Annotated in this window: 40 protein-coding genes (1 of these 40 only partly in view); 15 read left to right on the top strand and 25 right to left on the bottom strand. The window is 31.7% G+C overall.

What is annotated here, in order from left to right:
* Positions 1 to 497: 497 nt before the first annotated feature.
* Together ES044_RS00755 and kdsA are read right to left on the bottom strand one after the other, a co-directional pair.
* Entirely contained in the window at positions 498 to 1460 is a 963-nt protein-coding gene (locus ES044_RS00755; protein WP_147117513.1) for a transglutaminase domain-containing protein, read from the bottom strand.
* A 234-nt stretch (positions 1461 to 1694) separates the two neighbouring features.
* Positions 1695 to 2513, bottom strand: a complete 819-nt coding sequence (gene kdsA, locus ES044_RS00750; protein ID WP_147117319.1) for a 3-deoxy-8-phosphooctulonate synthase — start codon at positions 2511 to 2513, stop codon at positions 1695 to 1697.
* Between the two features lie 144 nt (positions 2514 to 2657).
* On the opposite strand from kdsA, the gene ES044_RS00745 reads away from it, so the two are divergent.
* Positions 2658 to 3722 carry a M28 family peptidase gene (locus ES044_RS00745; RefSeq protein ID WP_147117320.1) on the top strand — a complete coding sequence of 355 codons (1065 nt, stop codon included), beginning with the start codon at positions 2658 to 2660 and terminating at the stop codon, positions 3720 to 3722.
* Positions 3723 to 3726: 4 nt separating this feature from the next.
* Positions 3727 to 4242, top strand: coding sequence for a DUF4136 domain-containing protein (locus ES044_RS00740; protein WP_147117321.1), 516 nt, complete (start codon positions 3727 to 3729; stop codon positions 4240 to 4242).
* A 63-nt stretch (positions 4243 to 4305) separates the two neighbouring features.
* Here ES044_RS00740 and ES044_RS00735 read toward each other — a convergent pair whose 3' ends face one another.
* Together ES044_RS00735 and ES044_RS00730 are read right to left on the bottom strand one after the other, a co-directional pair.
* Complete coding sequence (locus ES044_RS00735) at positions 4306 to 4749, bottom strand: hypothetical protein (RefSeq protein WP_147117322.1); 444 nt, start codon at positions 4747 to 4749, stop codon at positions 4306 to 4308.
* A 95-nt stretch (positions 4750 to 4844) separates the two neighbouring features.
* Positions 4845 to 11471 (bottom strand): carboxypeptidase-like regulatory domain-containing protein, encoded by a 6627-nt coding sequence (locus ES044_RS00730; RefSeq protein ID WP_147186843.1) that lies wholly within the window; start codon positions 11469 to 11471, stop codon positions 4845 to 4847.
* Positions 11472 to 11642: 171 nt separating this feature from the next.
* On the opposite strand from ES044_RS00730, the gene ES044_RS00725 reads away from it, so the two are divergent.
* On the top strand, positions 11643 to 12995 hold the full coding sequence (locus ES044_RS00725; protein ID WP_147117324.1) for a UDP-N-acetylmuramate--L-alanine ligase: 1353 nt from the start codon (positions 11643 to 11645) through the stop codon (positions 12993 to 12995).
* Positions 12996 to 13393: 398 nt separating this feature from the next.
* Here the strand turns inward: ES044_RS00725 and ES044_RS00720 are convergent, their stop codons facing one another.
* From ES044_RS00720 to trkA, 5 genes are all read right to left on the bottom strand, one after another.
* Positions 13394 to 14524, bottom strand: a complete 1131-nt coding sequence (locus ES044_RS00720; protein ID WP_147117325.1) for a hypothetical protein — start codon at positions 14522 to 14524, stop codon at positions 13394 to 13396.
* A gap of 1298 nt (positions 14525 to 15822) precedes the next feature.
* The gene (locus tag ES044_RS18400; protein WP_189663138.1) at positions 15823 to 15999 is read right to left on the bottom strand and encodes a hypothetical protein; all 177 of its coding nucleotides are present in this window, start codon (positions 15997 to 15999) and stop codon (positions 15823 to 15825) included.
* A 20-nt stretch (positions 16000 to 16019) separates the two neighbouring features.
* Positions 16020 to 19043, bottom strand: coding sequence for a T9SS type A sorting domain-containing protein (locus ES044_RS00715; RefSeq protein WP_147117326.1), 3024 nt, complete (start codon positions 19041 to 19043; stop codon positions 16020 to 16022).
* Between the two features lie 277 nt (positions 19044 to 19320).
* Positions 19321 to 20820, bottom strand: a complete 1500-nt coding sequence (locus ES044_RS00710; protein ID WP_147117327.1) for a TrkH family potassium uptake protein — start codon at positions 20818 to 20820, stop codon at positions 19321 to 19323.
* A 1-nt stretch (position 20821) separates the two neighbouring features.
* Positions 20822 to 22168, bottom strand: coding sequence for a Trk system potassium transporter TrkA (gene trkA / locus ES044_RS00705; protein WP_147117328.1), 1347 nt, complete (start codon positions 22166 to 22168; stop codon positions 20822 to 20824).
* Positions 22169 to 22281: 113 nt separating this feature from the next.
* Between trkA and radC the strand changes: the two genes are divergently transcribed.
* The 3 genes from radC to ES044_RS00690 all read left to right on the top strand — a co-directional run bounded on the left by radC (position 22282) and on the right by ES044_RS00690 (position 25258).
* The gene (gene radC, locus ES044_RS00700; protein WP_147117329.1) at positions 22282 to 22968 is read left to right on the top strand and encodes a RadC family protein; all 687 of its coding nucleotides are present in this window, start codon (positions 22282 to 22284) and stop codon (positions 22966 to 22968) included.
* 75 nt (positions 22969 to 23043) lie between these two features.
* Positions 23044 to 24348 carry a polysaccharide deacetylase family protein gene (locus ES044_RS00695; RefSeq protein WP_147117330.1) on the top strand — a complete coding sequence of 435 codons (1305 nt, stop codon included), beginning with the start codon at positions 23044 to 23046 and terminating at the stop codon, positions 24346 to 24348.
* 1 nt (position 24349) lies between these two features.
* Complete coding sequence (locus tag ES044_RS00690) at positions 24350 to 25258, top strand: GNAT family N-acetyltransferase (protein WP_147117331.1); 909 nt, start codon at positions 24350 to 24352, stop codon at positions 25256 to 25258.
* A 440-nt stretch (positions 25259 to 25698) separates the two neighbouring features.
* On the opposite strand, the gene ES044_RS00685 is transcribed toward ES044_RS00690, so the two are convergent.
* The 4 genes from ES044_RS00685 to ES044_RS00670 are packed head-to-tail and all read right to left on the bottom strand — an operon-like array spanning position 25699 to position 30798.
* Complete coding sequence (locus ES044_RS00685; protein WP_147117332.1) at positions 25699 to 26505, bottom strand: class I SAM-dependent methyltransferase; 807 nt, start codon at positions 26503 to 26505, stop codon at positions 25699 to 25701.
* On the bottom strand, positions 26498 to 27760 hold the full coding sequence (locus ES044_RS00680) for a polysaccharide biosynthesis C-terminal domain-containing protein (RefSeq protein WP_147117333.1): 1263 nt from the start codon (positions 27758 to 27760) through the stop codon (positions 26498 to 26500). The genes ES044_RS00685 and ES044_RS00680 overlap by 8 nt, the downstream gene beginning before the upstream one ends.
* Positions 27757 to 29658: an asparagine synthase (glutamine-hydrolyzing) gene (asnB, locus tag ES044_RS00675; RefSeq protein ID WP_147117334.1), complete on the bottom strand. Its 1902-nt coding sequence runs from the start codon at positions 29656 to 29658 to the stop codon at positions 27757 to 27759. Before asnB ends, ES044_RS00680 begins: the two co-directional genes overlap by 4 nt.
* Positions 29659 to 29661: 3 nt before the next feature.
* Positions 29662 to 30798 carry a glycosyltransferase family 4 protein gene (locus tag ES044_RS00670; protein ID WP_147117335.1) on the bottom strand — a complete coding sequence of 379 codons (1137 nt, stop codon included), beginning with the start codon at positions 30796 to 30798 and terminating at the stop codon, positions 29662 to 29664.
* A 70-nt stretch (positions 30799 to 30868) separates the two neighbouring features.
* Here ES044_RS00670 and ES044_RS00665 point away from each other — a divergent pair, with 70 nt between their 5' ends.
* From ES044_RS00665 to ES044_RS18395, 5 genes are all read left to right on the top strand, one after another.
* A complete protein-coding gene (locus tag ES044_RS00665) occupies positions 30869 to 31558 on the top strand; it encodes a YjjG family noncanonical pyrimidine nucleotidase (protein ID WP_147117336.1) in 690 nt (229 codons plus the stop codon).
* Positions 31559 to 31593: 35 nt separating this feature from the next.
* Positions 31594 to 32142 (top strand): hypothetical protein, encoded by a 549-nt coding sequence (locus tag ES044_RS00660; protein ID WP_147117337.1) that lies wholly within the window; start codon positions 31594 to 31596, stop codon positions 32140 to 32142.
* Position 32143: 1 nt separating this feature from the next.
* Positions 32144 to 33508, top strand: a complete 1365-nt coding sequence (locus ES044_RS00655; protein ID WP_147117338.1) for a DUF5723 family protein — start codon at positions 32144 to 32146, stop codon at positions 33506 to 33508.
* A 190-nt stretch (positions 33509 to 33698) separates the two neighbouring features.
* Positions 33699 to 34136, top strand: a complete 438-nt coding sequence (locus tag ES044_RS00650) for a hypothetical protein (RefSeq protein WP_147117339.1) — start codon at positions 33699 to 33701, stop codon at positions 34134 to 34136.
* A gap of 27 nt (positions 34137 to 34163) precedes the next feature.
* Positions 34164 to 34304 (top strand): hypothetical protein, encoded by a 141-nt coding sequence (locus ES044_RS18395; RefSeq protein ID WP_189663139.1) that lies wholly within the window; start codon positions 34164 to 34166, stop codon positions 34302 to 34304.
* On the opposite strand, the gene ES044_RS00645 is transcribed toward ES044_RS18395, so the two are convergent.
* Entirely contained in the window at positions 34301 to 35572 is a 1272-nt protein-coding gene (locus tag ES044_RS00645; RefSeq protein ID WP_147117340.1) for a replication-associated recombination protein A, read from the bottom strand. The two genes, ES044_RS18395 and ES044_RS00645, sit on opposite strands and share 4 nt — an antisense overlap.
* 77 nt (positions 35573 to 35649) lie before the next feature.
* Here ES044_RS00645 and ES044_RS00640 point away from each other — a divergent pair, with 77 nt between their 5' ends.
* On the top strand, positions 35650 to 36333 hold the full coding sequence (locus ES044_RS00640; RefSeq protein WP_147117341.1) for a rhomboid family intramembrane serine protease: 684 nt from the start codon (positions 35650 to 35652) through the stop codon (positions 36331 to 36333).
* 29 nt (positions 36334 to 36362) lie between these two features.
* On the opposite strand, the gene rlmB is transcribed toward ES044_RS00640, so the two are convergent.
* From rlmB to ES044_RS00590, 11 genes are all read right to left on the bottom strand, one after another.
* Positions 36363 to 37112 (bottom strand): 23S rRNA (guanosine(2251)-2'-O)-methyltransferase RlmB, encoded by a 750-nt coding sequence (rlmB, locus tag ES044_RS00635; RefSeq protein ID WP_147117342.1) that lies wholly within the window; start codon positions 37110 to 37112, stop codon positions 36363 to 36365.
* A 74-nt stretch (positions 37113 to 37186) separates the two neighbouring features.
* Positions 37187 to 37918 (bottom strand): hypothetical protein, encoded by a 732-nt coding sequence (locus ES044_RS00630; protein ID WP_147117343.1) that lies wholly within the window; start codon positions 37916 to 37918, stop codon positions 37187 to 37189.
* A 59-nt stretch (positions 37919 to 37977) separates the two neighbouring features.
* A complete protein-coding gene (locus tag ES044_RS00625) occupies positions 37978 to 39471 on the bottom strand; it encodes a RagB/SusD family nutrient uptake outer membrane protein (protein WP_147117344.1) in 1494 nt (497 codons plus the stop codon).
* Between the two features lie 22 nt (positions 39472 to 39493).
* Complete coding sequence (locus ES044_RS19325) at positions 39494 to 41059, bottom strand: TonB-dependent receptor domain-containing protein (protein WP_317132296.1); 1566 nt, start codon at positions 41057 to 41059, stop codon at positions 39494 to 39496.
* A complete protein-coding gene (locus tag ES044_RS19320; RefSeq protein WP_317132295.1) occupies positions 41031 to 42782 on the bottom strand; it encodes a SusC/RagA family TonB-linked outer membrane protein in 1752 nt (583 codons plus the stop codon). Before ES044_RS19320 ends, ES044_RS19325 begins: the two co-directional genes overlap by 29 nt.
* Positions 42783 to 43363: 581 nt before the next feature.
* The gene (locus ES044_RS00615) at positions 43364 to 43597 is read right to left on the bottom strand and encodes a RagB/SusD family nutrient uptake outer membrane protein (protein WP_147117345.1); all 234 of its coding nucleotides are present in this window, start codon (positions 43595 to 43597) and stop codon (positions 43364 to 43366) included.
* Between the two features lie 27 nt (positions 43598 to 43624).
* Positions 43625 to 44185, bottom strand: a complete 561-nt coding sequence (locus ES044_RS00610) for a hypothetical protein (protein WP_147117346.1) — start codon at positions 44183 to 44185, stop codon at positions 43625 to 43627.
* Positions 44186 to 44406: 221 nt separating this feature from the next.
* The gene (locus ES044_RS00605; protein WP_147117347.1) at positions 44407 to 44607 is read right to left on the bottom strand and encodes a hypothetical protein; all 201 of its coding nucleotides are present in this window, start codon (positions 44605 to 44607) and stop codon (positions 44407 to 44409) included.
* Between the two features lie 1458 nt (positions 44608 to 46065).
* Positions 46066 to 47553 (bottom strand): SusD/RagB family nutrient-binding outer membrane lipoprotein, encoded by a 1488-nt coding sequence (locus ES044_RS00600; protein WP_147186840.1) that lies wholly within the window; start codon positions 47551 to 47553, stop codon positions 46066 to 46068.
* Between the two features lie 17 nt (positions 47554 to 47570).
* Positions 47571 to 50699, bottom strand: coding sequence for a SusC/RagA family TonB-linked outer membrane protein (locus ES044_RS00595; protein WP_147186839.1), 3129 nt, complete (start codon positions 50697 to 50699; stop codon positions 47571 to 47573).
* Between the two features lie 387 nt (positions 50700 to 51086).
* On the bottom strand, positions 51087 to 52751 hold the full coding sequence (locus tag ES044_RS00590; protein WP_147117350.1) for a ShlB/FhaC/HecB family hemolysin secretion/activation protein: 1665 nt from the start codon (positions 52749 to 52751) through the stop codon (positions 51087 to 51089).
* Positions 52752 to 52925: 174 nt separating this feature from the next.
* Here ES044_RS00590 and rpsL point away from each other — a divergent pair, with 174 nt between their 5' ends.
* The 3 genes from rpsL to fusA all read left to right on the top strand — a co-directional run.
* Positions 52926 to 53300: a 30S ribosomal protein S12 gene (rpsL, locus tag ES044_RS00585; protein WP_018943587.1), complete on the top strand. Its 375-nt coding sequence runs from the start codon at positions 52926 to 52928 to the stop codon at positions 53298 to 53300.
* 127 nt (positions 53301 to 53427) lie between these two features.
* Positions 53428 to 53907, top strand: coding sequence for a 30S ribosomal protein S7 (rpsG, locus tag ES044_RS00580; protein ID WP_018943588.1), 480 nt, complete (start codon positions 53428 to 53430; stop codon positions 53905 to 53907).
* Positions 53908 to 53912: 5 nt separating this feature from the next.
* Positions 53913 to 54433: the 5' end (the start) of an elongation factor G gene (gene fusA / locus ES044_RS00575; protein ID WP_147117351.1), read on the top strand. The gene runs 1597 nt beyond the window's last position; the window shows 521 of its 2118 coding nt (coding positions 1–521); it begins with the start codon at positions 53913 to 53915; its stop codon lies beyond the right edge, outside the window.

The raw sequence follows: 54433 nt of genomic DNA, 5'->3' as shown, positions 1-54433 counted from the left end.
TCTTTTAAAAATAGCTCTGAACTTATTAAGAAATGAAACATCAGAAAAACAGGGAATTCCTGGTAAAAGACTTAAAGCTGCTTGGAATGAAAAATATTTATTAAAAGTACTTAGTGTCAAAGTATGATTCTGCCCTGAACAGCAACCAGCACCTTTTAAATGGAGGTTGTTACTCCTGCAAATTTTTATTAGTGAAACTCAACTTTGAAAAATAGCGGAACTATGAATTTAAAATTGCAAGTTGCTGTGCCTGTTTGGCATGCTAATCCCACCAAATGCATTGAACTTGTTTCAGTATTTAGCGTGATCTCAGGCTTAATATCCCCGCCGATATGTGTCGAAATATTAAAAGATTATTCTTTTGTGATATTTTGATGGCTTTGCCTTTAAGTTGTTCATTGTATACTCAAGTAATCGCGTTTTTGGGGCGGAATTGTATCGAGATATTTTTTAATTTCACTTGTTCCAATTACAAAGTTAAAGCGAACAAGTGCAATTTACCTGACAAGCACCTTAAAATACAAAGCATCGTCATTATTAATAAATAAAATTAAGTCGGTATTTCTTTGCGGATTTTTTATCGTCATCGTAGAGATATCACCAACCGTTTTAATAATTGGTTTTCGAGAATTTTTAGATCCTTTAAAACTATATACCACGAAAGAATTGGTGTCAAAATTCTTAAATTCTAGTTCAATGTTTTTAGATGAATTTACTCGAATTGTTCCGCTTGTTGGCGAAACTAAATCGGTTTGTAAACCTAAAAAAGTAGAGGTGTAAACGGGTTGTTTGTAAAAGGCATCTAAAGTCATTCTGCCAAAACGTAATACCCATACTGGTTTTTCTGGATAATGAGATTTAAAGATTTTACTTTTAGGAATGTCAAAAAAATACGGATTAAATTCTCGAATCCAGCCAGTACCCGAATTATAACCTGCTGCCCAAGTTGCATCTAAAAGAACCCAGCTGCCATCAATTTTCACAGCATTCCAGGCATGATTCACAGTTTTTGAAGTTTTACCAATTTCGTCTGCATTATTTCGAGTATATCCTTTTATAACTTCAGATTCAATATTTAATAAATTACAAATTATTTTAAAAGCTTGCGCATATTCTTCGCAAACGCCTGTTTTATTGCGAAACATATCTGCAACCAACGTGTATTTTATCGCTTTTAATTTGCGGTTTTTTTCTTCTTCGGATGAAAACTCGATACGAAATCGTCTTGGTTCAGGGTTGTAATATTCTTTTAAATTGTACCGTATGTTTTTTGCCAACCAAAAGAAAGTAGCTCTCGCTTTATGAGCATCCGAAGAAAAATCTTTTTCAATTTTATTGGCTAAATCTTCCGCTTTAGAAAATCTCGGATATTCTAAAACTTTAGCATCAACATCAGAAAAATCTTGAGAATGCAAAGAAATACTACAAAGTAAAATAATAATAATAGTAAGTTGTTTCATCATTTAAAGAGTAAACAATTTTAAGAGTCAAAAATTGTGCCTTTCATTTTTATGTATACTTGCGAGTTTTAGAACTTGAAATAAATTCAGTTAAGGAACTCTATTGGTATACATAAATTACTACGGTTTTCCGAAACTTTAAAACAGGGCAATAGCTGCATAATACTTGCGAAATCTCGATACTGAACAAAGTTTAGTATCGAGACTCTTTAGAATAATAGGGATTAATTTTTCCTATAAACCATTCACTGTTTTTCGAATCGCAACTAAATTGGTTAATAATTTTTCTAAATTATCTAAATGCAACATATTAGCGCCATCAGACTTTGCATTTGCAGGATCGAAATGAGTTTCAATAAACAAACCATCTACATTATTTACAATTCCGGCTCTAGCAATGGTTTCAATCATTTCAGGCCTTCCGCCAGTTACACCAGCAGCTTGATTGGGTTGTTGTAAAGAATGGGTAACATCTAAAATTGTAGGTGCAAATTCGCGCATTTCAGGAATTCCTCTAAAATCGACAATCATATCTTGGTAGCCAAACATAGTGCCTCTATCAGTAATCCAAGCTTTATGAGAACCTGCATCTTTTACTTTCTGAACGGCGTGTTTCATGGCAGACGGACTCATAAATTGTCCTTTTTTTAAGTTGACAACTTTTCCTGTTTTTGCGGCAGCAACGACTAAATCGGTCTGTCGTACTAAAAATGCCGGAATCTGCAATACATCAACATATTCTGCTGCTTTTGCTGCATCAGAAACTTCATGAATATCTGTTACCGTTGGCACACCAAAAGTTTCAGAAACTTTACGTAATATTTTTAGCGCTTTTTCATCGCCAATTCCCGTAAAACTATCAATTCTGCTTCTGTTTGCTTTTTTAAAACTGCCTTTAAATATAAACGGAATCGCTAATTTATCGGTAATTGTAATTATTTTTTCAGCAATTCTTAACGCCATTTCTTCGCCTTCAATAGCACAAGGCCCCGCTAAAAGAAAGAAATTATTTGCATCTAGGTGTTTTATATTCGGAATTTCAGATAAAATCATTTGTACATTTTTAAGCAAAAATACGTAAAATTTGAACGTGTTCATTGTGTTGATTTTTTAGTTTTAAAGCGCAGTAAGGAATTAGAAATTATAGGTTGATTTATGATTTTATTGGTATATTTATACTTTTAAAACAAAATAATAATGAAGAAAATAATTAGTTTTTTAATAGTTCTTGCAACAGTATTCAGTTGTGCGGTTATCAGTAAAGGACAAAAAGAAACAAATGGAAAAAACGGTATAAATGGAATAGATGGGACTAATGGGAAGGATATTACCGCTGGTTTATCATTAAATAAAAAGAAAGAGACTTCTTTTTTTATCGATTCTACCATGGTAAGAAAGCACCTCTATACATTGGCAGCTGATGACATGGAAGGCAGGAAATCTGGAACCGTAGGTATTGAAAAAGCCGCTAAATATATAGAAACCGAATTTAAAAGAATTGGTTTAACCACTTTTGAAGGGTTAGAAACCTACAGACAAACGTTTAGTTTTGCACCTAGAAAAGGGGAAGAGGAAATTACAAGTGCCAACATTATTGGTGTATTGGAAGGAAAAAGTAAAAAAGATGAATATGTAATTATTTCTGCGCATTATGATCATTTAGGGATGAAAAAGAAGGGGAAAGGAGATGTTATTTTTAATGGCGCAAACGATGATGCTTCTGGTGTTACTGGTGTTTTAGCCTTGGCAGCATACTTTAAAAAAGTAGGCAACGAAAGAACGATTGTTTTTGTAGCTTTTACGGCAGAAGAAATGGGCTTAATTGGTTCTACGCATTTCGGAAAAGGAATTGATGCAGCAAAATTTGTGGCAGGAATCAATTTAGAAATGATTGGTAAAGTGCCAAGTTTTGGGCCAAATACGGCTTGGTTAACGGGTTTTGATCGTTCTGATTTTGGAAAAATTATTCAGAAAAATCTAAAAGGTTCGGGGTATCAATTATTTCCGGATCCGTACAAAAATTTTAATTTATTTTTTAGATCAGATAATGCTTCATTGGCGCGTTTAGGCGTTCCGTCGCACACATTTTCTACAACAGCAATTGATGTAGATAAAGATTATCACCAAGTTTCTGACGAGGCTGAAACTTTAAATATGACCGTAATTACACAAACGATTCAAGCAGTTGCCATAGGAACAGAAAGTATTATTAATGGCAAAGATACACCTACAAGAGTGGTTCTTAAAGAGCTGAAAAATTAATGGTATGAAGTATTTCAAATACCTCTTTTTGTTTTTGTTGATGGGTTGTTCAACATCAAGAGTAATTACAGATTATAATGCTGAAATTAATTTTTCTAATTTTAAAACATACGCATTTTATGAAGATGTAGGAGTAGGTTTAAATGAATTAGATGTAAAAAGAGTTACTAATATTGTGAATTTTAAATTAGAACAATTGGGTTTTTTACAATCTGATAATCCTGATTTTTTTATCAACATAAAATCAAAAATGTCAGAAGCTCAAAATAATAATACCATCGGAATAGGTTTAGGAACTGGCGGTATAAACGGGGGGTTTGGCGTTTCTGGCGGAATACCCATTGGTGGTAAAAAGTTAAATGAAGCATTTACAATCGAGTTTGTGAATGCAGAAAATAACATACTTTTTTGGCAGGCAATCTTAAACTCTACCATTAAAGAAAAAAGAAAACCCGAGCAGAAGGAGCTACATTTTCAAGAAATAATTGCTAAAATTTTAGAAAAATATCCACCGAAATAAAATTATCCAGCAAAAAAAAATCCTCTAAAAATTAATTTAGAGGATTTTTTTTATGATTTTCAATTAAAACTGGTATCTAATAGAGAATGCAAAATCGTTGCTTAAACCATTTAAATCGCCCGTAATTCCTGCTTCTGGTCTATAATCTAAAGAAAGTATAAAAGGCGCATTAAAGTTATATTCAATTCCTATTACTCCAGCGCCATAAATGCCCACTTCTTCAGTAGAAATTAAACCAGCACCAAAACCTGCATACCAATTAAAACGGTCTTCAATAGTCCAAACCCATTGGTATAAACCTGTTGCTTTAAAGTCGCTTAAGCCGTTGCCTAAACCCAAATCAATCTCTAAACGATTGTTGTCGTTTAATGCTTTTTGGTAAGAAATTTCACCTCCAAAACCATTTCCGCCGCTAAAACGCAAACCAATTGCATTGTTAGAAATATCTTGGGCATTTAAAGAAATGGCACCAACGAATAATGTAAGTGTTAATAGTAATTTTTTCATGATTGATTTTTTATTTTGTTTTTATAATGCAAAATTAGAATTAAAACGGGAATGAAATGCACTCTACCAAATGACTTATTAACACAATTCAAATTTTAGGGAGTAATTTTTAAACGAATTCCTTTAGAGTGGCTGCTAAATTCTGGCGCGTACATGCTTTGTATGGTTGTAATGCCGTTGCTAAAGTTACCCGCATTGTTTACACGAACATCATATTCAAAAACATAAATTCCCTTTGGTATTTTATCAAAAAAGAAATTAGTTGCGGCATCTTTTGTGCTTTCATAATACCCTAAATTATCTTGCCATTTGTAGGTAGAAATTACATTAATAGGTTCAACACCAGAGGCTCTCATATCTTTCATATGAATAAATTCTAGATCTCTATTTGAACGCAATTCAATACGAACTGTAATTAAATCGCCAACTTTTAAAAGTGTGTTTTTGTTGATTGCTTTCAATTCTTTTCCTGTATCAGAATTTACTTTTAAGAACAATTTTTTATTTATTTTTAACGGACTTTCTGCGGATGTAATTTTATCTAAATCCTCAAAATACTGCCAATACAAAGCTCCCCAAGCAGTGCCATTTCCTTTTTTGTGGATGGTTACTTCTGCCATTTTCGGAGTAATTTCTGCAGCATTCCAAGAAGTTTTAAAATATCCTGTTCCGGCTTCGATTTTTACATTTTCTATTTCTGCTAAATTTATTTCTTGATCACCAATTTTAATAGCCACCATTTCTGTAATAGAAATCCAATCACTTCCATTTAGCAATAAGGCATAAATAGCTTCTGTAGTTGCCTTTGTAGTTGGCCATCTATTTGTTTGCTTATTTTTAAGCAACCAAATTTTAAGATTGTCAATGGTTTTTTGTTTGTCTTGATGTATGTTAGGATCTAAAACTTCAGAAAAAGTTTCAATCATTAATGCTTGCGTTTCCACTGGCGCTTGATAATAGTAATAACCAGCCTTATTCGTTTTCCAATACATGCCTAATTCATCAGAAGTAATTGAATTTTCTTCTAAAGAGTTTAATATCTTGTTGGCAGTTACTTTTTCATCATTTCTAAAGAGCGATAAAGCAATTTGGCCTTTTGCGTATAAATTAAATTCGTTCCAGTATTTTGTAGTTTGATTTCGGTAGTAATCAACAGCTGTTTTGGTTTTATCATCTAGAGAGATATCAGCATAAAAACTACGCATATACAAATATTGAATTGTAAAATAGGTTAAATTATTTTTTGATAGATAATTTTTGTAAGCCGTTTCTCCATCTTTTTTGATGTTTGATTTTTGTTTTATTTTTTCAGCTCTTTTTAATAATTGCTTATAGTTTTTTAATAATTCGACATCTAAAAACTGTACAGATTTTTCAATCATTTTTCTGGTGGATGCGTCAACATCAGTAACTCCCAATTTTTGCAAATGCCCAAATCCCGTTGCAATGTGTTGCGTTATAAAAACGTTTTCATAACGACTTCCTTTAAACCAAGGAAATCCGCCAGAATTCATTTGCATATCTTGCAATTTATGAATCGCCCTTTCTTGTTCGTTTTGCATTTTATTCAAATCGAACAACAAGCCAATTCTCTTTTTTTGTTCCGTTTCAGATTGCGCATCTCTTAACCAAGGCGTTTCTTGAATGATTAGCGATTTTAATTCCTGATTTTTTTCTAAATTTGATAAAAGAGCATCAGAGTTTCTCCAAGAATTAAATACTTCTTGAATCTTCGGATTTGAATTTGCCACGAAACTCGCCAATGTATTTGCATAATATTTAGAGAAGGTTTGCTCTGCGCATTCATAAGGATATTCCATTAAATATGGCAAAGACTGAATGGCAACCCAAGCAGGATTTGACGTCATTTCTAAAGTCAGCTTGTGATTTTTTAAAGTTGATGATGAATTATTCTTCAATTTATCCAATGTAAAAGTTTTCGTTTCATTTGATCGAATCCACATTGGTAATGTTTCTGTTACCAACATTCTGTTGGTTAAAACAGGCAACACATTTTGTTCTCCGTCAGAAAAATTACCAGCTTTTGCTACAATCTTATATTGAACAGCTTGTATGTTTTCGGGGATTGATAAACGCCAAGAAACATTTGTATTTCCGTCTTTATCAACCGAAAAGCTCACGTTGGCAGTGCCTTCTATCTCTCCCGAAGGGAGAGAACCATCTTTCTTTAACAGATTGTTTGTAATGTCTTTCCCAGAAATAGCATCGGTTAAAATCAATTTGGCAAAGCCGCTCAACTGATTATTAGTAAGGTTGGTTATTTTAGCACTTATTATAATCGTATCTTTTTCTCTTAAAAATCTCGGCGCATTTGGTATCACCATCAATTCTTTTTGAGTAACGGTTTGTAATGTTTTTGTTGCCGATTTTAAATCTTTTGTATGCGCTAGTAATTGTAATTTCCATCTTGTTAAAGCTTCTGGCATTGTAAAAGAGAAGCTTATTTTACCTTCTTTATCTGTTTTTAACTGCGGATAAAAAAAAGCGGTTTCTTTAAAGTTTTTACGCACTTTAACTTGAGATAATGCTGCGATTATTTTTGATTGACCCGCTTTTGTGGTGATAATAACAACGCCATTTGAGGCTCTTGAACCATATAAAGAAGTTGCTGCAGCATTTTTTAAAATCGAAATAGTTACAATATTCTTGCTGTTTTCATCAAAAGAAGCTACAATTAAACCATCAACAACATACAGAGGGTTGTTGCTGCCCGTAAGACTGTTTTTGCCCCTGATTTTAACAAATGGTATGTTTTTAGAATCCTCTTGAACTGCAATTCCTGCTGCTCTTCCTTTTAACATATTTGCTGAACCTACAAAAGCTTCTTTGGTATACGTTCCATAACCCATAACCACAACTTCATCTAAATGTTCTGAACTTTCTTTTAATTCAAAATCTAAATTTGTCTGATTGGTAATAGAGAATTCTCTAGGTATAAATCCTAAATAATTAACAATTAATACATCTCCTTTTTTAATTTTAATAGAATAATTTCCATCAAAATCTGTTACTGTGCCAAAAGATGTTCCTTTTATTCCAATTGAAACTCCTGGTAAAACTTCTCCATTATCATCGGTAATAAAACCTGTAACCATACCATCAAAATCTTTTCTAGAACTATTTATTTTTCTTTTAGTATTTCTTAAATATTGCAAATTTGTCCATTGATTATTGTTTAAACTAAACCCAAACCAATTATAAGTAGTGTTGCCAATTTTTGGAAATTGATCATAATTTCTTTGATTATTATTGATAGAAAAGTATGTGTTGCCAAAACTTTTGTTGGCATTACTAACATTGTAAGAGTAATAATTTTGTTTCGAAACTATAGGGTCAAATTGCCAATTATGAGCTTTAAATTCATCTAACGAAGCATCATACATAGACGCTAAAACTTCTGAAGCAACCGCATCGTTTTTATCATTTTTAATGGTAAAACTCCACGTTTCATTTTGACCGGGTTGTAACTTGTCTCTAAAAATGTTGGTTGTAATTTCTATAGATTCCTGTTTTTCTGGAACGTTAATTAATAAGTTTCCGCTTTTAAAATAGTTATAGTTTACAAAGTGATATTTAATAGCAAAGCCGCCAAGATCTTCTTTATGTACAGGGATTTTAATTGTTTTTGTACTGTTATTTAAATGAATAAGTTGTGTATCAACAATTTTATGATCTTTTTCAATTTGTATAACAACAGTCATGTTTTTAGATGCAGAACCAATTTGTATTTCAACCTCATCATTAACCTGATAAAACGTTTTGTTCGTGTTGATGGTAAACAATGAATTGTCTGCAATTGCTGTTTCTTTTGATGAAAATAGGGTTATTCTTTTTTCATCTTTAACTTTTTGTCCAAATTTATCTTTGCTGTCTAAAATAACGATGTATTTCCCTGAAATCCAATTTTTTGTATTTTTTAAAATGATTTCTTTGGATGTTGACGTATCAAAATTTTTGGTAAAAACCAACGCGCCTTTTTTCCAATTATTTGCATCACTTTCTTCATCGATATAAGGATCATTCGGAAATAAGGTTCTAAAGGTATTTTCAGAAATATCTTGATAATCTGGCGCAGACCAAGGTCTTTTTCTCAACGGATTTTTAGGTGCTTGTAATTTATAAATTTTGATAGTTCCTTTGGCTTCAACAAACTCTTCATTCAGGTTTTTTGTATCAATGTTTATAATAGTTTCTTTTTGGTTTTTATCAATATTGTCATCCATAGAAATCGTTGCTAATAAAGAATGATAACCCACTTTTACAATTGTTGTTGCACTTCTAGTCTCTCCATTCAGGTCTGTTACATCAGCAGTTATTTCATAATTAAAAATGGGTAAACTTTTATTATCAACAGTTTCATCAGCTAAAGCTTTAAATTTGATAGAAAAATTACCAGATGCATCTGTAATGCTTTCTCCGTTTGTTATTTCTTGAGAATTAGAAGCAGGGTTTGGTCGTCTCCAATAATACCAACTAGGATATTGCACTTTTCTATGCACTCGATAGACAACTTTTGCATCGGTAATATTTGCGCCAGAAAAGGCTTTTGCAAAACCAGTAATTTTTACAGAATCGTTAATTTTAAAACTTTCTGTAACGGGCTTAAATTCGGTTATAAAATTGGGTCTTTTGTATTCTTCTACAGAAATTGTGGTGGAATTATTATAGTCAAATTCAAAATCATCTTTGTCATAAAATTTGCTGTCATGTTCAGTACTTTCTTCTACTTCAATAGAAAACTCTCCTGTTAAACCGTTATTCGGAATTATAAACTCACCAGCTACAGAACCAAATTCGTTTAGTTTTAAATCGAGTGTTTTTACAACTTGATTGTTCACATCATGTAAGGTAATTTCAACATATTCATTTTTAAAAACTGTAGATGTATCTCCTTGTTTTTTAATGACAATTGCTTTAAAGTAAGCAGTTTGTCCGGGTCTATAAATTCTTCTATCCGTAAAAATAAAGGGTTTTATAATAACGTCATCATCAGTATCATTTTTGTAATATTGGTTAGCACGTCTATAAAAATAATGATTTCCAAAAGTGGCAAAATCGTTATCAGTAGTCACCGATAGTTGTACGTTTTGATAAACTTCATCGCTTTTAAAAGAAGCGAAACCGTTTTTATCTGTGATCAATTTTTTGTTGATATAATTTAGATTTTGAAATACTTTATTTTTAAGGTGAATTTTGGCCTTTTTAATCGGTTTTCCTGTATTTCTGTCTACAATTTGATAGCTGTATTCTTGATCAAAATTATTTTCAATGAGTGTTAAATTGGTCACTTGAATACCGGTAGTTCCGTAAATCGAATTATCATTGAAATCTTCATTTTCGGATGCCAAAATTAAATAGGTTCCGTTTTTAAATTTCGGAACAATTACTTCTGTAGCATGTTGTGCATAATCTTCTTCGTTTCTTAATTGATGATTCCAAGTTGATGCTTTCTCAAGTTGATTGATGAATATTTTTTTATCTTCAAACTTGTAAATTTTATGAAACTGTTCTTCTTGTTTTAGGTCGATGTGATACGCTGTGAAAAACAACTTTTCTACATTTTTATAATTCACTAATAGTCTAGAATTTTTATCAATCGGACTGTATTCTTCAGCTTGTATAGAAAGTGATTTCTGTTCAATTTGAGATTTTAAAATAACACATTTTTGAGCGCCTAAACTTTTAGAGAATTGTTTTATAATTTCATTACAAATAGCCAAAGCCTTTTTGTTGAGAGACTTATTTTTATAGATTTCTGCAATTTCAAAGGCATACAAACCACTTGCTTCATGATTTTTAAACAACTCTTTTGATGTTTGTAAGGTCGATATTAAAAGCACTTCTTTAGCCTCAAAAGTTCCATGTAGATGTACAAAATTTAATCGTTGAATATCAATTGCTGCTAATGCGTTTTTGTTGTTTTGTTTGAGGTGAAACGCAATCAATTTTTGATATACTTTTAAAGCATTCAATTGCAGAGACAAACTATCTTTTGATGAAATTTCTAAATCAGAAAAAGTTGTTGCATCACCGAAAAAAGCAGCATTATTGATGACGAATTTATACGAAGGACGGGTACTTGAAGTTTCAGAAGATTTGTAGAATTCTAACGAATTATTGGCAAGAAAATCAAACAAAGTAGGTTTGTAAATTTTGGCGTCTGTGTTAATTTGTAAAATAGTTGCAAATGCCGCTATTTCTATTTTTTGAAGTTCAATAGCATTTTTTAAGGAAGCATTAAAATAGTGTTGAATTTCTTCAAAAAGTGTTGTTAAGTCCCAGGTTCTAAAATCATTGATATCAACTTTATTTGTTGTTTTTGTACGATTGTAAAATTGATATCTATTTTGATTAAAATATTGCCAATATAAATTTCCTAGAATATTTTCTAGTACATTTTTTGTCGGAAAATCACTTTTAGAAATTTGCTCTTTAAAGCTGTTAATTATTTTTAATTGCGCATCTTCTTCTAAAGTTAAAGAAAATTTACTTTTGTAAAAAAGTGATTTTATAAGCTGTGAAGCGTTAGTTTCTTTTTCGGCTTTTGCATAAATACCCTCTACAATTTTTAAGGCAGATTTTGGTAAATTATCAACTTCTAATTTTTCAACTTGCGTCCAAAGTGCATCAAAAGTATCTTGAGCTTTAGACGATAAAGAGAAGAGGATAATAAAGCATAATAAAAGTGTCTTTTTTTTCATCATATTAAATTTTACGAACACCAAAAATCAGTTAATTTATATAAAAATACAATTCATATTTAGTTTACACGATCATTTTACGAGTAAAACTACATTTTGAATGAGTTTAAGGGTAAATATCTAACGAAATTTAAGAACCTTTTGTATTTTTGCAGCTTTAAAATTCTGTTGATGAACATACATTTTATTGCCATTGGAGGAAGTGCAATGCACAATTTAGCAATTGCTTTACACCAAAAAGGATACCAAGTTTCTGGAAGTGATGATACCATTCACAATCCGTCTAAAGCTCGTTTAGAAAAACATGGATTGTTACCAAAAGAATTTGGGTGGTTTCCAGAGAAAATTTCTTCTAATTTAGACGTTATAATTCTTGGAATGCATGCTAAAATAGACAATTTAGAATTGTTAAAAGCGCAAGAATTAGGTTTAAAAATATATTCATATCCAGAGTTTTTATATGAGCAATCTAAAGATAAAACACGGGTTGTAATTGGTGGTTCTCATGGTAAAACAACCATTACTTCCATGATTTTACACGTGCTAAATTATCATGATAGAGAAGTTGATTACATGGTTGGCGCACAATTAGAAGGTTTTGAAACGATGGTGCATTTAACGAAAGAAAACGATTTTATTGTTTTAGAGGGTGATGAATATTTGAGTTCGCCAATTGATCGGCGTCCTAAATTTCATTTGTACAAACCCAATATCGCTTTGTTAAGCGGTATTGCCTGGGATCATATTAATGTTTTTCCGACTTTTGAAAATTATAAAGAACAGTTTAAGATTTTTACAGATTCTTTGATTAATGGGGGAGGTATGGTGTATAATATCGAAGATGAGCATGTAAAAGAGATTGTTGAAACATCAGAAAATCATATTAAAAAATATCCTTACGAAACACCAAAGCATTTTATAGAAAACGGAATAACGTATCTAGAAACGGCTGAAGGCGATCTACCTTTAGAAATTTTCGGAAAATACAATCTTCAAAATTTAGCTGGCGCAAAATGGATTTGTCAGCACATGGGAATTGACGAAGATGATTTTTACGAGGCTATTGAAAGTTTTAGCGGCGCAAGCAAACGTTTAGAGAAAATTGTAGAAACGAATTCTACTGTTATTTTTAAGGATTTTGCACACAGCCCAAGTAAGGTTGCTGCAACTACAAAAGCATTAAAAGAACAATATTCAGAGAGAACCGTTTTGGCTTGTTTAGAGTTGCATACGTATTCTAGTTTAAATGCCGATTTTTTAGCAGAGTATAAGGGCGCTTTAGATTTTGCAGATAAAGCGGTTGTTTTTTATTCGCCAGACGCAGTAAAAATTAAACAATTAGAAGAGGTTACAGCACAACAAATAGCAGACGCTTTTAAAAGAGATGATTTGATTATTTATACAAATCCGCAGGAATTTAAGAACTTTTTATTCAGTCAAAATTTAGATAATACAGCGGTTGTTTTAATGAGTTCTGGTAACTATGGTGGTTTGGATTTTGAGGAGGTTAAGGAGCTAGTCTAGATTGCTTTTAAACCTAATTGAACTAATTTTTTAATGTAGAATTCCTTATCGGTAATTCTTGTAAAAAACCAGTTTTTATAGGCTGCATTAAAAGCATACTTATTAATAAGGTCTAATATACCTAGAATACATAATTTTGTTTTGATTTTTTGTGATGTTTTATACACAAAGTATCATTTTCTAATAATGTGTTAAAGTCTTTAAGATATTTTGTAATTTCTTTGTCATGAACGTACTGTAAAGATTCTGGGTTGTTGAAAAGAATATTGTAGGAAGCTAAAAAACAATTTAAAGGTTTTTTTTATCTTTACGCTACACCCGATGGTCTGCTTCGAGGTTGGTCATTGTGAACTTCACGACTAATTGTTAGGCATTTAGCAACAAAAAATAAGATTTCTTTATAATTTATTTTTAAATATTTTTTCAACAGAGGCTATCATTTCATCATTGTTAGAGTAGGTTAATTGGTAACAATTTAAGGTAGCAAACCAATCAAGAAATTTTTGAGCATTTTCTTTTTTGGGTGATAACCAAGAATCCGGAATTAATTGTTGAAAAGCATTAATTTTAGAGATTTTTTGGCAGGTGAGTACAGCGTCTTTTTGATATTTGATAAAAACTAAATCATTACAAGGTAAATGTGCAAAAAAATCGGAGTTATTCGGTTTTAAATAACGAACAATTTTATTTAATCTTGTAAAATTGTATTCGGCAGAGGTCTCTAATTCAGGGTACAAGGGTAATAAGGCCTCTAAACTATTCTTCTTTATAGAGATTGCTGCCGGAAAACTATATACCTCTTGGTTTTCTGCATCAACAGGAACAAAATCGTCTGCTAAACAGGTAAAACCGTTTGCTTGCAAAAGAGCTAAAGACGTACTTTTTCCGTTGCCGGAATCTCCTAAAAATAAGATTGATTTTTGACCATTACTAATCGCCGAAGCATGAAAAACGCCCAACCATTCCTCTTCATTTTTCTGATGAATTTGCTGAATTAATTCCATAGAAAATTTACCCTGAAAATAATGAATTTCATTATTACTCCAAGAGCCTATCAATTCATTATTTACATAAAGAAATATATAATTTTGATCTATAAAAACCTCAAATTCATTCAGGTAACTACTAGTTTCCTCCGTAGTTAAATGACCAAATTTGGGATGGACAAAAGCAAGTTCTTTTTCGGAGAGATAAGAAACTTTAAAAACAATATTATTTATTTTGTAAAACTTTGTGTATTCAAATGATTTTGGTCTTTTAAGGTTTTTATGATCATGAACGATGTCAGCTTTCCCTTTTGATTTAAAAAATTTATGTTGAAGCTCTTTAACAAAATCCATAGATTTTTCTATCGGTATCTCTAATTTCTTTGAGAGTGTTTTAGCTATTTCATGAATTGGTTTTCCTTGGTTTATGTCTTTTAAAATGTTTGCTGTAGTGTTTTGTAACACTACATATTCATTCTTATTTTCGAACCAAGAAATAGTTTGGTCATCAAAAACCTTATTGAGTATTGTTGTTTTTTTCATAAAGAATAAATGTAAGTGTTTTGTAGTTAGTAGCAAAAAAAAACACCTCAATTTTGAAGTGTTTCTTTAGATACGAACCTTTAAAAAGAGTTTGAATTTGAACTTGACCTTCCGCTTCCTATACCTCCTGGTAGAATAGTCGTATCAGGAAGATCAGAGGTATGGGGCATGTAGATCATACCACTTTCTGCTTGTGCTTTCTGCGGATTTAAAATTAGATAAGTTCCTAATGCGGTCAAAGCACCAAACTTGCTATAATTGCCTATTCTTTTTAGCGCACCTTTACAAGTGATTTCTTCTTGTTTTTTCTATGTCTTTTTCATGGTTGTTGTTAAATGTTTTGATAGGTTTTAAAAATGGTGTTTTTCTTTAATTTTATGGCTTTAGTTTTTTGCTTATTGATTTTTATGTAATAGTAATACCTCTCCTATAAATGCTATTTTCAACTTTAGAACTAAAATAAGGTTATGGTGTAGTCTGATTAGTTAAAATAACACAACTTAAAATTAAACTAATATGCACGAATATTACCGAATATTTTTTAATAAACTAGTACTTTTAATCTTTAATTATAATAGAATTTGAAGCTCGCAATATAGTAACTTCATAATATACTTTTTTTATTTAATGAGTCGAGTAAGGGTTTCAATATTAATAATTGAATTAATACATGTATTGAAAGCAACATTATTATTTTATATTTTAATAAAATAAAGTAAATGAATTCTATCTTAAAGTATTGATGAAACTATTCGCACTGCTGTTTTCTGAAATATTAAGTACTCTTTTTAGGGGATCGCTAAAGCTTGTTAAGGTTTTCAATAGGCTAAAATTGATAGAAGCATTTGTTTTAGGTAGAAATTTATTTTCCAAATCATAAACAATTAAGGGGTTCAAGTAAGCTATTTGTTTTGTAAGAATACTAGCATGAAAGTAAAAAATTGTAGGATGGTTAAAATAATTATTGGTTTTTATTAGTCTAAAGAATATTTTAGAAATTTCTGTGCTTTTTGTTTGATTCATCTGCTTTATTAAACCTTGGCAAAGAGAATTCTAATTAAAAACGAATTAAAAAGGACCTAATTTGTTGTTTAATAGTATTCCATTATAATTGTTAAGAAAAGCTAGTGTAATTTTGTTTTCTATCAAGAATACTGCTCATCATTTTTAGAATGCTAGAAAGCACAAGATAGAATGGGTAATGAATTTTAATAATTTTTATTTTTGAGTTAAAAAGCTTCTAAAAAATAAAAACGCCCTATGAGATAGAGCGTTTTTTAAAAAGATAAAATGTATTTCTAAAATCCACTTCCAGGACCTTCCGGGTTTCTAGATGTTGCCTGCGCTGTCTGTGGGTTTAATATCATATACGTACCAAGTGCTGTTAAAGCAGCATATTTGCTATAATTTCCTATTTTTTTAATTGCTTCTTTGCGAGTAATTTCCTGTTGCTTTTTTTCTATATTTTTTTTCATATTGTTTCAAATTTGGATGCTTATTCTAAAGTGATTTTCTTGTTTATACTCCCTGTGGCAGTCTCTATCTGAACAATATAAATTCCTGAAGCTAAATTGGGTAAATAAATATCATGTACTCCGTTTGATGTAAAACTTGCTTTTATCATTTGTTTGCCAAGCATGTTAAATAATTTTACGGTTGCTATTCCTTGAGGCAAACCAACAATTCTTAAGTTAAAATTATCAGTTTTGTAGATACTAATATTCTTTAAATTGAATTTATCTGTATTTAATACGCTATTAGATTTGGTGTGTAAATAAAACCTACCAATTCCGTTTAAAGCCGCTTTTAAAGTCACTTGATACGTGTTATTTTCTGCATCTAACCTTGTAAAAGTATTGGTATATCGATCTTCTAGAAAGACTTTAATATCATTCGGTAGGTGTAAAGCTTTCGCAGAAAAAGTGATTTCAGTATTGATAGCCGCTTTAATTCCAACAGGAACTACTAAAGATTCTATATCTTTCTTCGGTAAAGCTTGTCTTGAAAATGCAATTCCCTCGTTATTTTCAATTAAATGTGTATAAATTCTAATATCTGATGCAACGCCATTAAACATTCCGATATCAGAACCAACATCTAAACCTGTAGTTTTATCATCTAAATAATTAATTTTTGTTTTTTTAGTACTTTTACCGGTAGATAACACCAAGTCTATTGATGTATTCGAATTTTTGTAGAAAGTTATACCAATTTCGTGACTTTGAAGTGCTTTTGTAAAAGACGCAGTGCCATCAACTTTCGAATTTACAAAGAATGCTTGTGCAGGATGTAAATATCCTGTTGTTAAGTCTTTATAAGCGCCAGTTTCTCCAGAGGTAGGATTCCAAACATATATCGCTGAAAATGAATCGGCTAAATTATTGTTAGTGACGGTGTTTTCAGATATAAACGCAGCAATATCTATATAAGCAGGATATGGGTTTCCTATTAAATTCCAAGTATTTATATTCGTCGAAATAGTAGGGTTTACAGCAGTGTTAGGGTAAGTTCCTGTAAAAGAATACGTTCCGTTGCTTGCTCTTTTTAACGAATAGCCTTTACCAGAATCAAAGGTTTTACTTTCTCCATCTTGCATATATACCCAAGGACCTGTAGTTTCATTTCGTGTACCGTTTTGATAGGTAGAAATTCCTCTATTTGTTCCAGTTCCGTCGGCAATACTATTGGCGTTTGCCCAAGTATCGTTATAGCTTTCGCCAACAACCGGCGATGAAACTAAATGCCATTGATCTGAAACAGCTATATTGTAGGTTATATTTCCTGTTGAGCTTCCTGCTACAATTAAAGAACCGCCAGCAGTAATATGTATACCATCTGGTTCTGTAATTGTTAAGTCATTTACTACAGCGCCAGTTGTTGCTCCAATTATTGGTGCGGTAGTAACTTCAGGAATGATAACATTATCAGATGCTATAGGAACTGTATTTGTGTCCCAGTTATTAGTAGTTGCCCAATCGGCGCTTTCGCTGCCATCCCAAGTTATCGTTGAAGGACTAGAATCAGTAACTTTAAAAGAAGAAATAGAATAACCAGTAGTACCACCACTGCAATTGAATGCAAAACCAACGATTAAGGTTGAAGCAACTGAAACATCTAAATTAGTTATTGAGTAATTTACAGAAGTTCCATCAGTATCTTCAGTTAAAATAATATTTGTTTCAATGGGTATTCCACCATCCAAAATATAATAATATTTGAAGAATTCGGTTCCAACATTTTGTACTTTATTAGAAAGGGTAACTCCTAAGCCAGCTATATCAATAGTTGAAAATCTACTAATATTTATACTCTGACTTTCAAAAACTCCTTCACCTCCCCAATCAATAGTTTCTAATTTACCTGAAACAACTTTAAAAGAGTTTGTAGTTGTATCAGAACTAGGTGTTGTGTTGTAAGATAAAGACCATTGATTTTGCGGTTCACCAAATGGGCCTGCGCTTGCTGGTCCATCGGCTGGTGGTGAACTTGTTGTATGGTCTGCAAAACCGTCATCATCATTAGTAAAGTCTGCATTATACAGAGGGCCTTCTGGTGTTTCATCTTCAGTAACAGTTATTGTATGCGTGTTTTGCGAGATAATTAAACCACTAACTGAACTTGTTTCTGTAAGAGTTAAAATAATTTCTTCATCATCCAAATCATCATTATCAGGGTTGATGTCTAAAGAAATATTTTGAGAACTATTGGATGTAAAAGAAAGGGAAGTGGTGTTTAATGTATAATCATTTACTTCTGCAGTTCCGCTTACAGCAATAGAAATGTCTATGTTGTTGCCATCATGACCGGAAGCAGTAATAGGAATTGTTATATTAAAAGAGGTGTCTGTTTCTGTTTGTGAACTTGCTGTTGTATTAAAACCAACTGTTGGCTCACTAACCGTAACGGTAAAAGAGGATATTGGATTAATATCGGCAGAACTACTTACAGTCCAATTTGTAACTTCATTGATAGCAGCGAATAAGTCAGCCATTGTTCCTGTTGTGATACCCGAATAACTGCCATCATCACCACCTAAAAGTAGATAGTCACTTGAAGTTAATGTGTTTATTGGAAAACTACCTATATGGCTTTCATCCTTGCCTACGGCATGTAAAAAAGAGGTAACATTGCCAAGGCTACCTTGATAAGCTAAAATGCCATCCCCACTATTGCCCAATATAAGGCTTCCATCGGTAGTTGGCGTAAAATTAGTAGCAGATCCATTTGAGTTGCCACTTATTACAGTTCCTGCTAAAACTCCTCCAGTAGGAGTCGTGTATTTCACAGTTCCTTCGCCTGCTCCTATTGTTGAACTGCCATCAGCTTCTTCGTCCGTAAAAAATATTTCGGTCTCTTGTTCTAAATCTTTAAAAGTTACAAAAGTAAATTGCTCTTGTCCTGTGCTTATCGCAATAATAGCGATATCTCCTTTTTCTAATACAGTTTGCCCAAAAGAATTGTTTGTCCCAATTGCTAAAAATAACGTTAAAGCAATTTTTAAAATGTTTTTGTGTTTCATGTTTTTTATTTTTAAGTCCACAAATTAATACACATGGAAATAAAATAATTACGGGAAACCTTATTTAGCTGAAATTTAGCATTTTATTGGCAAATGGTACTATCAGTTATTTTCGAAAAAACAAATAGTACACAGAGTTCTCGGACGCTCTTCGACTGTCGTTAAGATTTGAGTTTGAAACCTACAATTGTCATCAAATGAAACATAAATTTTTTTCTATTTGATAGTTCTATAGGCATGCCTTAAAGTATTATATCATTTATGAAGTAGAAGTATCTTAATTCTTTCGCCAAAAGAAGGGCGTAAATAAAATTAAAACCGTAAAAAGTTCTAATCTACCAATTAACATCAAAAAAGAACAGAACCATTTTGCACCAGCAGATAAATGCGCAAAATTATCTACAGGACTTACAGAACCAATTGCCGGACCAATATTGCCCAGAGAAGAAGCTGCTGCCCCAATTGCAGACAAAAAATCTAGACCCAGTAACGTAAGCACAACAGAGGCCATGATAAAAATAAGCATGTAAATGATAAAGAAAGAGAGAATGTTAAAAACAATAGTCTGACTTACCGATTTACCATCATACCGAACCGGAATTATGGCATTTGGATGCAAGGCTTTTTTAAATTCTAAAAAACTGTTTTTAAGCATAATAATATGTCTTACCACTTTTACACCGCCACTTGTAGAGCCTGCAGAGCCACCTGTAAAAAAGAGTGCGAAGAAAATTCCTGTTGCAAAGAAACTCCACATGGTAAAATCTGCGGTTACAAAACCTGTTGTTGTAACCACCGATGTAACCATAAATAAAGCATGTCTTATAGCACTTTCTGCCTCACCAAAAACTTTAGGGTGCGCAATAGTAGTTTGTAAGTTAGGATCTTGAAAAAAGTAAATGATTAGCGTAATAATAGCTGAAACACCGATAATTCCGAATAAATAATATTTAAATTCTTCGCTCTGAAAAACCTTTTGAATTTTACCCTTTAAAGCAAAATAGGTAAGCACAAAATTTGTACCCGCAACCAACATAAAAAAGATAATAATATATTGTACAAAAGGTAAATTGTTATAAAAAGCAACACTATTATTTTTTGTAGAAAAACCACCAGTACTCATCGTCGCCATGGCATGATTAATAGCATCAAACCAAGTCATGCCTGCAAATTTTAATAAAAAGAACTGTACAAAGGTTAAAACTACATAAATTAAATATAATCTTTTTGCGGTATCTGTAATTCTTGGGTGTAATTTATCTGCGGATGGTCCTGGAGCTTCTGCCATAAAAAGTTGCATGCCTCCAATACCTAATAATGGCAAAATAGCGATGGTTAAAACGATAATTCCCATACCACCAATCCAATGGGTTGCACTTCTCCAGAAAAGAATACCTTTTGGCATCGATTCAATATCGGTTAAAATAGACGATCCCGTTGTAGAATACCCAGAAATAGTCTCAAAAAAAGCATTCGAAACATTGGGTATTGCGCCAGATAACAAATAAGGCAACATTCCTGTAACAGAAAGTGTTAACCAACCCAAAGTAACAATTAAATACCCCTCTTTTTTATGAATGTTTGTGTGGGTGGGTTTGTTTGAGAAAAATAGCAACAGCCCAATAAAAGCGGTAATAACACCTGCATTTAAAATACCAAAAGCTTCGGTTTCGTCATTTACCAAACTAAAGGGAACTGCAATAAACATAAAGCAACCGTTTAAGATTGCTGTGATGCCCAAAAAGCGATAAATTATTTTTAAGTTTAAAGATCCCATTTTATTTAAATAAACCTTCTACCGTAGAAATAGCTTCTGGCAAACAGAAAACAATTACTTTATCTCCACTTTGTATTTGCATATCACCAAAAGACATCAAGGCTTTGCCGTCTCTAATAATACCTCCAAAAACAGCTTCTCTAGGAAAACGTAAATCCTTAATAGGCTTTTTTGTTACTTTTGCATTCGGTTTTACCTCAAACTCAAACACTTCTGCATCAATATTATGCAAGTTGGCAAGTTCTAAAATTTCACCTTGTCTTATATGTTTAAAAATATTACTGGCTGCAATTAATTTTTTATTAATCAAAGATTGAATTCCGATAGTTTGAGAAATATCGATATAATCCATATTTTCCACCAAAGCAATGGTCTTTTTAACGCCTTTAGATTTTGCGACTAAACAAGACATAATATTGGTTTCAGAGTTGCCGGTAACTGCAATAAAAGCATCGGTTTCTCTAATATTTTCTTCTTCTAAAAGTTCTAAATCTCTACCATCACCATTTATAATTAAAGTATCACATAAAGTTTCGGCAAGTAATTCTGCTTTTTCTCTATTTTTTTCAATCAGTTTTACCTTAAAGTTATCTTCACAAAGATGTCTTGCTGTTTTTTCACCAATACTACTTCCTCCAAGAATCATTACATTTTTAATTTCGAATTGTTCTTTACCAATAATAGGATATAAAGCTTTAATACTGTAGTTGGGTACAGAAAAATAGACTTGATCGTTTAGTTGATAGGTGGTATCGCCTCTAGGAATTATGGTTTGTGAAACATTTTCTCTTTTGATGGCAATTGTAATAAAATCTACATTTTTAAATTTTAGTTTGGCTTCTTTTACAGTCAAATCAACCAAAGGAGATTTATACGTAAGCTCAGTTCCCATTACATTAAACAAACCGCTTTCAAACTGAACAGTATCATTAAAAGAAGATTGATTTAACAGCATTTTTATTTCATTTGCGGCTAATTCTTGCGGAGAAATCATAAAATCGACCCCAAATTTTTTAAAATCAACTTCACAATCGTTCAAAAATTCAGGATTGTCTATTCTAGCAATAGTTTTTTTAGCACCTAAAGATTTACCAATTACAGAAATTGTAAAATTTGTATTTTGGCTATCGGTAACAGCAATTAATAAATCTGCCGTATTAATCCCTATTTCTTTTAATAATTTTATAGAAGTTGCATCACCTTTTTTGGTAATTACATCTAAATGATTGTTTAAATACTCTAATTTTTCACCGTCAAAATCGATGATATAAGTGTCTTGAGATTCATAAGAAAGTAATTTTGCTAAATGAAAACCAACATCTCCAGCACCTGCAATTATTATCTTCATATTTTAAAAATAGATATAAGTTACAAAGATATAAAGACTTGAGGAGGTAAAATAAATAAAACTGTTTTTTCAATCCTTTTGGCTGATTTTTGTATTTTTATAAAAAATGATAAATGGAAAAACTGACAATTAAATCTTGGGCTTTAGATGATAGACCTAGAGAAAAGCTGGTAGCAAAAGGAAAATTAGCCTTATCTGATGCAGAATTAATTGCTATTCTCATTGGTTCTGGCAATAGAGAAGAAAGTGCCGTGGGTTTGTCTAAAAGAATATTACAGTCTGTGGATGGTAATATTAATCGTCTCGCTAAATTATCAGTAGAAAAATTAACGGAATTTAAAGGAATCGGAGCGGCAAAAGCGGTAGCCATTATAACGGCATTAGAATTAGGTAAAAGAAGACAATTAGAAATTGCGCAAGAAAAACCAAAGATTACAAGTAGTAAAGATGTTTTTAATTTGATGCAACCTATTATCGGCGATTTAGAACACGAAGAATTTTGGGTGCTTTTCTTAAACAATTCGAATAAAGTACTGTCAAAATCACAGATTAGCAAAGGCGGATTAACTGCCACTATTGTAGATGTTAGATTGTTGTTTAAAAGAGCTTTAGAATTGGCTTCTGTTGGGGTAATTGTGTGTCACAACCATCCATCAGGAAAACTAGAACCTAGCAATGCAGACAAACAAATTACCCAAAAAATAAAACTTGCGGGTGTTACGTTAGATATTAAGCTGCTAGATCATTTAATAGTGACTCAAAAAGCCTATTTTAGCTTTGCCGATGAGGGAATTATGTAGTTGGCAATTTTGAGTAAACAACAAACAGAATACTGCTCTTGAAAACTGAATACTAAAAATTTCTACCAAAGAACAATGATATTAGTTTACACACACAAAATTACACCAAGAGTTCGTTATATTTTTAAGCATCTATTAACAAGAACATTGCTAATTCCTGTAGATTTTACATCGAAAGTAGAAGAATTTGTAGCACATAACGGGCCAAAATTATCGTACACAAAAACAGCTTTAGGAAGTGAGTTTTTTGTAAAAAGTAATGATTTATTGTTTGAGCAAGGCGTAAACGATTTAGAAATTACATTGAATAGTTGGGAAGGAGTTCCTTGCTTTTTTGGCACGAATTTAAAATCTGTAATTCCTTTTGATATTTTTGCGGCTAGTTTTTACCTCATAACTCGGTACGAAGAATATTTACCACACGTAAAAGATATTCACGGTCGCTATACAGCAGAGCAAAGTTTGGCTTTTAAAAAAGGATTTCTAGAAAAACCCGTAGTAGATATTTGGGCTTTTAAATTTTTAAAACTTTTAAAAGAAAAATTTCCAGATTATAAGTACGAAACAAGAGCATACGAATATATTTCTACCATAGATATAGACAATGCCTTTGCTTACAAATACAAAAGCTTAATTAGAAGTATTGGTGGTTTTTTTAAGGATTTAGTCAAAGTTAGAATTTTTAATATTTGGAATCGTTTTGCGGTAATTTTAAATATTAAAAAGGACCCTTTTGATACTTTTCAGAAAATTTTAAGACTAAAAAAGGAGTATAATGTAAAAACTATTTTCTTTTTTTTGATCGGGGATTACACCACTTTCGATACCAATGTTTCAGCCTCTAAAAGTACATATAGATTGCTGATTAAAGAAATGGTAGATTATGCAAGTGTTGGTTTGCATCCTTCTTATTTTTCTATGAAAAATGTGCCACTTTTAAAAAAAGAGAAAGAACGTTTAGAGCATATTACCAATATTCCTGTAAAAAGGTCGCGGCAGCATTATTTACGATTTTGTTTGCCAGACACCTATCAACATTTAATAGATTTAGAAATAGAAGAAGATTATTCTATGGGCTATGCCAGTAACGTGGGTTTTAGAGCAAGTACTTGCACTCCTTTTTATTTTTATGATTTAGATTTCGAAATTCAGACGCCGTTAAAAATATATTCTTTTGCGTTGATGGATACTACTTTGAATGATTATATGGAGCTAACACCCAAACAATCTTTAGGTAGAATTAGAGATTTAAAAAATGAAGTAAAAGCTGTAAACGGAACCTTTATTACACTATTTCATAATGAAAGTTTAAGCGATTATTTGCGATGGAAAGGTTGGAGGCGATTGTACGAATCTATGCTTAAAATTGCCACTCCTTAATATGATAAAATACATAAAGCGAAAAGATATAAACACGCAAAAATATGATGCTTGTATTGATCAATCGATACAAAGTAAAATTTATGCTTTTTCTTGGTATTTAGATATTGTTGCAGACAATTGGGATGTTTTGGTTCTAGATGATTATAGCGCTGTGATGCCAATTACGTGGCGAAAAAAAATCGGAATTAAATATGTGTATCCCCCTTTTTGGCTGTTAGAATTAGGTGTTTTTTCTTTGGATGAAAGTGTTGATTATAGCTCTTTTTTTAAAATAGTATGCAACCATTTTAAATTTGTTGAAACCAGATTAAATACCCACAATCATATTCAAGAATCAGCATCATTTTTGATAGATAAACAAATGCAAATTTTATCAATAAAAGAAGGATACAAAGCTGTTTTTAGTGCCTATAGAAAAGATAGACGTAAGGATTTACGCAAAGCAACAAACGCCAATTTAACTGAAAAATGGGATGATGATGCGGATACATTAATTCAGTTATTTAAAGATAATGTTGGTCAAAGAACTCCTTATATTGTCGCTAAAGATTACGATGTTTTAAGAAAATTGATAGAGATTTGTATTGAAAAGGGAGTAGGAGAGATACTTTCTGTTTATAATACCGAGAGTAGGTTGGTAGCTTCTGGTTTTTTCTTAAAACATAAAAATTGTGTTACAATTTTAGTGTCATCCACAGACTTTAAGTACCGAAAAAATGGAGAAAATACTTTTTTAATAGATCGTGCTATTTTTAAATTTCAGAAAGATTATGAAGTTTTTAATTTTGGAGGCTCTTCTATGGATTCTATTGCTAGCTATTTTTTAAGTTTTGGCGCTGCAACCCACAACTACAAGCAGATTAAATACAATAATTTACCATTTTTAGTACAGTTGATTAAATCGTAAGGTTTAAAAAATGAGCAAACTTTTCGGGAACTTTTTTATTAAAAACTAATTCTGATATGTTTTCCGTATAAATTTCTTTTTGTTTGAGTCTTGTAAAATAGCTCAATATAGCGCTAGTTTTTTTGTTTTTAGTGGTGAAACTCAATTTTAAAAAATAGTGAAGCTATGAATTCAAAATTGTAAGTTGAACCCGACTGATTGGCAGGTATGCTAATCTCGCTCTATGTAATGAGTTTTTTTCAGTATTTAGGGAGTCTTTAGGTTTAATACCCTTCGACGCTTTGCTCCGAGGTTGTTCATTTCAAAATAAAGCTTTCAACAAATAATACATTAGAGCAATAGAGGTTAAAATTAAGTTGCACTATCAGTTTTAAAAAGATAAGAAAAATTAGTAGCTTATGAAATAGTATTTTGTACCGTAAAATAATTTCAATCAGCTTTTATAGGTTTTTTATACTGGCGTTTATAACAAACTTTTTTGTGGGCTTTAGAGGAAAATCTAATACCGAATTTTTTAGTTTACGACCAATATATATGGCGCATAGCGTATTAGAAACATGATATAGATTGGTTTTTTCTTTTTCAGGAACACCGTCTAGAATCCCTAATAAAACTTCGGGTCTAATTTCTTCTGGATTGTAGGCATAATCATGCCAGATTACCACAGTATTTTCTTTCAATAAATGCTTAAAAACCTTTTCGGTATCATTTTTCACGTAAGTGTAACTATGGTTTCCATCAATAAAAATAACATCAAATTTTTTGTTTAATTTTTTAAAATCATAAAACATAGAGTCGCCAAGAAGATGTTTTATATTGTTTTTTCCTTTAGAATAAAAACCATGTAAATCTGCATATTTTTGAGGCAGACCTAACGCTATAATTTCCTCATTAGATAAATTTAACGTGTAACATTCCTTTGCAACTTCTGCAACATTTATAACACTTTCACCACGCCAGGTTCCAATTTCAAAATAACTACAATTTGCTATTTGTTTGCATAAGGCTTTTAATAACATAATATCTGTAGGAATAGAGCCTCCTCCTAAAAATGAATAAGTAGTTAGATTTTCGTTAAAATCAGGAATTAGTTCTTCAATATTAATTGTTGATAGTTGTGTTTTTTTTGGATATTTTTTCGAAAGAAGTTGATGCCAATAATAATCACTTCCTACGATTAAATTTATCAAACTAGGTTTTTCAACAAGTAATTTAATTCCGAGAACTATTTTCTTAAATTTATTCATGAACAGTCATTTTTTTATATAAATAGAAAAACCAGAGATAAGAAAATAGTCCGGTAAACCACATTAAAATTGCAGAGGTAATAGCGGCACCCTTTATGCCGTAAACAGGAATTAAATAATAATTAGCAAAAATATTGATGATCAAAGCGATACCAATTATATAAGAGTTTACTTCAATTTTTCCTATTGAGCAGAGTAAATTACCAAATAATCCTCTAAAAATTAGAATTCCAAAAATTCCAAAAATTAAAATTAAAAAACTTTCTGAATAAATTACAAAATCTTTGCTAAAAAGGCTTAAAATCGCATCAGAAAATAAGAAAGCAAATCCGAAAATTAGCAGGCTTATTAAAGAAAACAAGAGCATGTAACTTTTTATGTACGTATAAATATATTTCTTGTCATTAATTTTTTCTGTAAAGGCAACAAAGTCTGTGGCTATAAAGGCCTGGGAGATGAATAAAAGACTTAACGGAATGATTGAAACATATTTGTATGCAGTTACCATTTCTGGATTTTCCATTAAATGCCCAATTAAGATAATATCTATAGCTACCAGTAAATTAGTAACCACTGTTGTTACGCCAGAATAAAAACCATATTTCCAAAAAGAATAATTAACAATTTCTAATTTGTTCTGAATAGAAAAATTGATGTTTAATTTTTTAAAAAAAAGTATTGACGTTACTGTTGGTGCTAGTATAATTGCAAAAATATATCCTTTTTCTTGATAAAAGTAACTAAAGATTAAAACAGAAATCACCAAAGTTAAATTGTAAATGATATCTGCTTTTGAAAAAGTCTTGTTATTGTGTTTTAGTCTAAATTGAATTTGTATAATATTAAGGACAAACAAAGGAATCAAAACTAAAGACAGTAAAGCAAGGTAATTGCTAGTGTTTTCGAATTTGAAAGGAAATAAATAGCTAAAAATTACAATTAAAATAATAATACCTACGGTAACAAGAACTCCTTTTTTAAAAACATAAACAAATAAATTATTCTTGTCTTCATCATTTTTTAACAGTGCTCCATAACGCACCAAACTTTGGTTTAAACCAAGGCCCCCAAATGGTGTTAAAAAAGCAATTATATTGTAGGCAAAAAGGACCACTCCTAATTCTTTATTGGGTATTAATTGAAGTGCTAACCAAGAGGCTAAGAAAGATAAACCTCTAGAGACAACAGCTGCTGTAAAAACATAACTGCCAGATCTATTTAAAAAGTTTTGCACGTAATTTTTTAAAAGTTTCATGGTTTATCTATAAAATTTTGTAGCCAAATTTCAGTAGAAACTAATTGCCATATTTTAGCTTCGTTTTTACTTTTTAAAATTTTATGAACAGCTACATTATTAAAAATATTTCTATTTTTAAGCTGTTTGATGGTTTCGAGAACAAAATCTTTTAAATCATTTTCAATCCAATTTTTTAGTGGTACTGCTAAACCTTTTTTAGGCATTTGTAATACATTTTTTGATAGATGGTTTTTTGCTATTTCTTTTAAAATATATTTTTGAGTGTTATTTTTTATTTTAAATTTTGTTGGAATTTTAAATGAATCTTCAATAAAATTATGATCTAATAAAGGAAATCTACCTTCTATAGAAAAAGCCATTGTTGTTGCATCTAAAGCTCGCATTTGATGATTACTGATGTACGATTTTAAATGAAAAAAACTCATTGCTTCAAAAGTATCGGTAAATGCTGTATTTTTTGAAGTGTATAAATTTTCTAGTGTTGAGGTTGTATTAAACGATTTGTTTAAAAATAGATTTTCAATTTCTTCGTCATAAAAATTGGTGTGATAATGAGAGTAATACTCCCCAAAATTACTACAATTTGCTATCTTTTTTGCTTTTTTTATTTTTTGATGAATTTCAGGTATAAGATGAATCAGTTTTTTGTGGCTCCTTAATTGCTCCCACAAAGAAATTTTTTTAAAAACATCATAACCTCCAAAGAGTTCATCACCACCTAAACCACTTAATACAACGGTAGTTTTATTTTTAGCAGCCATTTCAGATAAAATAAAATTTGCAGAAATACTATGATAAGGTTCCTCATAAGCAATAACAGATTGTTTTAAATTTTTAAAACTTTCTTTTACATCTGCATATTTAATAATATGATTTAAATGATGAAGCTGAGCAGTTTCTTGCGCATAAGCTACCTCATTAAATTTTTTAAGATTTTCAAAACCAAGTGTTAATATTTTTATGTTTGGTTTTCTCTTTGATGCAATTACAGAAATTAAAGAAGAATCTATTCCGCCACTCATAAAAGAACCGACCTCTACATCTGCTATTAAACGATAATTTACAGCTTTATATAAGCTTTCTTCAATGAGGTTTTTACTTTGCTTTTCTGATAAAGAGAAATCTTGTGTTTGTGTTGGTATTTCCCAGTACTTTTCTTTCTTTACGAAATTATTATTTAGATAAATTGTTACGTGATGTGCCGGTTCTAGCGCAAAAATATCTTCAAAAACAGTGTTAGGTCTTTGGGCTGTTGTAAACCTAAAGTTTTGCCATAAACCTTCCCAGTTAATTGTTGGTTTATATAATGTTGATTTAATAATGGATTGAACCGTACTAGCAAAAATAAAATGAGCGTTGTTTTTATGAAAATAAACAGGTTTTATACCAATTCTATCTCTCGCTATAAATACTTTATTTTTATGAGTGTCTAGAATTGCAAAAGCAAACATTCCATTAAATTTTTCTAGGGCTTTTTTACCCCATTGTTTATAGGAGTTTAAAACAACTTCCGTATCAGAATTTGATAAAAATTGATGTCCTAACCCTTCTAATTCATGTCTTATTTCTTTGTAATTGTAGAGTTCTCCGTTAAAAATAATCCAAAATTTTCGAGAAATATCGGTTAGTGGCTGGTGACTTTTTTCAGTAAGATCTATAATTTTTAATTGTCTAAAACCAAAACCAACTTTAAAATGATGGTTGTTTGCGGTATTTATGTGGTTGGTTTTTTTAACAAGAGAGTCATTACCAAAAAAAACAGAAGATGTATTTGAATACAACATATAGCCTTCATCATCAGGACCGCGATGCCTTAAACTGTCTGTCATTTTTTTTAATGACGTTGCTTTTTCTAATTCTTGATTAAAATTAATAATCCCTGCAATTCCGCACATAAATTAATTGCTTAAAGTTTTATAGTACAAATTTGTAAACTTTTCACAAATTACTTGATCACTAAAATTAGACGCAATATAACGGTGCATTTCTTGTTTTGATACTATTTGATGCTTTTTATGAAAATAATTAAGAATTTCTTCTTCTAGCTTTTTTTCATCTTTAGCGTTAATTAAGGTGCCAAAATTATCTGGAAAATATTCATGTATTCCGCCAACGTCTGAAGATATTACTGGTATTCCGCAAGCAAAAGACTCTAAAATTACACAAGGTAAATTTTCAAAATTACTAAAAAGTATAAATAAGTTGGCTTCTTGTAAATGTTTTTTAATTAAATGATGAGGTATATGAGCTATAAATTCAATATTTTTAGAAAGTATCCCTAATTCTTCAGAAAAATTTTGATAGTCCTTTGAGTTTTCACCGATAATTTTTAAATGAAAACCAGAAATTTTATGCTGAAGATTCGCTATAACTTTTAATATTCCTGATATATTTTTGTGAATATCATTCATATTAGAAATATGAATAATAGAAAACACCTCATTATTTGTTTCTATAGGATGAAATTTTTTTGTGTTCACTACATTTTCAACAGGCGCGTAATTTCCTTTTAATCCAAACTGAATTAAAGAATTTTCTAAATCTTTTGTAACTGGACAGACAAAAGAGGCTTTCTTAACGATTAATTTTGATACCATTTTTTCAAACAAAGAGATCTTTTTAGATAATGGATATGTATAGTCTGTAAAGTGCTCTGTAATTATAAAAGGTGTTTTTTTAAACCATTTTAGATACAAACTAAAAATACCAAAAGGATAAATTTCATTGAGATGAACAATATGAAAAGTGTTTGTTTTAGCAATTAAGCCATTAAAGGCTTTTATAAAAAGCAATACTTTTTTGAATGCGTTTTTAGAGTACTTTAGGTAGGCTATGTGAGTCTCTATTCCATTAATTTTATTACTTATAAATTCAATGTTTTTTTTATTATTTTTATCAGTAATAATATGAATAACAGTTACTTTATGCTCTTTATTTAAGGCTTCTGCATGTCGTTGAATAAAATCGCCATTATTTGGTAGCACCCTTGAAGGATACCATCCGCAAACGAATAAAACTGATAATTTTTGTTTCAAAAAATAATTTTTAATCAAGACAAATATAACAACTAAAAAGAGTATTCTAGGTGTATTAATTCTTACTTTTATGGCTATGAAAATAAAACACGTATTCTTCGATTTAGATCATACTTTATGGGATTTTGAAAAAAATTCTGATTTAACTTTCGAGAAAATATTTTTGAAGCACAACGTTAAAATAGATTTAGTAGGCTTTCTTAAAATTTATAAACCCTTAAACATAGAATATTGGAAACTTTATAGAGAAGAAAAAATAACAAAAGAAGAGTTAAGATACCAGCGATTAAAAACAGCCTTTGATAGCGCAAATTATGAGATAGAAGATAATTTAATAGACCTTTTGGCAATTGATTATATAGCGTGTCTTCCAGATTTTAATCATTTACATGAGGGGGCTATAGAAATATTAGAGTATTTAAAAGATAAGTATCAATTACATATTATTACGAATGGTTTTGAAGAAATTCAAACAAAAAAAATGGAATCTTCAAAAATATTACATTACTTTAGTGTTATTGTAACTTCTGAATCTGTCGGTGTTAAAAAGCCAAATCCAAAAGTTTTCAATTTTGCTCTTGAAAAAGCCAATGCTCAAAGTGATAATTCCATAATGATTGGAGATAGTATTGAAGCCGATATTGAAGGTGCTTTAAGTGTAGGAATGAATGCTATTCATGTAAATTTTGAAAAAGAAAAAGTAAATAATGTTTATTTTAAATCGATAACCTCTCTTTTAGATATAAAACAACATCTCTAAAGGTAAGATTGTTATCTTAAGATTAGTTATTACTTATGAAATCCCCCAAAACAATAAGCTTTTTAGTAAGCTTGTATTTACTTACATCCTGTTCAGATAGTTTAGATTTTAGCCAGCTTAAAGAGTATGTTTACAAATCTAAATTTACGACCTCATTAATCTATTTTAAAGTAAATCCTTCAGAGTTTACAGAGAGTATTGGCGGTGCTTCTATATCAAGTATTTCTGACGAGATTAAATTTAAAGATTTTCAAACGGATCTGCTAGAAAGTGTTCTTGCAAGAATCGATTTGAAAGCCAACATAGAAAATGGATCTAATAATACCTTAATTTTAGAAATTACCTTTTTAAATAGATCAAAAGACGTAGTTTTTGAGACAAAGTCTAGAGAGATCGCAGCTAACACACTTTTCAACTATTTTTTAATTATTGATCTTCATCAGCATCCAGAGATACTAGACACAACATATCTGAATTATAAGATTACATTAGAGAATGATTCTAATCGTTCAGATGCTCTTAATGCTGGTAGAGAAATAGAATTAAATTCCTCGATGGATGTTTATATAGAAGCAAAACTGTAGTATGAAGAAAGTTTTTCTTTTATGGGCAGTTTTCTGTTTTATATCTTTAAAATCTCAAAATAAGCAAGTGCTGTATAATTTTGCAGGACTACCGCAAACATTATTACTCAATCCTGGTTCAGAAATTAACTATAATTTTCATGTTGGTATCCCGCTATTTTCAGGCATATCTGCAGAAATTGGTTCTTCTGGTTTTTCATTAGCGAATCTTTTTGCAGATGATGGCATCAATATTAATGATAAAATAGAAACTATTTTAAAAAGGTTAACTACACAGGATTATGGAAAACTTTATGCGCAAGTAGAGGTTTTAAATGCTGGGTTTCGAGTAGATCATAGAACCTATTTAAGTTTTGGTTTTTATACAGAAATAGACGCCTTTGGTTATTATCCAAAAGATGTTTTTACGCTGCTAAATGAAGGTAATTCGGGGTATTTGAACAATAACTTCTTGTTTTCACAGATTGTATATAAACTAGATGTTCTGGGAGTGCTCCACTTCGGTGCTTCTCACCAATTTACAGAAAAATTAACACTTGGGGCTAGATTTAAAGTATACTCTTCTGCTGTAAATATGCGCTCTAAAAATAATACGGGAAGCTTTGTAACAGTTGCGGGTAGAGAAAACGCGTATAAACATATTTTTAGTGATATAAATATTATATCGAATAGTTCTGGGTTAATTAGAAATGATGAATTTTTAAATAGTGCTGGAGATTATCTGCAAAATGTTTTTTTAGGTGGTAATTTAGGAATTGGGTTTGATTTGGGAATTACGTATCGTATTAATGAAAATTTAGAGTTTTCTGGCAGTATTTTAGATATAGGTTTTATTCATCACACTAAAGATATATCAAATATTACAGCCAAAGGAAGTTTTGCTTATGAGGGTATTCAATTTCAGTTTGATAATAATCAGAATTATATCAACGATATCGAAGCGAGGTTTAAAAGAGAATTGGTGATCGCTGAAAATGAAAGATCTTATGTCTCGTTAAGACCCATAAAAATGAATGCAGCTTTGATGTATCGTTTTGGTGATAAAATAACAAGAAAATTTGACAACTATTTTACCAAAGACTTTTATACAGATGCTGCGGGTGTTCAATTACATACTGTTTTTAGACCTTTAAGGCCGCAAGTAGCCTTAACTGCTTTTTATCAGAAATCACTTACAAATAACCTCCAAACAAAGGTTACGTATACAGTTGATGATTTTTCTGTTTCTAATATAGGTGCTGGTATATCAGCTCAATTTAAGAACGTAAATTTGTATGGTTTGGTAGACAATATTTTGTCTTACAGAGACCTCTCTAAGGCAAATAACATATCTTTACAGTTAGGAATCAATTTAATATTTAACTAAAATGATAAAGAATACTGTTTTTTTTCTCTTACTTTTAATCAGTGTATCTTTCTACAGCCAAACAGATTTATTTTCAAAATATCAATATCTTATTGTTGTCGATAAGTTTGATTTTTTAAATGATTCCGATAAATATCAAACAAGTTCTTTAACGAAGTTTTTGTTTAAAAAAAAGGGCTTTAAAGTTTTTTTGAGCAACGAAAAGTTGCCAGCTGCACTCAATGGCAACAGATGTTTGGCTTTATTTGTTTCTGTAGTAGATGAATCTTCTATGTTAAGCATAAAAAACGCTATCGAGATTAAAGATTGTTTTGGCAATACTGTTTACAAATCTAAAACAGGTAAGAGCAGGTTAAAAGAATATCAGAAAGGATACCAGGAGGCAATAAGAAATGCTTTTGATACGATGGATGATTTTGAGTATCAATACAATTCAACGCAATTAGCGCAGGTATCAAATGATACCATAAGTAATCAAACAAGTTTAAAAAGTGCTGATAAAAAGGTGATTTTTCCGGTAGTTAGTGCAATCTCCGAATTAAAAGAACAAGATGTAAAACAAGTAAAGTTAGGTTTAATTGCGGTTGATGTTTTATATGCACAAGCTATAGAAAACGGATTTCAGTAAGTAAATACGAAGCCAGAAGTGGTTTTTTTGATCTTGAAAACATCTAGAAAAGAGAATTTTATTCTTAAAAATAAAAAAGGAAACTTCTATAAGAAGGGCGATAATTGGTTGGCAGAATATTATGAAGGCAATCAATTAATAACAAAAGAGTTTCAAGTAAAGTTTTAGTATCCGTATTTATCTTTCCATCTCTTTTTTAGGGTTTCTTTAAACTGATTTTCTCTGGCATTATTGCCAGGTTCGTATAATTTATGCCCAGAAACTTCTTGTGGTAAATACTCTTGAGTTACAAAGCTGTTTTCATAGTCATGAGAATATTTGTAATTTTTACCATAATCTAAATCTCTCATTAGTTTGGTTGGTGCGTTTCTTAAATGAATTGGTATCGATAAGTCACCGGTCTGTTGCACTAAACTTTGGGCATTTTTAATGGCTAAATAAGAAGCATTACTTTTCGGTGAATTTGCCAAATAAATAGCACATTGGCTTAATATAATTCTAGACTCTGGATGCCCAATTACAGAAACTGCTTGAAACGTATTGGTGGCTAATATTAAAGCAGTAGGATTTGCGTTGCCAATATCTTCAGAAGCAGCAATCAGCAACCTTCTTGCAATAAATTTAACATCTTCGCCGCCTTCAATCATTCTTGCTAGCCAATAAACGGCGCCATTAGGGTCGCTGCCTCGAATCGATTTTATAAAAGCGGAAACAACATCATAATGTTGCTCACCAGTTTTATCGTATCTAGCGGTGTTTTTTTGTATTTTTTCTAAAACTAAAGCATTTGTAATGTCAGTTTCATCTTCAGCAGAAACTAACAGTTCAAAAATATTTAAAAGTTTTCTAGCATCGCCACCAGATACTTGCAATAGGGCATCTGTTTCTGAAAGCGTAATTTTTTTGGATGATAAATGTTCATCTTCTTTCATAGCTCGGTGCAAAAGAGCAATTAAATCATTTTTGTCAAAAGAATTTAAAATATAAACTTGGCAACGAGAGAGTAAGGCAGGTATTACCTCAAAACTTGGGTTTTCTGTAGTAGCGCCTATTAAGGTAACCCAACCTTTTTCTACTGCACCTAATAATGAATCTTGTTGAGATTTACTAAACCTGTGAATTTCATCGATAAATAGTATAGGATTTTTTGCCGTGAATAAACCTCCGCTTTTTTTAGCTTTTTCTATAACTTCTCTTACATCTTTTACACCAGAACTAATTGCGCTTAATGTGTAAAAAGGTCTTTTAGAAGTGGTGGCAATAATATTTGCAAGTGTTGTTTTACCGATTCCTGGAGGTCCCCATAAAATTAAAGAGGGTATAATTCCTTGTTTGATTAAATTAGTTAAAACACCATTTTTACCAATTAAATGCTGCTGGCTAATATAATCATCTAGAGTTTTAGGTCTAATTCTTTCTGCCAAAGGTTCATTCATCTTGCAAAAATAACAAAGATTTCTGACAGATATTGTAAAAAAACCTTTTGGTTCTGTTTTTGTTATTTTTGTTGTCGATGAGTAGAAATCAAAAATCAAAATTAAAGAGTTCTATCTTTTTAATCCCGGTAGTATATATTATTTTTATTTGGGTGGTGTATTGGGTAGAAATACAATTTGGCTATAATTTTAATAAATTTGGTGTATTTCCTAGAACTTTAAAAGGATTTAGAGGAGTCTTCTTTACTCACTTTATACACGGAGATATTGGTCATTTATTTAATAACTCTATTCCGTTATTTGTTCTTTTATGCAGTCTTTTTTACTTTTATAAAGAAGTTGCTTATAAAGTCTTATTTCTTGGTGCTTTTTTAACGGGTTTCTTAACCTGGGTTATTGCTAGAGATTCTTACCATATTGGGGCAAGTGGCGTTGTTTATCTGCTTTTTAGTTTTGTTTTTTTTAGTGGCATCATTAGAAAACATTTTAGACTTGTAGCTGTATCTTTTATTGTAATTTTTCTTTACGGAGGTATGGTTTGGTATGTATTGCCTATAAAAGACGGAATTTCTTGGGAAGGACATTTATGTGGTTTTTTCACAGGATTTATTTTTGCATTTATATATAAAAATATAGGTACAGTAAAAAAAGAACACCAATTTACGACAACAGAATTTGATTTACTATTTGATGAAAATGGCAATTTTTCTCCACCAAAAAATGAAGATATAAAAGATGGAGTAGAAGCGGAGCTAAAGTAGCGTAAATAGTATTTTTTAAATGGTTCTGATTAATTTTTAGAAGCTATTCTTTGTCTCACAGCTTCATATAAGAAAACTCCGCAAGCAACAGAAACATTTAAAGAGGCTATTTCACCTAAAAGGGGCAACTTTGCTTTATAATCAACCATTTTAAGAATAGAAGGATTTATTCCTCTATGTTCAGAACCCATTATAATGGCAATAGGTTGCTTAAAATTAATATCATAAATTGAATCTTCGGTTTTTTCAGTAGCTGCTACTATTTTGATGTTTGCAGCCTGTAACAAAAACAAAGCATCTTTTAAGTGGTCTACTTTGCAAATAGGTATTTTAAAGGCTGCACCGGCTGAAGTCTTTATTGTTTCTGCATTTACAGGAGCACTCCCGTTATTTTGCACTATAATACCGTTTACGCCAGAGCATTCTGCAGTTCTAATAATTGCACCAAAATTACGAACATCAGAAAGTTGATCTAATAAAATAAATAGAGGTGTTTTACCACGTTCTACGGTACTATCAATTAACTGTTCTAAATCATGAAATTCTATGGGAGATATTTGGGCAACAGCACCTTGATGATTACTGTTTTTAGATAATCTATCTAACTTTTCTACTGGTACGCCGCTGGTTGCAATACTTTTTTCTTTTATCAATTTATCCAGTTCATAGAAAAGAGTGCCTCTCAAACCTTTTTGTAAATAAATTTTACTAATGGTAGATCCACTTTCTATAGCCTCAATAATAGCTCTAATGCCGAATATGTTTGTTGTTTCTATCAATGTATAATGTTTTGAAATACAAAAAAAAATCGTAATCAAAGGATTACGATTTTCTTTCACTTATTTGTTTAAAATTAGTTTACTGTAAAAACAGTACTTGTTCCCGCGCCATAAGCACCGTTTGAACTAAATACTTGCACACCGTTTATGGAAAAATTAACAGCGCCCGCACCATCTTCGTACTGATCGAAAATTTCAAATCTGTATTCACCTGCTGGTAAGCAAGTAGCGTCTCTTTGAGTTCCGCTAGCACCTGCATAACCACCAAATCCGACTGTAGTATTATTTTGTAATACAATAGCATTTGCCGCAACATCAACAACTCTCCAGTATACTTCTTCTGGATATGCATCTAACGAAACTGCAATTTTAAATTTACCTTCTCCTGCAGCACACCCTTTTGCCACGTTTAACGTAATCTTTTCACCCACAGATATATCTGAAGACCCTGTTAAAGCGATAGATAAAGTTTTATCCACAACGATATCTAAATTAACATCTTTAAAAACAAGATCAATTACTCCTTGGTTTGTATTTGCAGGAATTGTTACAGAGGTAGGTGCTGTATAAGATGCTTCACCTAAAGTACCTGATAACATTAAAGGAATTGTTCTATCTGCACCTGTAATATTAGCAGTAAAAATGCTAACCGATTGCGCATAATCAACACCAGGTGTAACAGTAATGTCTCCTAAATATGATTCGAAAGAAGCGTAAGATGTTCCTAAAGGTTCAACTTTGTCTTCACAACTACTAAATGCCGCTAAAGCTATAAATAGTAATGAGTATAGTTTTAAATTTTTCATTTTTATATATTATTTAGAAAGAATAGGAGATGATTAAATCTCCTATTCAAACATTATGATTAGTTATTTTGAGTAGAAATAAAAGGATTAAATTGTATTTCTCCTTCTGGAATCTCAAAAGTCATACGCTCATCATTGTAAGGAATTGGCTCACCAACAAAAGATAAGTGGTTTGATCCTCTAACTGTAGTAGCTTTGTTACGTTTCATCGCTAAATAACTTTTACCTTCTCCCCATAATTCAATTCTGGTTTGCAAGTAAATTTCATTTTTCAATTGTTGTCCAGATAATCCATCAATGTAAGATGCATCTGGTACTCTTTGACTAACCAAAGCTTTAAGCTCTGTTCTTGCTTGACCGTCATTGTTAGAAAACGCTGCAAATTCTGCTGCTAAAAGGTGCATTTCTGCAACTCTCATATACACGTAATCTGCTTTCACGATTTGAGACGTACCATATCTTGTTCTATCAGAGTCAAAAAACTTGTTTAAAGGCATTAAGTGTGTAGCCGTTGTTGGCGAAACATTAAACTGTGCTTTTCTAAAGTCATTTGCAGGAATTGCATCAAAAAGACCAGCGTCAATTGATTTAGAATCTCCAAATGCTGGGTAACTATAGCTATAGAAGTCCATTTGACCCCACCATGAAACTAAACCTAATCCAATTTCTTCATTTAAATCAACACCCCACATCCACCCAGATGTGTTTACATTGTTAAAACCACCAGTAACTTCAGCAGAACTCATAAGGTTATAACCACCAGTCATAGCAGCTTTAGCCATTGTATAAGCTTTTGCATAATCGGTACCTCTAGCACCTAAAACATATGCATAAATGCCTTGAGCAACTGTTTTATTAATTTGTGTTTTGTTAGCTCTCGTAAAACCGTCTAACAAGCTAATAGCATCTGTTAAATCAGCTTCCATAAGATCATAAATTACACTTGCAGCTACTTTAGGTCCATTTAAATCAAGGGCACTTGTATAGATAGGAAGAATTTCTTCGCTAGCGTCATATGATTTTTGGTAAAATTGGGTTAAATAATAATAGGAATGAGCACGTAAAGCTTTTGCTTGGCCCATTACATACTTATTCGCATCACTTTCTGGAACAACATCCATACCGCCTAAACCATCAATTACTTCGTTACAGCCTCTTACAATTCTGTAGTAATATCTCCATACTTGTCTATTGTCTGCAAACGTAAAATCTGTTGTAGCTTGGAGCTCTGTAATAGAAGCTCTATACCATCCATAAACACTTTGGCTTAAGGCTAAATCACTTGATAACATATCACTAAATATGTCATACGATTTATGACCAAAATCATCGTGACCAGTGGTTCCTCCAGTTTGGGTCGTAAAGGTTAATGAATAAACACCGCCCATTAAGGCATCACCAACTTCAGGATCAACAACAGAAGCATCTTCTAGCTGCGCAGAAGTAAGGGATGCAGATCCTTGGTTTGCTGGCTTTTCTAAAAAGTCGTCTCCACAACTTACCATTGTAACGGCTAAAGCCGAGAGTAATCCGTATTTAAATATTTTGTTCATTTTTTTGTTTTTTAAATTAGTATTAAAATTTCACTCTTACACCTACAGTCATAGTCGTTATTGGTGCAAATAATGCTCTTCCTGAATTTCCAGTCTCGCTAGTATTAGGAAAGAATCCCTGACGTGCTGTAGCGTTAAATAAATTATCTGCAGCCAACCATATATTTACAGTTTTTAAAGAGATTCTATCTAAATATTCTTTAGGCACATTGTACCCAATGTTAACGTTATTTAAAGCAAGAAAATCTGTAGAAGTAATAAATCTTGTTGAAGTAGAAGTACCATTTACAATTGCATTATCTGATAACAAAGGAACATCTGTAATGTCTCCTGGGTTTCTCCATCTGTTTGCAATGTCTTTATGGTAGTTATTACCAACTGCACCAAAACGATCTTGCATTAATTCTGCATATTGTGCATCATACGCATGGCCACCTATACTATACGTAAACTGTGTACCAAAATTAAAGTCACCTAATTGACCCGATAAACGGAAAGCTCCTCTAACATCTGCAATTGCAGATTTGTTTGCAAATACAGTTGATGCATCTGCGTACGCTTTAGTAACTGTTTTTTGAATATTTGCTCCTGGTACTCTTGTCTGGTATTCTACGATCGAACCTGTATTGTTGGTAATAGCTGCATCAGCAGGAACCCAAGAAGCATCAGAATAAGAAGATGGCTCACCAGCGTCTAAAACACCGTTGCTATTTACATCATCAAAATACTGGAACCACATTGGTGCCCCGTCTGAAGGATCTACACCTGCCCATTCACGCATGTAAAAATCAAAGATAGATCTTCCTGCGGACCTTCCATAACGACCATTTGGTGTTAATACTTGAGGTAACCCCGTTGCTGGATCTAATGGCATTGTTGCAATTTCGTTATTTACAATTTCTCCGTTAAAAGATAAATCTAAAGTAAAATCTTTTTTGTTGATCAAATGACCTGTAATATCAAATTCTAAACCTGAATTGATTAATTCACCATCATTTACTGTAATAGAAGAAATACCTTGAGATGGACCAACAAAACGATCAAAGATCAAATTATCTGTGAATTTTCTGTAATAATCTAAATTAACATCTAAATATCTACCAAAACTCATTTCTGCACCAAATTGAAATTGTTTTGTAGTTTCCCAAGTAATATCAGGGTTACCAATTGCTCCTGGAGCTAAAGTAATACCACCTGCTAAATTACCACCGTTAAATGTATTGTATCCTGGAAAAAACCCAACACCTGCTTGATCACCGGTAACACCATAAGAAGATTTAAATTTTAAATAACTTAAAACTTTATTATTTCGTAAAAAATCTTCGTTACTTGCTATCCATGAAGCACCAATAGAACCAAAAGTACCCCATTTGTTGTTTACAAATCTAGACGACCCATCTGTTCTTACAGAAGCAGAGAAATAATATTTTTGATCATAGTTGTAGTTAACTTGACTAAAATAAGACTCGATTGTAAAACCACGAGTTTGACCAGAAGGCAATCCTAAACTAGACTGAAAATTGTCTAAATCAAGTAAAAACGGACTTATTTGTAATCCTTTAGAAGCTGATGAAAAGATTTGTTTCATTGCTTTCATGTGCTACTAAAGCATCGATAGAATGACCACCCCAAGATTTGTTATAATTTACAATTTGTAAAATGTTTTGAGTTAAACTAGAATAATCGTTTACACTTAAAGAACCACTGTTAGAGACTCCACCGCCATAAAACTTGTTTGAGTAATCTCTGTTTCTTTGATTAGCGTATTGAACACCATAACGAATTTCTGCAGTTAAGTTATCTGAAAACTTAAAAGTAGCAGAAAAGTTACCGTTCATCTCATGACGATTTGTACCATCAAAATCATACCTAGCAGAACCAACTGGGTTTAAACCATTAGCGTTTGGTCTATCTCTAAAACCTGAAAGAGAACCATAATCATACTGAAAACCACCATAATTAAGATCTGGTACTAATTCTCCGTTGTCATCTCTTAAAAATACAGGAAAAATAGGTGCCATTTTATCAGCAAATTCAAAAATATTTTCAGCACCGTCTATTTGACCGTTTGCAATACTTTCTGAATATGCATAACCAATGTTAGAATTTACTTTTAACCAAGGCTTTACATTACTTGTTAAATTTAAACGTGTTGTATATCTTTTAAATCCTGTGTTGATAGAAATACCATTATCATCTAAATAACCAAATGACGCAAAATATCTTGTATCTTCATTACCACCACCCATTCTTAAGTTGGTTTCAGTTCTAAAAGCAGAATCAAAAGCTACATCCTCATATCTTTGTGGTGTATATTTTCTGGTAACACCAGGGCGAACTTGACCCGTATTAGGGTCTATTAATTCTCCACCGTTTGCTACATTCCACATATTATATCCAGGAGCAACATAGTTACCTGTAAATAACTGTTGATTTGCAAAAGCAACAGGATCAGCATTCCCTGTAATAGTTCCTCTGTTTTTGATACCTTCCCATACATATCCTATGTACTCTTCAGGTGAAGTTACTACATCATATCTTGGAATAATTTGAGCATTCACACCCGTTTTAACATCTATTTCAATGTACGTGTCTGTTGCACTACCACCTTTTGTTGTAATTAAAACGACACCATTTGCACCTCTAGAACCATAAATTGCAGTTGCAGTTGCATCTTTTAAAATAGTTGTACTAGCAATGTCACTAGGGTTAATAGAGTTTAATGGGTTAGCACCTTGAACAGTATTTACATCAAAGGGTACACCATCTACTACATATAAAGGATCTCTGTTTCCGTTAACAGAACCAAATCCTCTAATTCTAATGGTACCTACAGTACCTGGTTGTCCAGATCCGTTAATTACCGATACACCGGCAACTTCACCTGCTAATGCTTGCGTAACATTTGAGAAGTTCTTAACTTCTAATTGCTCTTGTGTTACAACAGAAGCTGTTCCTACAAACGCTTGTTTTGTAGAAGTACCGTAACCTACCACTACAATTTCGTCTAAAACATTAGCGTCTTCCGCTAACGTAATATTAATAACATTTGAAGAACCTATAGTTTTTTCAACAGCTTTATAACCTAAATATCTAAATACCAAAACAGCACCTGTTTTAGCTTTAATAGAATATTTACCATCAAAATCTGTCTCTGTACCTGTAGTACCTCCTTTAACTATAATACTTACTCCCGGTAAACTTCCTGAGTTATCAGAAACAATACCAGTAATAGTCTTCTCTTGTGCAAAGGTAATTTGCACGACCAACGCCAGTAATAGCGTTAAAAATCCATTAAACTTTGTTCTCATTGTATAATTATTTGAATTAATATTTCCCAAAAGTCCTAAATAAAACTTAAAAAAACAATTTTTTAACACTAATATGTGTAAAAAATATTCATTTTAATATTCAATTCAGTGTTTTGGTCGGTGTTTAACTAGTTTACTTTCATGATAAACAAAAAAAAAGGTATTTTTTTTTGTTTATCATGAAAAATTTTAAGCTTAAACGATTTTTCACTTAACTGGTTTTTATCTAAAAATAGTGGTCTGTTGGTTTGGTTTAATCAAGAAATCTTCTACTTTTTAAAGGATAATACTATTAATTTCGCCAGTTCCTGTCCTGATTTTAAAATCACGAACATTACTTATTTTGGTTAGCTGGGTAAAAATAAAAAATATATAAACTGTTAAAGGGTTACTTACCAGTTTATATATTTTCTATTGTATGAAAAACTTTAATTACGTTTTTAGTTTGGAGAAACTACGCCAACAGATTGTTCATTGGGTTGATTAAAAACTAACCCCTGGTCTGGTACACTCTAGTTATCTTTATAATTCTAGTTAAAAGTAGCAATTACATTTAAATTCTCTTCACCATCCAATACAGATCATCTAGATTTTGGAGTTTTTGTAATATCCCAGCGTCTAGCGTCATAAAAAGAAACACCTCTTAAAAACAACCCTATTCTTCTTTCTATTCTTAATTCTTCTAGCGCTTGGGTCTGTGTTAAACCTTTACTAGCAGCGCTAGCTAAACTTGCTTGTTGTTGCGTTCTTACGCCGTCTATGATAGTAAGGCCATTTTCAACCTGACCAGAAAATATCAAAGTTTCTGCTTTCATCAATTCATTTTCATCATAAGTATCTGCTTAGTAGATGTCTGCTTTCTTATTTGCTGTAGCAGCATAATCAGCGTCATTTATAAGACCATATCGTGTACCGTACTGAACACCTCTTCCACTTCTATTAAGTGGTGGAGAACCTAATAAAACAACATTATCAATAAATCGAGCATCACTAGCCTTAAAGTCTTGAACCAAACGTTCACTTAAAAAATGCCATCCAATTGAAAGTATTGCATTTACAGTTGTACTTACCTCATTATTATTATTATTATTACCGTCTAGTTCCATAACAAATACATAATCTGAAGCGGGTAAACTATTATTAGTAAGCGTAGTAATTGCTGCCCAATCAGCTGCTGTCATGTCCGAAATTTTTTTATTAACTAAAATATTTCTAGCTAAAAGCGTATTGATATTGCGTATCCAAGCATCCTTTGTTAGCGATGCAGATGAAGTATTTCCTCTAAATGCAGAAGGATTTAAATTGCTAGGTATAATTTTTCCGGTTAAATCACTTATGTCACCAGATAATATGTCTTGTAATTCAGTTTTTGCCAACTCTAAATTACCTTTAGCTTCTTCCAAAATAGCTGTGCTAGACACCTATTTCCATTGTTAGCTCCCGCTTCAGAAATAATAAGACTAGCTGCATACATAGATCCTATTCTTGAGTATGCGTATCCTTTCTAGAAGTAAGCCCAAGCTTTATAAACACTTTTATTAAGATCTGTATCTTCAGAAAAACCTGTTTCTTCTACTAAACTCAACAATAAGTTACACGTATTATTAACACGATACATTGATGATCATTCATGTGTTAAAGCTTTAGCATCTCCTTGGGTTTGTACATTTCTTACCTCTAAAGCTTCACCTTGCGGTCCTTCAGATGGGGGTGTTATTATAGTACCATCATCTAAAGTTATAGAGGTTGGTAGATTTACCCAGCGCCAACCGAAGTTTCCCCAAGGTGTATAAATGGCATCTCCCACAATTTCATGGTTAGCCATGGCAAACCAGTGAAAAATATTACCTGAAGAAAGATAAACCCCAGAAGCTAGTTGGTTAATACCTGATTCTGATTCTATGGCACTAAAAGTTGATCATTAGGGTTTTGTATAGCCAATTGGTCATCAGAACAATTAGAAAACACCAAAATAGATATTATGAAGGCTAAATTAATTTATTTTTTTATGATATATTTTTAAAAAGTTATATGAACACCTAAAGAATAGGTCTTGAAATTTGGAAAGGCATATTGATCTAAACCTCTTTCAGCTGCACTATTTAGGTTAGAAGCAGCCTCTGGATCTATATCTGAATAATCTGTTATGGTAAATAGATTCTCACTCGCAAGTGTAAGTCTTATACTAGAAACGCCAAAGCCTTTCTGTCATGTTTTTAATTTTGATAGTGTTTATTTGATGCAATTATTTTCCGATTTTATAGCACCACACAAAGGCGATCATATCTAGTAAAATAAATTCTATATTCTTCGAATTTTTTGTGGACCTCTTTATTCAATATCATATTTACCAGGTTAGATTGGTTTAAAACACCTTTCTTAAGAACCTCCTTTTGCATTTTAATGCTTATTAAATAACGAGATGATTAAAAAATTTGTTTTAAATTCTTCGGATAGATGATATAACGTTGCAATTGGCAGCGTTCTCAAAGTATACCTATAATTCTATGATCACATGAAAACTCTTTGGTTTTAAATATTTTAAACAGATGATACGCTTTAACTTTTTTGTTTTTATTTAAGAAGGCTAATCCGTATTTCATTACAAACTTTCTATCAGCAAAATAGATGAATAATTTTTTTTTCGAAAAGCTGTATACAGTTATGGACGAATCTAATTCGTTCTTAATTATTAGGGTTTCTTCTTTTATCAAGCACTTTAAATTGTATGGGAAGGAATTCTCTTAAAAACAGTACAAAGCATAAAAATATCTATGTTTGGTTAGCAATAATTTTTCTTCGTTGTATTCATGCGTAAAATGACTTTTCTTGGCGAATTAGAATATCAAAAGCTAGCTGTGTTATATCATCTGAATTTAAATTATAGGTTGCCATAAAATGCTGTATGCGTCTTAAAGATGAATATTAACACTACAAAATAGTGAAGGCATTTGCAATTTTTTCTAAAGTAATTGTTTATGCTTAATGCAAAGCGATAACAAAATGTGAAACGAATTTTAGTCGGGTTAAATCTATTTTATGGAATCAATGAGTGTTTAGAACTGAAGTTAATTTACTGTTTTAGAGTATATTTTGGTTTTTTTCTTTAGAAGAACTAGGTCATCTGTTCTCTAATGTGCTGAAAATAATATAGTAATTTACTTATTTTAGTAACTAGTTCACTGTTGCAAATAAAGGTTTAGTTACTTTATTTAAATTTAAAACAAAAAAAAGGCACTTTTTTTAAAAAGTGCCTTTTTTATATTCTAAAAATAAAAATAGATTAGTTAACGTCCCACCATAATTTAGTAAACAAACCATCAGCACCTTGCGCTGCAACGGCAGCCTCATAGTTTGCTTGGTTTTGATTTCGTTCTGCGGCTGGGTAACCATGTCTTACTGGTATAGAGTTACCAAGTAAAGCATCTACAGCTGGCGTTAAAACTGGGTAATCTAGTCTTCTCCATTCTGCCCATGCTTCGTAGGGTTGATAAAATAACGCTAACCATTTTTGTTCAGCAATTTGGTTCATGGCATTTGCTGCATCGTAAACGATATCTGCTTCTAATAAGTACGCATCTGAATCTGCAGATGAAACGCCCCACTGCGCCATTGAAGCCGCAATAGCTTCTTCATAATAAGCTTGAGAGCTACCTGAAATCCAACCTAAAAGAGCTGCTTCTGCTTTGTTAAAAGAAATCTGTGCAAATGTATACATTGGTAAAGCTCTTTCGCCATTCTTAATTAAATCATCATTCATAAAAGACACATCATCGTTAGGAACACTTCCTGCTCCTTCCCAACCATATCTTAAGCCAACAAAAGTTCCAGTAGTGATTGCTGGTTCTCCAAACATTGGTAAACGTGGATCGTTTAATGCGTCCATTCTGTTTACTAAAACATCACTTAAACATTCATCTGCTCTTCTTAAATCTACATAATCATCTTGGTAAGGATTGTCATAAGCATCATTTGATATCGAAGGAAACATGATGTTTTCTGAAACTGATGCAATTGAACCTGCCATTGCTTGATTAAATTTTGTTGCAGCATACCCGCCAGATGATGGGTAAACTTTAGCCAAACGAATGGCCATGTTCATTTTTAATGTTTGACCAAATTTAGCCCAAAGTGTCATATCTCCAGAAAATAAAATGTCTCCTTGAGGACCTGCACCATTATCCATTTGTGCCAATGCTTCATCTATTTTAGTAAACAAATCATCATAGATTTCTTCTTGAGAATCATATTTTGCTTTCGATGCGCTAACACCTCCAAATGCTTCGCTATATGGTAACATTCCCCAACGGTCTGTAGCCCATTGAAAGTAGTATGCCCACATCAATTTTGCAACTGCAATTTGGTTGTTGTTAGATCCATAACTTGCAACATCAGCTTTTGTATCTTCATTTGTATTTAGCTCAATAATTTTAGCTAAATTGATCAATACTTTGTTATAGAAATTTACACTACCATCAAAACCACCACCACTTCCAACTGCATTCCAGTTAAAGTTAATAGTTTGGTATCTAGATTCTTCTGTATATTGTGTTTGTGATAAGTGTTGCACATATAAAGAAGGTGTAGCAGTACCGCTTAAACTAACGGTGCCCACCAATTTTGATTGTGCTCCTGTTAGTAAAGAAGAGGGTATTGCCTCTACAGGATTGTTGGTGTCTACACCTGTAGAACCAAAGTCGTAACTCTCACAACCTATTAATAAAATAGATGTGGTTGCTATGACCAACAAGCTTTTAAATGTTTTTTTCATTTTAAATATGTTTTTAATTAAAATTTAATTTTTACGTTCAAACCAAAGGTTCTTGCACTAGGTAATTGACCACCTTCTTCCCAACGTAAACCAGCAGCAGAAGTGTTTTCAATTTCTGATGGATCTATACCATCTACACTAGAATAAATTAACCATAAGTTATTTGCAAAAAGGTTTAAAGAAACACTTTCTACAAATGATTTATCAAAAGCACTTACTGGTAAATCATAACCGATAGATACTTGTCTTAATTTTACGTAAGAAGCATCATATAACCACTTTTCGTGCAAAGCAAATAAACCACCCCAATATGTTTGAGATTCTACATAATAAGAAACTGGTGCACCAGAATTAGAATCAACTCCACTTACTAAAACTCCACCCGAGTTAGGTTGAACGTCATTAGCATTTACAACGTTAGCAGTACCAGCAGAACCAACTACTGCATCTCTTACAGGGTTACCAAGTTCATTGTCACCTACAGTAGGTGTTAATAAACCAGAGTAGTGTCCGAACATTTGAGACACAGAGAAGAATTTACCACCACTTTGAAAATCAATATTTGCACTTACTGAAAAGTTTTTATATCTAAAAGTATTTGTTAAACCTCCTGTAAAATCTGGTAACAAATTACCTAAATATTGGTTTTGTTCAAACTCTATTCTACCTTGGTCATCTATTAGCATGTTTCCTGAATCATCTCTGGTAATTTTTCTACCATAGATTGCTCCGAATTCTTCACCAACTCTAGATTGTATAGTAATATCTCTCCATGTGGTATCTAATATTTCACTTTCAATAGCTTCACCAGTTTCTGGATCGATGTACAACTCATCTGTTGTTTTTCTTAAGGTAGCAAAGTTAACACCGATATTCCAAGTAAAATTATCGTTGGTTATTGGCGTACCGTTTAAAGCAAGCTCTATACCGCTCGATGTAAATTTACCAGAGTTTACAGCTGCTCCGAAATAACCTGAAGCAGGAGATAAAGGAACATCTATTGCTAGGTTTTCATCTTTTCTATTAAAATATGTAAAGTCTAAACCAAGTCTTCTTTTGAAAAATTGCATTTCTGTACCGATTTCAAATTCAGTTCTTACACCACCTTGAATGGTTGGGTTTGCTTGATTTGAATTATTATAGAAAGGGACCGTACCTTCATAATTAGAACCTAATTGATACGTTTGTGTTGTACTACCAAATCTTGGGAAATCTGGCGCCTCGGCATAACCAAGTCTTAATTTACCAAAAGATAAAACATCAGATTTAATTAATTTACTAAATAAGAAACTACCAGAAAGACCGTACGTAATAACTCTATTCTCTTCAGAATAAGCATTAGAATTCCAATCACCCCTTAAAGATCCATCTAAATAAAGCATGTCTTTAAATCCTAAAGAAGCCGTTGCAAATAAACCATTATTCTTTTGTTCTTGATTGTAAGCAACATAAGACGGTCTATCTTTAGAAGATGCAATTGTAAAAACTCCAGGAATGGTTAAACCACCTACCGTTTCAGAAGTAATCCTTCTTTCTTGGTCTTGTCTTAATTCTGTACCAACTGTTGCAGTTAAATCTAAATCATCTGTTAAATCTTTATTGTATGTTGCTGCTGCAAAAAACTCAAAAGAAGAAATAGTTTGTTCTCTTTCGTTAAAAGCAGTTTGGTTTAAACCACCAAAACCTACTCTAGAGTTGTCTCTAAACGTATTTACAGTTCTTCTTAATTCTACATTTAAACTTAAGTTTTCAGTAGCGGCATAGTTTGCACCAAAATTACCATCTTTTACTTGATTTTTGGTGTTGTTTTCAGTTTCAAAGAATGGAGAATCCCAATATTGAGGTCCTGTATCTGATGTACTTCTTAGATTCCAAGTGTACCATTGGCCGTTTTGAAAATCATTATCACGTAATCTATCAATATCAGTTTGTCTTTGCCACCATTGATTAAAGTTAGATGCAACACCACCATAACCACCTAAAGGGTTATTTATAGTTGATCTATGCTGATAGTTTATATTACTATACACCTCTAATTTATCATTAACATCAAAACTAGCACTTACACCAATTTGTTGTTGTTTTCTAGAAGAATTAGGCATAACTCCTTCAATATCTACATTTCTTAAATTAGCTTTTACACTATAGCCCTCGCCACCTTTAGTGAAATTTAATGAAGTGTTATTGGTAATTCCTGAATTGAAGAAATTTTGAACATTATTTGGGTTCGCAGACCAAGGTCTTAATTCACCAAATTCATCTGATCCTTCTATCCAACTATCCCAATGTCTTACCATAGAGCCGTCTAATCTTGGTCCCCAAGATTCATCTGCTGCGTAATTAGGAATTTTTTGTCCGTTTAACATTGCAAACTCTTGGGTATAACCACCACCATATTCATTTTGATAGTCTGGTAAAATATACACGTTAGAGATTTGCACCGATTGGTCTAAAACGATAGTTGTTTTTCCGTTTTTACCTTTTTTCGAAGTAATAACAACAACACCATTCTTTCCAATAGGTCCGTAAAGCGCAGTTGCTGCACTACCTTTTAAAACACTTAAGTCTTCAATATCATCTGTGTTTATGTCAGATGCGTTGCTAATTTTTACACCATCAACTACATATAATAAATCAGATTCACCTCTTAATCTTACTAAAGCATTTCCAAACCCAGAACTTGGAGCCCCTAAAATTTGAACACCGGCAACTCTACCTGCAATCGAGTTGTTAATATCAACCTCTCTAGTTTGTACTAATTGTTCTCCTTTTACTGATTGCTGCGCAAAACCTAAACTCTTCTTTTCTCTTTTAATACCGAGTGCGGTAACTACAATCTCATCCAAAACGCTTGCGTCTTGAATCATTTCTGTATCGATAACATTTGTATTACCGACTGTTTTTTCAATAGTTTTATATCCTAAATATCTAAAAAGAAGAACATCTCCCAATTTAGTTTTTATAGAATATTTACCATCAAAATCAGTTTCTGTACCTTTGTTTGTACCTTGAATTGATACACTAACCCCTGGTAAAACTCCAGATGATTCTGACACAGTACCAGAAACAGTTTTCTCTTGTGCAAAGGTAATTTGCACAATAAACGCTAATAACAGCGTCAAGATTCCTTTAAACTTTGTTTTCATTATTTTTGTTAATTTGAATTAATTACGCCAAAGGTTGTGAAATATTATTGAACACACAATGAAATATGTTAAAATGTTTTAATAGATGTTAATTTTTTTTTATAAAATGATGTAAACCAGCTAAAACATTGAAAATAATTTAATCATAATAGGTATTTTTTGAATTTATTTTAAAAATAAATAATTCCTGTTAAATCAGCGTTTATAGCATTTTAAGGCGTATTTTTTTATGAATATACTGATTGTGTGGTGCTTATATTATAAAAAAAGACATGGTTTATTTTTAAAAACTAATATTAAAATTAGCTTTTGTTAGTTGTTGGTTTATTAAAGAAACCACAATAAGAATTTTCTTGCTCAAAAATTATTGTTTTCAATGGGTTTTAGCTAAAAGTAAGTAACCCAATTAATAATAAGTTTACTGTTTTTTATATTGAAGTTTTGCGAAGAATTTGCTCCAATTACTGTACTTAATGTTATTTGAGAGTTGTTTGTAGTAAAAAGGTAACCAAGCCCAAGCCCGAAAATAGTATCTTTTTTAGATCTTGTTTCGATAGCGCCAATGTCCGTGATAGAGTATAAATAGGATTTTTGAGATGTTAAATAGCGGTATTCGATATTAAAATAAGTGTAATTGTTAGCAAAGATACTTTGTTCGTCAAAACCTCTAATAGAGTTGGCACCACCAATTCTAAAAAGTTCATTATCGAGAAAGCTATCTGATTGTAGGTAGCCTAATTTATTCTGAATAAAGACACTGTTTTTCAAACCTAAATTCCATAAAAAAGAAGTTGTTGTTTCAATTTTAAATTGATTAGATGCAGCTTGGTTTGTTTTTCGTCTTCCAAAAGTAGGATTTATTGCGAATGCAAACGTATCATTAAAAAAGAAATCCTTGCTCGGAATGGTATACTGAAACTCAAATCCTAAGAAATAATTACTAAAGGTTTCGATATTGTTATCTAAATTCTCTTTTAGATTTTCTGAAGATGCTGAATTGTAGGTGAGCGCAAAGTTTATAGCAGGGTTGATGCTGTACAATAGTTTCGAATCAAACTTTGTGTTTAAAAAGCTTGAGTCTTGTTTGTAGAGAGAAAACGAAAGTTGTGGACTAATTTTTGAATTAAATACGTATGGCAGGTCTGTTGCTAACTTAAATTCTTGTCTTTCTTCTCCAATACTGTTCCAAAATAACTCAAATTTCTCTCCAGTGTTTAGAATATTATGTAGTTTTAAATCAATAATTCCATTAAATAATAGTTCTCCATTTTCTTTGGATGCAAAACCTACAATACCGTCTAAGCTATTATTAGATTGTTTTTTTAAATATAGAAATATTTGAGTAGAATCTGCAGTGAACAAAGCTTCGGGTGGTTTTATTTCTTTAACAAAGCGTAAGTTCTTGGACAGTGTTGATATTTTGGTTATTTTCTGTTGATTAAAAGTGTTTTGTGATTGTATATTAAAATAATTTTTTAAAAAAGTTCTGGGAAATTCAGGATACCCTTTTATAATAACGTCGTCAATAATTCTTTTTTTGGATTCATTGATGTTTAAATCAGCAAATAGGGTATCGTTTTTTATTTTTATATTTTTTAGCTGCACTTTAGAAAATGATTTGCCTTGCCTATCTAAATTTTTAGAAATACTGTTCAAGTTAGATTGTAACAGATTAATCGGAACAGATACATTAGTGCCTTCTTTTTGAATATTCTCTGGAAGAAATTTTGATGCGGAATCAATTTGTATAAAGGCAATTTTTGTTTGGTTGAATAAAGAATAATAAGCTGTAAAATTGTTATTAATATTATTTATACTATCTAAAGTGGTAGCGAAATATCCGATGGTTTTCAAGTAATCAGAAATTTTATCAACTTGTAATTTTAACGTTATTGTATCCTTATGCTTCTTTTTGTAATTCATTTTTTCTAAAACGTCAGCTTCAACTTTATGTTTAGAGGTTACATTTAAAGAAAAATCTTGAGCGAAAGTTCCTTTAACGATAAGAAAGAGTAAAAGCAGAAATAGATATACAGTATTTGTTTGATTCAAAATTGCCGAGATGTTAACTTCAAAAGTAAATTAAAATCATAAAGAACTGGTCATAAATAGTCTTTAAGAAAAAATAACTTGCTGGTATTTGAATAATTAGAATTTATTTGTACATTTGCGCACTCTTAAAAAAGAGACAAGTTTAATTATAAACGAAAAACAGCAATTATTAGTATGCCTACTATTCAACAATTAGTTCGTAAAGGAAGAACCAAAATAACTAAGAAGAGTAAATCGGCTGCTTTGTCGTCTTGTCCTCAAAGACGTGGAGTTTGTACTCGTGTTTATACTACAACGCCAAAAAAACCTAATTCAGCAATGCGTAAAGTTGCCAGAGTTAGATTGACAAATGGTAATGAGATAAACGCATACATTCCAGGTGAAGGACATAACTTACAAGAGCACTCGATAGTATTAGTTAGAGGTGGAAGGGTTAAAGACTTACCAGGTGTAAAGTATCACGTAGTACGTGGGGCTTTAGATACTGCCGGAGTTGAAGGAAGAACGCAACGTAGATCAAAATACGGAGCTAAACGCCCAAAGAAGTAAAAAGTTAAAAGTTACTAATTAGATAAAAAAAATAAAGTCTATTGGGCAATACGCCTTGTAGATTTTATTATATAATTATTTGATAGTAATTGATAGCTAAATTAATTAACTTTTTTAATGTAAAGACATGAGAAAAAGAGCAGCAAAAAAAAGAGCCTTATTACCAGATCCAAAGTTTAACGACCAGTTAGTAACACGTTTCGTTAACAACTTAATGTGGAGTGGTAAAAAGTCTGTAGCGTTCAAAGTGTTTTATGATGCGTTAGACATCATAGAAGAAAGAAAAGGAGAGGGCGAAGAAAAGTCAGCTTTAGAAATTTGGAAAGACGGTTTGTCAAATGTAATGCCACACGTAGAAGTAAGATCTCGTAGAGTAGGTGGTGCAACATTCCAAATCCCAATGCAAATTAGACCAGATCGTAAAGTATCTATGGCTATTAAGTGGTTAATTTTGTACACTCGTAAGAGAAACGAAAAAACGATGGCTCAGCGTTTAGCTGCCGAAATTTTAGCAGCAGCTAAAGAAGAAGGCGCAGCAGTAAAAAAACGTACTGATACGCACAAAATGGCAGAAGCAAACAAAGCATTCTCACACTTCAGATTTTAATAGAAATGGCTAGAGATTTAAGGTATACAAGAAATATTGGTATTGCAGCACATATTGATGCTGGTAAAACCACAACAACAGAGCGTGTATTGTTTTATACAGGTGTTTCTCATAAGATAGGAGAAGTGCATGATGGGGCAGCTACGATGGACTGGATGGAGCAAGAGCAGGAAAGAGGTATTACAATTACTTCTGCTGCTACTACTTGTACTTGGCAATTTCCAAAAGAAAACGCTGAAATTCTTCCAGAAACCAAAGATTATCATTTTAATATTATAGATACACCAGGGCACGTAGATTTTACGGTAGAAGTAAATAGATCTTTACGTGTGCTTGATGGTTTAGTTTTCTTATTCTCTGCAGTTGATGGTGTTGAGCCACAATCAGAAACTAACTGGAGACTTGCGGATAACTATAAAGTGCCAAGAATTGGTTTCGTTAATAAAATGGATCGTCAAGGGTCTGATTTTATGATGGTTTGTAAGCAGGTTAAAGAAATGTTAGGTTCTAACGCAGTACCAATTGT

This window comes from Polaribacter sp. IC066 (genome assembly GCF_007997085.1).
GTDB lineage: Bacteria > Bacteroidota > Bacteroidia > Flavobacteriales > Flavobacteriaceae > Polaribacter.
Note: the sequence above shows the minus strand (reverse complement) of the source record. Positions and strands in the feature narration are given on the sequence as shown.

Coding starts and splice junctions, on each gene's coding strand:
- ES044_RS00755 (WP_147117513.1), bottom strand. CDS start 1,460: ATGAAACAACTTACTATTATTATTATTTTACTTTGTAGTATTTCTTTG.
- kdsA (WP_147117319.1), bottom strand. CDS start 2,513: ATGATTTTATCTGAAATTCCGAATATAAAACACCTAGATGCAAATAAT.
- ES044_RS00745 (WP_147117320.1), top strand. CDS start 2,658: ATGAAGAAAATAATTAGTTTTTTAATAGTTCTTGCAACAGTATTCAGT.
- ES044_RS00740 (WP_147117321.1), top strand. CDS start 3,727: ATGAAGTATTTCAAATACCTCTTTTTGTTTTTGTTGATGGGTTGTTCA.
- ES044_RS00735 (WP_147117322.1), bottom strand. CDS start 4,749: ATGAAAAAATTACTATTAACACTTACATTATTCGTTGGTGCCATTTCT.
- ES044_RS00730 (WP_147186843.1), bottom strand. CDS start 11,471: ATGAAAAAAAAGACACTTTTATTATGCTTTATTATCCTCTTCTCTTTA.
- ES044_RS00725 (WP_147117324.1), top strand. CDS start 11,643: ATGAACATACATTTTATTGCCATTGGAGGAAGTGCAATGCACAATTTA.
- ES044_RS00720 (WP_147117325.1), bottom strand. CDS start 14,524: ATGAAAAAAACAACAATACTCAATAAGGTTTTTGATGACCAAACTATT.
- ES044_RS18400 (WP_189663138.1), bottom strand. CDS start 15,999: ATGAAAAAAAATATAGAAAAAAAGCAACAGGAAATTACTCGCAAAGAA.
- ES044_RS00715 (WP_147117326.1), bottom strand. CDS start 19,043: ATGAAACACAAAAACATTTTAAAAATTGCTTTAACGTTATTTTTAGCA.
- ES044_RS00710 (WP_147117327.1), bottom strand. CDS start 20,820: ATGGGATCTTTAAACTTAAAAATAATTTATCGCTTTTTGGGCATCACA.
- trkA (WP_147117328.1), bottom strand. CDS start 22,168: ATGAAGATAATAATTGCAGGTGCTGGAGATGTTGGTTTTCATTTAGCA.
- radC (WP_147117329.1), top strand. CDS start 22,282: ATGGAAAAACTGACAATTAAATCTTGGGCTTTAGATGATAGACCTAGA.
- ES044_RS00695 (WP_147117330.1), top strand. CDS start 23,044: ATGATATTAGTTTACACACACAAAATTACACCAAGAGTTCGTTATATT.
- ES044_RS00690 (WP_147117331.1), top strand. CDS start 24,350: ATGATAAAATACATAAAGCGAAAAGATATAAACACGCAAAAATATGAT.
- ES044_RS00685 (WP_147117332.1), bottom strand. CDS start 26,505: ATGAATAAATTTAAGAAAATAGTTCTCGGAATTAAATTACTTGTTGAA.
- ES044_RS00680 (WP_147117333.1), bottom strand. CDS start 27,760: ATGAAACTTTTAAAAAATTACGTGCAAAACTTTTTAAATAGATCTGGC.
- asnB (WP_147117334.1), bottom strand. CDS start 29,658: ATGTGCGGAATTGCAGGGATTATTAATTTTAATCAAGAATTAGAAAAA.
- ES044_RS00665 (WP_147117336.1), top strand. CDS start 30,869: ATGGCTATGAAAATAAAACACGTATTCTTCGATTTAGATCATACTTTA.
- ES044_RS00660 (WP_147117337.1), top strand. CDS start 31,594: ATGAAATCCCCCAAAACAATAAGCTTTTTAGTAAGCTTGTATTTACTT.
- ES044_RS00655 (WP_147117338.1), top strand. CDS start 32,144: ATGAAGAAAGTTTTTCTTTTATGGGCAGTTTTCTGTTTTATATCTTTA.
- ES044_RS00645 (WP_147117340.1), bottom strand. CDS start 35,572: ATGAATGAACCTTTGGCAGAAAGAATTAGACCTAAAACTCTAGATGAT.
- ES044_RS00640 (WP_147117341.1), top strand. CDS start 35,650: ATGAGTAGAAATCAAAAATCAAAATTAAAGAGTTCTATCTTTTTAATC.
- ES044_RS00630 (WP_147117343.1), bottom strand. CDS start 37,918: ATGAAAAATTTAAAACTATACTCATTACTATTTATAGCTTTAGCGGCA.
- ES044_RS00625 (WP_147117344.1), bottom strand. CDS start 39,471: ATGAACAAAATATTTAAATACGGATTACTCTCGGCTTTAGCCGTTACA.
- ES044_RS19325 (WP_317132296.1), bottom strand. CDS start 41,059: ATGAAACAAATCTTTTCATCAGCTTCTAAAGGATTACAAATAAGTCCG.
- ES044_RS19320 (WP_317132295.1), bottom strand. CDS start 42,782: ATGAGAACAAAGTTTAATGGATTTTTAACGCTATTACTGGCGTTGGTC.
- ES044_RS00615 (WP_147117345.1), bottom strand. CDS start 43,597: ATGAAAGCAGAAACTTTGATATTTTCTGGTCAGGTTGAAAATGGCCTT.
- ES044_RS00605 (WP_147117347.1), bottom strand. CDS start 44,607: ATGGCTAACCATGAAATTGTGGGAGATGCCATTTATACACCTTGGGGA.
- ES044_RS00600 (WP_147186840.1), bottom strand. CDS start 47,553: ATGAAAAAAACATTTAAAAGCTTGTTGGTCATAGCAACCACATCTATT.
- ES044_RS00595 (WP_147186839.1), bottom strand. CDS start 50,699: ATGAAAACAAAGTTTAAAGGAATCTTGACGCTGTTATTAGCGTTTATT.
- rpsL (WP_018943587.1), top strand. CDS start 52,926: ATGCCTACTATTCAACAATTAGTTCGTAAAGGAAGAACCAAAATAACT.
- rpsG (WP_018943588.1), top strand. CDS start 53,428: ATGAGAAAAAGAGCAGCAAAAAAAAGAGCCTTATTACCAGATCCAAAG.